Annotated in this window: 46 protein-coding genes and 2 tRNA genes (2 of these 48 cut by a window edge); 15 read left to right on the top strand and 33 right to left on the bottom strand. The window is 69.7% G+C overall.

All coding sequences use genetic code 11. The features are described 5' to 3' along the window. The 5 genes from rpmA to ACZ4AA_RS02495 all read right to left on the bottom strand — a co-directional run. A protein-coding gene (rpmA, locus tag ACZ4AA_RS02475; RefSeq protein ID WP_037618784.1) for a 50S ribosomal protein L27 crosses the window boundary here: on the bottom strand, positions 1-222 show its 5' portion. 33 nt of this gene lie to the left of the window's left edge; 222 of the gene's 255 nt are visible here — the first part of the coding sequence; its start codon is at positions 220-222; its stop codon lies off the left edge, out of view. Positions 223-238: 16 nt separating this feature from the next. Beyond that, on the bottom strand, positions 239-559 hold the full coding sequence (gene rplU, locus ACZ4AA_RS02480; RefSeq protein WP_164320786.1) for a 50S ribosomal protein L21: 321 nt from the start codon (positions 557-559) through the stop codon (positions 239-241). 257 nt (positions 560-816) lie between these two features. After that, positions 817-4,842, bottom strand: coding sequence for an Rne/Rng family ribonuclease (locus ACZ4AA_RS02485; protein WP_467593956.1), 4,026 nt, complete (start codon positions 4,840-4,842; stop codon positions 817-819). 262 nt (positions 4,843-5,104) lie between these two features. Beyond that, positions 5,105-5,893, bottom strand: coding sequence for a TIGR03936 family radical SAM-associated protein (locus ACZ4AA_RS02490; protein WP_467593959.1), 789 nt, complete (start codon positions 5,891-5,893; stop codon positions 5,105-5,107). Positions 5,894-5,941: 48 nt separating this feature from the next. Then, on the bottom strand, positions 5,942-7,171 hold the full coding sequence (locus ACZ4AA_RS02495) for a hypothetical protein (protein WP_467593962.1): 1,230 nt from the start codon (positions 7,169-7,171) through the stop codon (positions 5,942-5,944). 307 nt (positions 7,172-7,478) lie between these two features. On the opposite strand from ACZ4AA_RS02495, the gene ACZ4AA_RS02500 reads away from it, so the two are divergent. Next, a complete protein-coding gene (locus tag ACZ4AA_RS02500; protein ID WP_467593965.1) occupies positions 7,479-8,255 on the top strand; it encodes a hypothetical protein in 777 nt (258 codons plus the stop codon). Between the two features lie 488 nt (positions 8,256-8,743). Here ACZ4AA_RS02500 and ACZ4AA_RS02505 read toward each other — a convergent pair whose 3' ends face one another. From ACZ4AA_RS02505 to ACZ4AA_RS02525, 5 genes are all read right to left on the bottom strand, one after another. Next, on the bottom strand, positions 8,744-9,760 hold the full coding sequence (locus ACZ4AA_RS02505) for a phospholipase D-like domain-containing protein (protein ID WP_467593968.1): 1,017 nt from the start codon (positions 9,758-9,760) through the stop codon (positions 8,744-8,746). A 392-nt stretch (positions 9,761-10,152) separates the two neighbouring features. Beyond that, the gene (locus tag ACZ4AA_RS02510; RefSeq protein ID WP_467593971.1) at positions 10,153-11,646 is read right to left on the bottom strand and encodes an APC family permease; all 1,494 of its coding nucleotides are present in this window, start codon (positions 11,644-11,646) and stop codon (positions 10,153-10,155) included. Positions 11,647-11,765: 119 nt separating this feature from the next. Beyond that, positions 11,766-12,326, bottom strand: a complete 561-nt coding sequence (locus ACZ4AA_RS02515) for a YceI family protein (RefSeq protein WP_467593974.1) — start codon at positions 12,324-12,326, stop codon at positions 11,766-11,768. Positions 12,327-12,455: 129 nt separating this feature from the next. Continuing rightward, complete coding sequence (locus ACZ4AA_RS02520; RefSeq protein ID WP_467593977.1) at positions 12,456-12,866, bottom strand: arsenate reductase ArsC; 411 nt, start codon at positions 12,864-12,866, stop codon at positions 12,456-12,458. Between the two features lie 190 nt (positions 12,867-13,056). Continuing rightward, the gene (locus ACZ4AA_RS02525) at positions 13,057-13,797 is read right to left on the bottom strand and encodes an aquaporin (RefSeq protein ID WP_467593980.1); all 741 of its coding nucleotides are present in this window, start codon (positions 13,795-13,797) and stop codon (positions 13,057-13,059) included. A 274-nt stretch (positions 13,798-14,071) separates the two neighbouring features. On the opposite strand from ACZ4AA_RS02525, the gene ACZ4AA_RS02530 reads away from it, so the two are divergent. Continuing rightward, a complete protein-coding gene (locus ACZ4AA_RS02530; RefSeq protein ID WP_467593984.1) occupies positions 14,072-14,539 on the top strand; it encodes a VOC family protein in 468 nt (155 codons plus the stop codon). A 1,242-nt stretch (positions 14,540-15,781) separates the two neighbouring features. Here the strand turns inward: ACZ4AA_RS02530 and ACZ4AA_RS02535 are convergent. Next, complete coding sequence (locus ACZ4AA_RS02535; protein WP_467595106.1) at positions 15,782-17,230, bottom strand: phytoene desaturase family protein; 1,449 nt, start codon at positions 17,228-17,230, stop codon at positions 15,782-15,784. A 416-nt stretch (positions 17,231-17,646) separates the two neighbouring features. Here ACZ4AA_RS02535 and ACZ4AA_RS02540 point away from each other — a divergent pair, with 416 nt between their 5' ends. From ACZ4AA_RS02540 to ACZ4AA_RS02555, 4 genes are all read left to right on the top strand, one after another. Beyond that, entirely contained in the window at positions 17,647-18,003 is a 357-nt protein-coding gene (locus tag ACZ4AA_RS02540) for a hypothetical protein (protein ID WP_467593989.1), read from the top strand. Beyond that, complete coding sequence (locus ACZ4AA_RS02545) at positions 18,000-18,659, top strand: DUF5819 family protein (RefSeq protein WP_467593992.1); 660 nt, start codon at positions 18,000-18,002, stop codon at positions 18,657-18,659. The genes ACZ4AA_RS02540 and ACZ4AA_RS02545 overlap by 4 nt, the downstream gene beginning before the upstream one ends. A gap of 92 nt (positions 18,660-18,751) precedes the next feature. Beyond that, positions 18,752-19,660, top strand: coding sequence for an HTTM domain-containing protein (locus tag ACZ4AA_RS02550; RefSeq protein WP_467593995.1), 909 nt, complete (start codon positions 18,752-18,754; stop codon positions 19,658-19,660). Positions 19,661-19,721: 61 nt separating this feature from the next. After that, positions 19,722-20,522: a serine hydrolase domain-containing protein gene (locus tag ACZ4AA_RS02555; protein WP_467593998.1), complete on the top strand. Its 801-nt coding sequence runs from the start codon at positions 19,722-19,724 to the stop codon at positions 20,520-20,522. 570 nt (positions 20,523-21,092) lie between these two features. On the opposite strand, the gene ACZ4AA_RS02560 is transcribed toward ACZ4AA_RS02555, so the two are convergent. From ACZ4AA_RS02560 to ACZ4AA_RS02610, 11 genes are all read right to left on the bottom strand, one after another. After that, complete coding sequence (locus ACZ4AA_RS02560) at positions 21,093-23,063, bottom strand: TIGR03960 family B12-binding radical SAM protein (RefSeq protein ID WP_467594001.1); 1,971 nt, start codon at positions 23,061-23,063, stop codon at positions 21,093-21,095. 143 nt (positions 23,064-23,206) lie between these two features. Beyond that, positions 23,207-24,721: a CYTH and CHAD domain-containing protein gene (locus ACZ4AA_RS02565; protein WP_467594004.1), complete on the bottom strand. Its 1,515-nt coding sequence runs from the start codon at positions 24,719-24,721 to the stop codon at positions 23,207-23,209. A 179-nt stretch (positions 24,722-24,900) separates the two neighbouring features. Next, entirely contained in the window at positions 24,901-26,097 is a 1,197-nt protein-coding gene (gene rodA, locus ACZ4AA_RS02570) for a rod shape-determining protein RodA (protein WP_467594007.1), read from the bottom strand. Then, on the bottom strand, positions 26,094-28,352 hold the full coding sequence (gene mrdA / locus ACZ4AA_RS02575; protein ID WP_467594009.1) for a penicillin-binding protein 2: 2,259 nt from the start codon (positions 28,350-28,352) through the stop codon (positions 26,094-26,096). Before mrdA ends, rodA begins: the two co-directional genes overlap by 4 nt. A 187-nt stretch (positions 28,353-28,539) precedes the next feature. Next, on the bottom strand, positions 28,540-29,211 hold the full coding sequence (gene mreD, locus ACZ4AA_RS02580) for a rod shape-determining protein MreD (RefSeq protein ID WP_467594012.1): 672 nt from the start codon (positions 29,209-29,211) through the stop codon (positions 28,540-28,542). A 19-nt stretch (positions 29,212-29,230) separates the two neighbouring features. Beyond that, the gene (mreC, locus tag ACZ4AA_RS02585) at positions 29,231-30,169 is read right to left on the bottom strand and encodes a rod shape-determining protein MreC (protein WP_467594014.1); all 939 of its coding nucleotides are present in this window, start codon (positions 30,167-30,169) and stop codon (positions 29,231-29,233) included. A 216-nt stretch (positions 30,170-30,385) separates the two neighbouring features. Beyond that, positions 30,386-31,405 (bottom strand): rod shape-determining protein, encoded by a 1,020-nt coding sequence (locus ACZ4AA_RS02590; RefSeq protein WP_339129341.1) that lies wholly within the window; start codon positions 31,403-31,405, stop codon positions 30,386-30,388. A gap of 440 nt (positions 31,406-31,845) precedes the next feature. Then, the gene (gene ndk, locus ACZ4AA_RS02595) at positions 31,846-32,259 is read right to left on the bottom strand and encodes a nucleoside-diphosphate kinase (protein ID WP_339129342.1); all 414 of its coding nucleotides are present in this window, start codon (positions 32,257-32,259) and stop codon (positions 31,846-31,848) included. A gap of 219 nt (positions 32,260-32,478) precedes the next feature. Next, the gene (locus ACZ4AA_RS02600) at positions 32,479-32,838 is read right to left on the bottom strand and encodes a DUF4233 domain-containing protein (RefSeq protein WP_467594019.1); all 360 of its coding nucleotides are present in this window, start codon (positions 32,836-32,838) and stop codon (positions 32,479-32,481) included. Positions 32,839-32,843: 5 nt separating this feature from the next. Continuing rightward, the gene (folC, locus tag ACZ4AA_RS02605; RefSeq protein WP_467594022.1) at positions 32,844-34,382 is read right to left on the bottom strand and encodes a bifunctional tetrahydrofolate synthase/dihydrofolate synthase; all 1,539 of its coding nucleotides are present in this window, start codon (positions 34,380-34,382) and stop codon (positions 32,844-32,846) included. A 317-nt stretch (positions 34,383-34,699) separates the two neighbouring features. Beyond that, positions 34,700-37,324: a valine--tRNA ligase gene (locus ACZ4AA_RS02610; protein ID WP_467594025.1), complete on the bottom strand. Its 2,625-nt coding sequence runs from the start codon at positions 37,322-37,324 to the stop codon at positions 34,700-34,702. 137 nt (positions 37,325-37,461) lie between these two features. Here ACZ4AA_RS02610 and ACZ4AA_RS02615 point away from each other — a divergent pair, with 137 nt between their 5' ends. Next, positions 37,462-38,412: a hypothetical protein gene (locus ACZ4AA_RS02615; RefSeq protein WP_467594028.1), complete on the top strand. Its 951-nt coding sequence runs from the start codon at positions 37,462-37,464 to the stop codon at positions 38,410-38,412. A gap of 151 nt (positions 38,413-38,563) precedes the next feature. Here the strand turns inward: ACZ4AA_RS02615 and clpX are convergent, their stop codons facing one another. The 5 genes from clpX to ACZ4AA_RS02640 all read right to left on the bottom strand — a co-directional run bounded on the left by clpX (position 38,564) and on the right by ACZ4AA_RS02640 (position 43,528). After that, positions 38,564-39,850 (bottom strand): ATP-dependent Clp protease ATP-binding subunit ClpX, encoded by a 1,287-nt coding sequence (clpX, locus tag ACZ4AA_RS02620; protein ID WP_355976643.1) that lies wholly within the window; start codon positions 39,848-39,850, stop codon positions 38,564-38,566. 160 nt (positions 39,851-40,010) lie between these two features. Beyond that, the gene (locus ACZ4AA_RS02625; RefSeq protein WP_339129346.1) at positions 40,011-40,691 is read right to left on the bottom strand and encodes an ATP-dependent Clp protease proteolytic subunit; all 681 of its coding nucleotides are present in this window, start codon (positions 40,689-40,691) and stop codon (positions 40,011-40,013) included. A 117-nt stretch (positions 40,692-40,808) separates the two neighbouring features. Continuing rightward, on the bottom strand, positions 40,809-41,414 hold the full coding sequence (locus ACZ4AA_RS02630) for an ATP-dependent Clp protease proteolytic subunit (RefSeq protein ID WP_037618823.1): 606 nt from the start codon (positions 41,412-41,414) through the stop codon (positions 40,809-40,811). Between the two features lie 456 nt (positions 41,415-41,870). After that, the gene (gene tig, locus ACZ4AA_RS02635; protein WP_467594033.1) at positions 41,871-43,250 is read right to left on the bottom strand and encodes a trigger factor; all 1,380 of its coding nucleotides are present in this window, start codon (positions 43,248-43,250) and stop codon (positions 41,871-41,873) included. A gap of 201 nt (positions 43,251-43,451) precedes the next feature. Next, a tRNA-Pro gene (locus ACZ4AA_RS02640) sits at positions 43,452-43,528 on the bottom strand. Between the two features lie 151 nt (positions 43,529-43,679). On the opposite strand from ACZ4AA_RS02640, the gene ACZ4AA_RS02645 reads away from it, so the two are divergent. Further along, a tRNA-Gly gene (locus tag ACZ4AA_RS02645) sits at positions 43,680-43,753 on the top strand. Positions 43,754-43,988: 235 nt separating this feature from the next. Here the strand turns inward: ACZ4AA_RS02645 and ACZ4AA_RS02650 are convergent. Next, positions 43,989-44,183: a hypothetical protein gene (locus ACZ4AA_RS02650; protein ID WP_467594036.1), complete on the bottom strand. Its 195-nt coding sequence runs from the start codon at positions 44,181-44,183 to the stop codon at positions 43,989-43,991. Between the two features lie 643 nt (positions 44,184-44,826). Between ACZ4AA_RS02650 and ACZ4AA_RS02655 the strand changes: the two genes are divergently transcribed. Then, complete coding sequence (locus tag ACZ4AA_RS02655; protein ID WP_467594039.1) at positions 44,827-46,011, top strand: acyltransferase family protein; 1,185 nt, start codon at positions 44,827-44,829, stop codon at positions 46,009-46,011. 147 nt (positions 46,012-46,158) lie between these two features. On the opposite strand, the gene ACZ4AA_RS02660 is transcribed toward ACZ4AA_RS02655, so the two are convergent. Together ACZ4AA_RS02660 and ACZ4AA_RS02665 are read right to left on the bottom strand one after the other, a co-directional pair. Further along, on the bottom strand, positions 46,159-46,614 hold the full coding sequence (locus ACZ4AA_RS02660) for an HD domain-containing protein (protein WP_467594042.1): 456 nt from the start codon (positions 46,612-46,614) through the stop codon (positions 46,159-46,161). A 67-nt stretch (positions 46,615-46,681) separates the two neighbouring features. Continuing rightward, positions 46,682-47,854 carry a PP2C family protein-serine/threonine phosphatase gene (locus tag ACZ4AA_RS02665; protein ID WP_467594045.1) on the bottom strand — a complete coding sequence of 391 codons (1,173 nt, stop codon included), beginning with the start codon at positions 47,852-47,854 and terminating at the stop codon, positions 46,682-46,684. A gap of 170 nt (positions 47,855-48,024) precedes the next feature. Here ACZ4AA_RS02665 and ACZ4AA_RS02670 point away from each other — a divergent pair, with 170 nt between their 5' ends. Next, positions 48,025-49,254: a GNAT family N-acetyltransferase gene (locus tag ACZ4AA_RS02670; RefSeq protein ID WP_467594048.1), complete on the top strand. Its 1,230-nt coding sequence runs from the start codon at positions 48,025-48,027 to the stop codon at positions 49,252-49,254. 40 nt (positions 49,255-49,294) lie between these two features. On the opposite strand, the gene ACZ4AA_RS02675 is transcribed toward ACZ4AA_RS02670, so the two are convergent. Further along, positions 49,295-50,104: an Fpg/Nei family DNA glycosylase gene (locus tag ACZ4AA_RS02675; protein WP_467594051.1), complete on the bottom strand. Its 810-nt coding sequence runs from the start codon at positions 50,102-50,104 to the stop codon at positions 49,295-49,297. Positions 50,105-50,200: 96 nt separating this feature from the next. Continuing rightward, positions 50,201-50,695 carry a ribose-5-phosphate isomerase gene (locus tag ACZ4AA_RS02680; RefSeq protein ID WP_467594054.1) on the bottom strand — a complete coding sequence of 165 codons (495 nt, stop codon included), beginning with the start codon at positions 50,693-50,695 and terminating at the stop codon, positions 50,201-50,203. Between the two features lie 259 nt (positions 50,696-50,954). Here ACZ4AA_RS02680 and ACZ4AA_RS02685 point away from each other — a divergent pair, with 259 nt between their 5' ends. Continuing rightward, positions 50,955-52,442 carry an amino acid permease gene (locus ACZ4AA_RS02685; RefSeq protein WP_467594056.1) on the top strand — a complete coding sequence of 496 codons (1,488 nt, stop codon included), beginning with the start codon at positions 50,955-50,957 and terminating at the stop codon, positions 52,440-52,442. Positions 52,443-52,607: 165 nt separating this feature from the next. Here the strand turns inward: ACZ4AA_RS02685 and ACZ4AA_RS02690 are convergent, their stop codons facing one another. Continuing rightward, positions 52,608-53,192 (bottom strand): biotin transporter BioY, encoded by a 585-nt coding sequence (locus ACZ4AA_RS02690; RefSeq protein ID WP_385408240.1) that lies wholly within the window; start codon positions 53,190-53,192, stop codon positions 52,608-52,610. Between the two features lie 572 nt (positions 53,193-53,764). Between ACZ4AA_RS02690 and ACZ4AA_RS02695 the strand changes: the two genes are divergently transcribed. The 4 genes from ACZ4AA_RS02695 to ACZ4AA_RS02710 all read left to right on the top strand — a co-directional run. Further along, complete coding sequence (locus ACZ4AA_RS02695) at positions 53,765-54,967, top strand: ROK family protein (protein WP_467594059.1); 1,203 nt, start codon at positions 53,765-53,767, stop codon at positions 54,965-54,967. Positions 54,968-55,395: 428 nt separating this feature from the next. Further along, entirely contained in the window at positions 55,396-56,496 is a 1,101-nt protein-coding gene (locus ACZ4AA_RS02700) for an ABC transporter substrate-binding protein (protein ID WP_467594062.1), read from the top strand. 5 nt (positions 56,497-56,501) lie between these two features. Further along, complete coding sequence (locus tag ACZ4AA_RS02705; RefSeq protein WP_467594065.1) at positions 56,502-57,419, top strand: ABC transporter permease; 918 nt, start codon at positions 56,502-56,504, stop codon at positions 57,417-57,419. Further along, positions 57,395-57,671, top strand: the 5' end (the start) of a protein-coding gene (locus ACZ4AA_RS02710) for an ABC transporter ATP-binding protein (RefSeq protein ID WP_467594068.1). Its footprint extends 563 nt past the window's final position; 277 of the gene's 840 nt are visible here — the first part of the coding sequence; it begins with the start codon at positions 57,395-57,397; its stop codon lies off the right edge, out of view. The genes ACZ4AA_RS02705 and ACZ4AA_RS02710 overlap by 25 nt, the downstream gene beginning before the upstream one ends.

Consider the following 57,671-nt stretch of genomic DNA (forward strand, 5'->3'; position numbering starts at 1 on the left):
GCCACGGTGCGTGCCGAACTCGACCGCACCGGCGGCCAGCGCGAACAGCGTGTCGTCCTTGCCACGGCCGACGCTGACGCCGGGGTGGAAGTGGGTGCCACGCTGGCGGACCAGGATCTCACCGGCGTTGACGGTCTGACCGCCGAAGCGCTTCACACCGAGCCGCTGAGCGTTGGAGTCGCGACCGTTCCGAGTGGACGATGCGCCCTTCTTGTGTGCCATGTCTCAGTCCCTACCCTTACTTCGCAGCCGCGGGGATCTCAGTGACCTTGATCGCCGTGTACTGCTGGCGGTGGCCCTGACGACGGCGGTAGCCGGTCTTGTTCTTGTAGCGAAGGATGTCGATCTTGACGCCCTTGTGGTGGTCCACGATCTCGGCCTGGACCTTGATGCCGGCCAGGACCCAGGGGTCGCTCGTCACGGCTTCGCCGTCGACAACGAGCAGGGTCGAGAGCTCGACCGTGTCGCCAACCTTGGCGGTGGGAATCTTGTCAACCTCAACGATGTCGCCGACAGCAACCTTGTGCTGGCGACCACCGCTGCGCACGATGGCGTACACGCGGATCTCTCTTTCGCTCGGAACGGAACCCCGCAGTCCAGCCGACCGGGAATGAACACGGACGGCCTCTCCCAGGCACCGGGGTGTCCGAGAGGAAGAGGTTTACGGGGTGCGGCGCGTCAGGGGACACGCCGACGGTCAAGGTTACGGGGCCACGGCCGAAAGGGTCAAACCAGGCCGGTCCCCGCGGGTGTGCCACCGGTCACGCGGTGTCCCCGGCCCGCGCGTCGCGCGGGCCGGGGACACCGTGCGGAGCCTCAGCTCTCGTCGGTGGCCGCCGTGACGGTGGAGAGCGTCTGCTCGGCCGCCGCGGTCTTCTTCGCCGTGGACTTCGCGGCCGTCTTCTTCGCGGTCGCCTTCTTGGCCGTGGTCTTCTTCGCGACCGTCTTCTTGGCGGCGACGGTCTTCTTGGCGGCGGCCTTCTTCGCCGTCACCTTCTTGGCCGTCTTGCGGGCCGCGGCCTTCTTGGCGGCCGGAGCCTCGGCGTCGGCCTCGGCGGCCTCCTGTCCGGCGGCCTCGGGCTCGGCGACCGGCTCGGCCGCGGCCGACGGGACGACCACGACGGCCCCCTCCTCGGACGCGGTGGGCGCGGTGGCCTTGCGCACGGCACGACGGCGCGGACGGGCGGGCGCGGCGCTCGGGGCGGGGGCCTCGGCCACCGGCTCGGACGCCGTCTCCGGCTCGTCGGCGGTCTGCGCGGGGGCCTCGGCCACCGGAGCCGCGACCGGCTCCGTGACCGTCACGACGGCCTCCTCGGCCGACCTGGGCGAACCGGCCGGCGCCGACACCTTGCGGGTCGCACGACGGCGCGTACGGCCCTGGGGAGCGGCCTCCGGCTCGGGCGCGGGGGCCGTGACGGTCTCGGCCGGAGCCTCGGCGACCGGCACCTCTACGGGAGGCTGCTCGGCGGCAGGGGCCTCGACGACCGGGTCCTCGGACGCGAACGGCTCGGCCTCGGCGGTCTCACGGGACCGCGAGGCGGCCCGCTCGGCGCGCTCCTCGCGCCGGGTCCGGGAAGCGCGCTCCTCGGTCCTCGGCGCACCCGCCGGAGCGGACGCGCGCCGGGAGGTGCGGCGCCGCGAACGGCCACGGGTGGCCGCGGCCTCCGCCTCGGCCGCGCTGCCGTACAGCTCCTCGTCCGGCTGGAACTCGGTCTCGGCCAGAGCGACGGGCGCGGCGACCTCGGCAGCCACCTCGGCCTCGGTCTCCGTCTCCTGCTCCTCGGCCTGCTCGTGCGTGAGCTCGTGGTCGTGCTCGTGGACCTGCTCGGCACCGCCGCGGCCGCGCTTCTTGCGCTTGCCGCCACCGCCGATGGACGTCGGCTGTTCCATGTGCACGATGACGCCGCGGCCGTTGCAGTGGACGCAGGTCTCGGAGAAGGACTCCAGCAGGCCCTGGCCGACCCGCTTGCGGGTCATCTGCACGAGGCCCAGCGAGGTCACCTCGGCCACCTGGTGCTTCGTACGGTCACGGCCCAGGCACTCGAGCAGGCGCCGCAGCACCAGGTCGCGGTTGGACTCCAGGACCATGTCGATGAAGTCGATGACGACGATGCCGCCGAGGTCGCGCAGCCGCAGCTGGCGCACGATCTCCTCGGCCGCCTCCAGGTTGTTCCTGGTGACGGTCTCCTCGAGGTTGCCGCCCTGGCCGGTGAACTTCCCGGTGTTGACGTCGACCACGATCATGGCCTCGGTCTTGTCGATCACCAGCGAGCCGCCGCTGGGCAGCCAGACCTTGCGGTCCAGCGCCTTCATCAGCTGCTCGTCGATCCGGTAGGTGGCGAAGACGTCGACCTCGGAGGTCCACTTCGAGAGCCGGTCGGTCAGGTCGGGCGCCACGTGGGAGACGTAGCCGTGGATGGTGTCCCACGCCTCGTCACCGCTGACGATGACCTTGGAGAAGTCCTCGTTGAAGATGTCGCGGACGACACGGACGGTCATGTCCGGCTCGCCGTAGAGCAGGGTCGGGGCGTTGCCGCTCTTCGCCTTCTTCTCGATGTCCTCCCACTGCGCCTGAAGACGCTCGACGTCACGGCGCAGCTCGTCCTCGCTCGCGCCCTCGGCGGCGGTGCGCACGATGACGCCCGCGTCCTCGGGGACGATCTTCTTGAGGATGGTCTTCAGACGCGCGCGCTCGGTGTCGGGCAGCTTGCGGCTGATACCGGTCATCGAGCCCTCGGGCACGTACACCAGATACCGGCCCGGCAGGGAGACCTGGCTGGTCAGACGGGCGCCCTTGTGGCCGATCGGGTCCTTGGTGACCTGCACCAGGACCGACTGGCCGGACTTGAGGGCGGCCTCGATGCGGCGCGGCCCGTGGGCCATGCCGAGCGCCTCGAAGTTGACCTCACCGGCGTACAGGACCGCGTTGCGGCCCTTGCCGATGTCGATGAAGGCCGCCTCCATCGACGGCAGCACGTTCTGGACCTTGCCCAGGTAGACGTTGCCGACGTACGAGGTCGCCTGCTCCTTGTTGACGTAGTGCTCGACGAGCACGTCGTCCTCGAGGACACCGATCTGGGTGCGCTCGCCGCTCTGGCGGACGACCATCACCCGCTCGACGGCCTCACGGCGGGCCAGGAACTCGGCCTCGGTGATGATCGGAACCCGGCGGCGGCCCTGCTCGCGGCCCTCGCGGCGGCGCTGCTTCTTGGCCTCCAGACGGGTCGAGCCCTTGATGGACTGCACCTCGTCCGAGGGCTGCTCCTCGCGCCGGCCGCGCGGCTCGCGGACCTTGACGACGGTGCGCTCGGGGTCGTTCTCGCCGGGCTGCTCGGCATCTCCGCCGGAGTCACCCGCGCGACGGCGACGGCGACGGCGGCGACGGCTGCTGCTGGAGCCGCCCGCCTCCTCGCGCTCGTCCGCGTCCTCGGCGTCCTCCTCGGCCTGCTCGGCGGCGTCCTCGGCGTCCTGCGCGGCCTGCTCGGCGGCGTGGTCGTCCTCGCCGACCTCGCCGTCCGCGTCCGACTCGGCGGACTCGCCACGACGGCGACGGCGGCCACCGCGACGGCGACGGCGACGGGAGCCCGCGGACTCCTCCTCGCCCTCGTCACCCTCGACGGCGTCCTCCGCGTCCTCGGCGGATTCAGCGTCCTCGACGGGCTCGGTGTCCTCGACGGACTCCTGCGGCTCCTCGGTCACGGCCTGCGGCTCGTCCTCGAAGCCCCGGCGACGGCGGCGACGGCGTCCGGCCGCCGGCTCCTGCACGGCCTCGGCCGGTTCCACGGCCTCCACGGCCTCCACGGCCTCCGTGACCTCGGCGGCCTCGGCCGCTTCGGCGGCGGCCGCGGCGGCGGCGCGCTCGGGCGTCTGGAACATCGGCTCGGTGAACACCGGCGCCTGGAACACGGCGACGGCCGGACGGGCCGGGCGCCGCGAGGAGTCCTCGGTCTTCTGCGCGGGTGCCGAGAAACCGACGGCGGCCTTGCGGGTGGCGCGACGGCGGCCACGGCGCGGTCCGCCGTCCTCGGCCTGCGCGGCGTCGGCCTGAGCGGTTTCGGGCTGCGTGGCCTCGGCCTCGACGGCCTGCGCCCGCGCGGGCTCCTCGGACTTGCGCTCGCTGCTCACGGGCGTCTCCACGCGCTCGTCGGCGGTGTCGCTCTCGGGCGCGCCGGCGGGAGCGGAGACCCGGCGGGTGGCACGACGGCGGGTCGTGCGGCGGGGTGCGGCCTCTTCGGCGGCGGGCGCCTCGGGCTCGGGCTCCTCGGCGGGGGCGGCCACCGGCTCGGCGGCGGCCGTCACGACCTCGGCGGCCTCGGCCGCGGCGGGCGCTCCGGCGGGGGCGGAGGCACGGCGGGTGGCGCGGCGGCGGCTGCGGGCGGCGGGCGCCGGCTCCTCGGCCGCGGGCTCCTCGACGGGCCGGCTCTCGGGCTCGACGGCGGGCGCCACGGCCTCGTCCGCCTGGACGGGCTCGGCGGCCTCGGCCGACGCGGGTGCGCCGGAAGGGGCGGTGGCACGACGGGTGGCACGGCGGCGCGTACGGCGCGGGGCGGCCTCGTCGGTGGCCGGGGCCTCCTCGGTCGCTTCGACCGCGGCCTCCTCGGTCTCGTCCGTCTCCTCGGCCTCGGCGTTCGCGGAGGCCAGGGCCTCGGCCGCTGCTTCCTCGGCGAGGTCGGCGGACGCCACGGCCGGTATGGCCGGAGCGGTGGTCTCGGCCGCGGCCTCGGAGGCGGCGGTCGGGGGACCGGCGGGGCGCGACGCGGCGCGGCGGCGGCGCCGCGGCGGCAGGGTGTCGCTGGGGGTGTTGTTGTCGGAACCCTCGGTGGGTTCGATCGGCTCGAGCATGCGGGTGGATCTCCCGTCAGGCTCCCGGGCGTCGCGCCTGGTCCGGCGATGCCGGTGACGTCCGCGGCTCGCGCGATGCGCGGTGCCGCCGTCCGGGGCGCGGGCGCCGCACGGGAGCTCTCTGTGTCCTGTCTCGCCGGTTCCGTACACCATGTGTGCGCACGGCCTGGCGAAAGTCTTTAAGGTCGGTGCGCTGCCCGACCCAGGTGGCTCCCGGATACGAGGGCGGCGCTACGACAACGGTCCTTACGCGGGACCTTCCTTACGCCGACGCCTTCGCGGCGGCAGCTTCGGCGGCCCCTGTGCGATCGGCTGGGGCGGCTGCGACTGCCTCGCGGTCGGGCGCGAGCGGGTCGGTCACCGTGCCGGTCTCTTCATCGAACAGCCCCTGCGCCAGCCTGGTCACCGCAGCGGCGACCGGCGGCGCCAGGTCGGCCACGGCGCGAAGACCGGACAGGACGTCGTCGGGTCGAACGGCAGGCGTCACGTGCCGAACAACCAGCCGCAGTATCGCACAGGGCTGGTCGGTCGGCCTATCAGCCTGTGGACTGTGCGTCTCGTCGGTCGTCCCGAGGCTCGCCACGGCGCTGCGGGCGTCGAACGTCCGCATGCCGTTCTTGGTCCGGCGGCTGACCTCGACGGTCTGTGCCGCGTTGAAGGCCGCCACCGCGCGCTCCGCGTCCGCCGGGTCCACGCCGTCGAGGCGCATCTCCCACACGGAGGCGGTGAGCCGGTCGGCGAGACCCGAGACGCTGGCCTCGACCGCCTCGGTGATGTCGAGCCCCTGGGGCATCGACTCGTCGAGGAGTTCGCGCAGCTTCTCGGGGTCGCGCCGCTCGGTGAGCGCGATCTCCAGATATTCGGCCTCACTGCCCGTGCCGGTGGGTGCGGCATTGGCGTACGACACCTTCGGGTGCGGCGTGAACCCCGCGGAGTACGCCATGGGTACGGCGGCACGGCGCAGGGCACGCTCGAAGGCGCGCTGGAAGTCACGGTGGCTGGTGAACCGGAGGCGGCCGCGCTTGGTGTAGCGCAGTCGGATGCGCTGCACCGCGGGTGCGGGCGGCGGGCCTTCGGGCTGTCGCTTGCCCAGTGTCGCTCAGTCCTTCATGAGTGCGGTCGTACTGCTACCTAGAGTACGTGTCTCACCGGCCGTTGGTTCCCGCCGGGCGACCGGCTGCGGTTCCGCGGGGGCTCCGAAGAGCATCCGCCGGAAGTCCGCGCGGGCCTGCCGGACGCCGTCGCGGGCGGCCTCCAGGGCCTGCCGCGCCGTCCGCCGGACCGCGCGCGCCGCCTCGGCCGCGGGCTTCAGCACGAGGTCGCGCACGGCGTGCCCGACCGGAGTCAGCACGGCCTGATAGACCCAGCGCGCCGGTTCCACGAAAGTCCACCGGAAAAGACGCGCCAGGAACCGTCCGACGGCGAGCGAGACGTACCCGGCGACCCGCCAGGCGTGCCCGAGCGCCTCGCCGATCTCCCCGGCCACGACGGCGAGGGCCCGCCCGACGGGCACGAGGACCCAGCGCCACACGGCGAGCGCGGGGAGCACCAGCAGGACACGGCCGGTCCGGTACAGCGCGGCACCGAGGCCCACGAGGATCATCCGTACGATCCGCACGAACCCCTCGGCCAGGAACGCGAGCCCCCTGCCGACGGGGGTGAGGACCCAGGTGTACAGCCACACGGCGGGGACCACGAGCAGCCACCGGACCAGCGCGGCGACCACGGTGTACGCCCCGTAGGCGACGGCCGCGAGGACCACGCCGACACCCTTGAGCACCCTGGCGAGGGCGCGCCCGACCGGCGTGAGCAGCCGCGCGTACACCCAGCCGCACACGGCCGCGAGACCGTCGAGGAACCACCCGAGCGCGGCCATGGCTCCGCCGAGGAACCAGCCGAGCACGGTCACCGCGCCCGTGAAGAGCCGGGCGAGCACGGCCCCGGTCCCCCGGGCCACGCGGGCGAGGCCGTGCCCCAGGGGGGTCAGGACCGTGCGGTACAGCCACACGGCGGGCACGACGAGCAGCACCTGTCCGAGCCGGGCCAGCAGCGCGCCGACCGGCAGCAGGACGTACCGCCACAGCGCCACCCAGGGCCATACGAACAGCGCCCGCGCCAGCCATCCGAGGGCCGTCCCGAGCGCTCGCCCCAGCGGGCGGAGCAGCGCGTCCCGGAGAATCCTTCCGCCGACGGCGAGCGCGTCCCACAGCATCCGTACCGGCACGACGAGGACGAGCACCACGATCCGCACCGGAATGCGGATCGCGACGGCGAGGCATCCCTCGGCCTGCGGGGCGGGCCGGGCGGCGGGCGGCTTTTCCAGATCCATACCCGCGTAGACGCACTGGTCGCCGCAATGGATGCGCCGTGCCGGTGACCGGCACCGCTGCCGCTCACCCGGCTCCGGGCTCCGGGTTTCGGGCTCCGCCCCAGGCGCGCCCCCGACCGGCTACTAGTCCAACCTCGAACCAACAGCCGACAGTTGAATAGGAGTCACCGTCACGTCCTTAATTGGGCTGATTTGATGATATGCATGGCGCGTTCCACAGAATGCACCGGTACGACCGGCGTCAACGGGTCAAGCTCGCGATCGGCTTCAGGGAAATCCCCCCGATCGATTCAAGGAGCGCCCCCGTATGAATCCCGAGTCCCGGACCGCACTGCTGCCAGGCCCGCCGGCCCGCGGCCGGTTCAAGAGGGCGGGCGTGGTCGCCTCGCTGGCCCTGGTGATGGCGTCCGGCGTGGTCGGCCCCGCGACACCGGCGGACCTGAACACCTCGGGCAACGCGGCCGCGGCCCCGGACGGCGGCGACCGATGCAGACCGCACCGCCTCGACGACAGGGCCCCCGCGAGCGAACCCGCCGACGGCCGGAGGGGGTGCAGAGGTCCACGGGGCCCGAGGGGCGAAACCGGGCCCGCCGGACCCCAGGGCCCGCCCGGTCCGGCCGGAGCGGCAGGCGCGGCCGGGGCCACCGGCCCCCGGGGCGAGGCCGGCGCGACAGGACCGACGGGACCGTGCGTCGGCCTCGACTCGGCGCAGGAGTCCGAGGACTTCGAGATCCGTCTCGCCCTGACCGGCGGAAGGACGTACGCGGGCATCCGCGACCAGCGGACCGGTGAGTCGCAGACCGCCCTGTGGACCGACCTCACCGCCCGCCCCGACTACCCCGCGGGCGGCGCCGCCGGTGTGCCCTGCGACGTGGCCGTCAACGCGCACAACCGGTCCACCACGGTGAAGCGCATCAAGTTCGACGTCATCACCACCACGGGCCAGATCTGGGAAGCCGCCTGTGTCGCGTTCACCACGACCCACCCCGCGACGCTGAACTGCGCCGACCGCACGGGCCATCCCAAGCCCTGGGTCCTGGTCTCCCGGCAGCCGGTGCGCGACGCCGTCAACGGCGGCGTGTGAGCGAGATGCCGAGGGGCGCCCGAGAGGCCGAGGACCACTCCCCCGAGGTCGTGCGGGGCATCCGCCCCGGTACGACGAAGCCGCCCACCCGGATGTCCCGGGGCGGGCGGCTCGGCCGAAGGGTTCAGAGATCGGAGTCGGCGGCGGCGACGTAGCATCCTCGGCCGCTGGACGACACCGGCCGGGGCCGGCGGCGGGATTCGAACCCGCGTCGCTCCCTTGACAGGAGAAGTAGCCGCAACCTGCGCACCTGAACGATGCCTACGCTAAGGGCTGTCCCGTAATCCCCGGTGGATCAGCGCACGGCGTCAGATGCGGTGCATCGCAAGGCGGAGGGTCGTCCTCATACTGGGCGTATTCGGGCGATCCGACAACGCGGCGAGGTGCCGTAGCTGTCGTCGTGTGCCCGCCGGGGATTACGGGACAGCCCTTAGCGCCGGCCGGCCGTTCGGGCATCCGCATTCCAACGCTGGGCCGATACCGGCGGCTTACCCACGGGCCCGCGGGCAAGGCCTAGGCCGCGGCGCCGCCCGCGTAGTCGCTGGCGAACGTGGTCTCGACGGTCGTGGCGACGGACTGGCCACGCCCGTTCCCGTGAGGATGAGACCCAACTCCCTGTTGTTGCTCAGCGAGTTGCTGCTGATGTTCATGGAACCGGCCTCCACCGCCTGGGTGGACAGTCCGTAGTCGGCGACCATCGCCTTGGCGTGGATGTAGAAGCCGTTGGGGTCGGAGTACCCGACGACGGTGCCGCCGGCCGCCTTGATCGCGGACACCTGGCTGGAGTAGCTGGAGGGACTCTCCAGGACCACCCGTACCGCGACGCCCGCCTTCGCCCTGGCCGCGATGGCGTTGACCACCGTGCTGTCGCTGAACTCCAGTTCCTCGACGTCGAGCGCCTTGGTCGCGCTGTTGATCACGGACACCAGACGGCTGCGGGAGTCGGTCGGGGACCAGAGGAGATGGTCGCCGTCGGTCGGGGTGATCGCGGTGCCGGCGTAGTCCGCGTTGAACACCTTCTCGATCGAGGCGACATCGCGGGTGTCGTCGTCGAACACGCCGTAGTCACGGCCGGTCGGGTAGTACTGCGAGGTGAGATTGCCGGTGAGGATCAGGGACTTGGCGCCGTCCACGGTGATGGTCTTCTGGTGGGTGTAGACGAACGTGGAGGACGACCAGGCCACACCGGCGCCCGCGCCCGTCAGGGAGTTGTACGCCGTCTGGTTCGCGGACTTGTGCGCGCTGTCCAGGATCACCCGGACCGCGACACCCTTCTTCTCCAGGGCTATGAGGTCGTTGACGGCCGTGGTGTCCTCCAGCTCGTACATGGTCATGTCGAGTGAGGTGGTGGCCGAGTCGATGAAGTCGTAGACGGCGGGCTGAGTGCTGCTCCGGGAGAAGGCGAACGCCGTGTAGCTCGCGGCGTTCGCGGGGACTGCGGTGGCGAGTACGGCGACGCCCGCCGTCAGCGTGACGCCGGCGCGACCGAGGAATTTCCACAACATGCCTGACTCCTGACCGAGTTGAGACCCACCCGGGGGGCTGTGGGCGTGGGCATGACACCACGCGCGTAGACAGCCGAGGAAGTGGAGGCCGGTGAACGTGCGGTTACCGACCGGCCGTTCAGGCGGACAATGTGGACTCCGCCCAGGTGGAGGGCGGTTCAAGCGATCCTCGTGCAATCGCAAAGTCTTCGTAGCGGACCCTTGGAAGGGAACGCGGGCCGGACCAGACTTGAGACCGGGACCGGACTTGGGACCGGGACCGGACTTCGGCCGCGCTCAACCGTCCGGCACTCCGTCCGGCACCCTGCCCGGCGCCTCGCCCGCCGCCTCGCCCTCACGCCGAAGAAGCCCCTCCCGGCAAGGAAGGGGCTGAGGGGGGTGGAGCCGTCGGGCTACTCCTCGTCCGTGCTCGGCACCACCGGCATCGCCATCGACATTCCGGGCTCGGTCTCCAGTGCCTGGCGGTTGAACAGCAGCAGGCCGACGAAGAACAGCCCGCCCGCGACGATCAGTCCCACGACGATCAGCGACGGAACCAGCGCCTCCGACGGCGAGACGAGCATGACCAGGGACGCCACCGTCCACACCAGTGCGCAGACCGCGACCGGCAGTTCGAACCGTCCGAGGTCGAAGGCGCCCTTGTTCCGGCCCAGCCGGGGGCGCACCACGAGATACAGGACGATCGTCGCTCCGTAGACGAGCGCGGGAATGATCGTCCCCGCCGTGATCAGCTGAAGCAGCGCGTCGCCCGGCAACGCGACCATCAGGACGACACCCACGACGAGGATCAGGACCGTCGCCGGGATCGGCGTGTGCGTGCGCGGGTTGACCCGGCGCATCAACTGGTGGGCGGGGAACCGTCCGTCGCGGGCCATCGCGAAGACGATCCGCGAGCACGAGGCCATCACGACCGTCCCGGCGCCGAAGAACGCGATCGCGATCGCCACCAGGAGCGCCTTCTCCGTCTCAGGGCCCAGTTGCTCCCGCATGATCGCCGCGACCGGTGACTCGCTCGCGGTGACCCCCGGGATGTCCTCGATCGCGACGGTGAGACAGATCAGGAACACCATGCCGAGCACACCGGCGGCCACGACGGACCCCACGATCGCCCGCGGGATGCTGCGGAAGGGGTCCTTGGCCTCCTCGGCCAGGTTCGCCGCGGAGTCGAAGCCGACGAGCGTGGCGAGACCCATGATCATCGCGATCATCAGTCCGCCGCCGACGTCGAAGTAGTGCGCCGTGTGCTCGGTGACGCCGCGCGAGGTGAGGTTGTCCAGGGAGCCCCGGCCGGTGGCCAGGACCACGACCGCGAGGGCGAGCGCCACCACCACGACCAGCACCAGTTCGAGGCCCACCGCGGTCGAGTTGATCAGGCTGACGAGGCGGGTCGAGGCCACGACCAGCACGGTCTGGATCAGCAGGATCGCGAGGGTGATCAGGCGAGCGGTTCCCTCGTCCGGCTTCATGCCGAAGAGCGGCATGAACGCCTGGCTCGCGAGCGCGTTGGCGATCGCCGCCACCGCGATCGCCAGATAGGAGAAGGTCAGCCAGCCGAACCCCCACCCGACCTTCGGGTTGGCCAGTCGCGAGGCCCACTGGTACGACGAGCCGCTGAGCGCGATACGACCCGCGAGCTGGGCCACCACCAGGGCCACCAGCACCTGCCCGACCGTCGCGACGAGCCACAGCCAGATGCCCACCGGCCCCGCGTGCTGGAGCACGTCGTCGTAGGTCGAGAAGATGCCGACCGCCACCGAGATGAACGCGAACGAGATCGCGAACACCTGAAAGGAGCCGAGCGTCCGCTTCAGCTCCGGCCGATAGCCCCCGAGGGCCGCGGAGTCCTCTGCCTCGTCCGCTTCCGCGTCCGGCGATGCCTCCACCATGTCGGTACCCGCCTTCCGTCACGCCCGGCCACCCGGCCGCCCGGGGACTCCGGACAGCGGCACCTCGGGCTCAGGGCCTCAGGCTCAGCGCCTCAGACCGGGGTCTCGGGCTCGGGGCGTCAGGCGTCCTTGATGGCGGAGATCTCGAACTCGAGCTTGATCTTCTCGCTGACCAGGACACCGCCGGTCTCCAGCGCGGCGTTCCAGACGACGCCGTAGTCCTTGCGGTTGATGGTCACTTCGCCCTCCAGGCCGACCCGCAGATTGCCGAACGGGTCGGTGGCGGTGCCCTCGTAGCTGAAGGGGATGGTCACCGGCTTGGTGACGCCCTTGACGGTGAGATCGCCGGTGACCTCGAAGCTGGTGTCGTCGGTGCGGCTCACGGAGGTGGAGACGAAGGTGATCTCCGGGTACTCGTCCATGTTGAGGAAGTCGTTGCTGCGCAGGTGCTGGTCGCGGTCGGCGTTGCGGGTGTCCACGCTGGTGGCCTTGATGGTGACCTTGCCCGTCGACTTGGCCGGGTCGGCGCCGTCGAAGGAGGCGCTGCCCTCGAAGTCGTTGAACGCGCCGCGCACCTTGGTGACCATGGCGTGCCGGGCCACGAAACCGATCCTGCTGTGCGCGGGGTCGATGGTGTAGCGGCCGGTCAGGGGGGCCAGATCGGTCGGGAACGAGGTCATGGGAGCTCCGCGGGGTCGACTCAGCGTGAAGGAGACATCACGTACACAGGAAACATATCGACCATTTCGCTCAGGGTCGCCTCGGGTGCGGCCAACCCGGGGTCACCGCTTGACCCTCGCCCGCCCCGGTCAGCCGTGCAGGTCGGACAGCAGGCCCCGGATGCGCCGCTCGATCTGGTCACGGATCGGCCGGACCGCGGCGACCCCCTGCCCCGCCGGGTCGTCGAGCTGCCAGTCGAGGTAGCGCTTGCCGGGGAAGACCGGGCAGGTGTCGCCGCATCCCATCGTGATGACGACGTCCGACGCCCGTACCGCTTCCACGGTCAGCACCTTCGGAGTCTCGGCGGAGAGGTCGATGCCGACTTCCCTCATCGCCTCGACGACGGCCGGGTTGACCGTGTCGGCGGGGGCCGAACCCGCCGAACGGACCTCGACCCGGTCGCCGGCGAGATGGGTGAGGAACGCGGCGGCCATCTGGGAACGCCCGGCGTTGTGGACGCAGACGAACAGCACGGAGGGACGCGGGGTGGCAGCACTCATGGGGCGTTGCTTTCCGGGGAGGAGACGGATTCGGGGAGCGGGCGGGTCTGGGAGCAGGCGGGCCTGGGAGCAGGCGGGCCTGGGAGCAGGCGGGCCTGGGAGCAGGCGGGCCTGGGAGCAGGCGGGCCTGGGAGCAGGCGGGCCTGGGAGCGGACGGTTCAGGGAGCGGACGGTTCAGGGAGCGGACGGTTCAGGGAGCGGACGGGGCGACTTCGGGTTCGCCGCGAGGGGCGAGGACGTCCGTGGCGGCGGGCGCCGGTCGGCCGAACACGGCCACCAGCAGACCCAGGCCGACAGCGGCACCGGCCAGTTGCGCGGCGACGAACGGGGCGACGGAAGTCGGGGCGATTCCCGCGAACGTGTCGGTGAAGGCCCGGCCGACCGTCACCGCCGGGTTCGCGAACGAGGTGGAGGACGTGAACCAGTACGCGGCACCGATGTAGACGGGCACCGCCGCCGACGCGAGGTGGGCGCGACCGGTCCGGGCCAGCCCGAGGACCAGCAGGACGAGTCCGGCCGTCGCCACGATCTCGCCGAGCCACAGATGACCGGCGGAGCGGTCGTGCGTGGACCACTTCACCAGCGGTTCGGCGAACATCGCATCGGCCAGCACCGCCCCGCCGATCGCACCCATGGTTTGCGCGGGGACGTACACGGCCACCTCGCGAGCGGTCGGTCCGTCGCCGCTCCGCCGCCCCGTGACCCAGGCGGCCAGGGTGACGACGGGGTTGAAGTGCGCCCCGGAGACCGGCCCGAACAGCGTGATCAGCACGGCCAGGCCGAAGACGGCGGCCAGGGAGTTGGCGAGCAGTTGCACGCCGACGTCCGGCGACAGCTCCGTCGCCTGGATGCCCGAGCCGACCACCACCGCGACCAACGCGGCCGTCCCCACCAGTTCGGCCAGGCCGCGCCGCCCGAGCGAAGCGCTCACGCGGTCACCTCATGCTCTTGTTTCGACATGCCTCTATGTTGACGCTTTTCGATCCAGCACACAAGGCTGGATCAATGAACGCCGATACAACGAGCTCAAGACGTCACCACACGCCGCCACCCGGGCTCTCCCCCGCCCATGCCACCGAGCCCGGCGAAGCCGCCGAGCCCGACGCGGCAAAGCCGAAATCACCTCTGCGATCCACCGATGAGTTCCACGGACCGCGCCGGTCTACCAGGACGTACGCCATCGAGCCACCGACTGGAGACCCACCATGACCACTCCCGCGCACCCCGGCCGCATGCTGTTCGTGAACATCCCCGTGGTGGACCTCGAACGCAGCAAGGCGTTCTTCGCCAAGCTCGGGTTCGGCTTCAACCCGAACTTCACCGACGAGACCGCCGCCTGTATGCCGGTCGGCGAGCACGCCTTCGTCATGCTGCTCAGCCGCGAGAAGTTCGCCGAGTTCTCGAAACTGCCGATGGCCGATCCCACCACGCACGCGCTGGCGCTCTACTCCTTCAGCGTGTCGTCCCGTGACGAGGTCGACTCGGTCAGCGCCGCCGCGCTGGCGGCGGGCGCCACCGAGGCGGACGGCGCCGAGGACTACGGCTTCATGTACTCCCGCAGCTTCTTCGACCTCGACGGCCACGGCTGGCAGGTCATGTGGATGGAGCCGGCGGCGGCGGAACAGGGCCCCGAGGCCTACACGGCTTCCCAGGACGCAGGCACCCCGGCCTGACCTTCTCCACCGCCCACACGTCCGAGGCCGTTCGACAACGACCCCACCAAACGCCGACGAGCTCCTTCCCGGCCCGGGAAGGAGCTCGCGGCTACACCGTCACGCCCGAGCCGACGCAGACCCGTCAGTGGCTGTGACCGCTCGACGCCGGCGTCGGCCCAGCGTTCTTCACCGTCAGCGGCAGCAACTTCTTGCCGGTGGGGCCGATTTGGATGCTCGTGTCCATCTGCGGCCATACACCAACTCAGGCAAAACGACGCTACGTTGACCGATACGGCGAAGCGAATCGGAACATGAAGCGCGGCAGACCAGAAGCAGTACGCCGTTGAGGTCGCGTGGACGAAGGCAGACCTTGCGCTGTTACGCGAGTTGGTCTCGGGTTGACAGGGGAGCGTGAGCCGAGATCCAAACGCACAGTTGATCGCGGTCATGACCGAAGCGAACGTCTCCGACAAGGGACTCGCCAAGCGGATGCAGGACACCCTCATCACCCGCCTGCGCTAGGGTACCGCCACCCCCGCCCGGCCTGGCCCGACCGCAGTGACGAGGACGTGAGCCACCGGGCGTCGAAGCTCCCCGCCATGATCTGGCCGTCCGGTGCCTTCCGCCTCCTGCCCGTCGAGACCGACGCCCCCGTCGCCGGGTTCCGGCGGGCATGCGCCTCCCTACGACAGGGAGTCCCGGCCCCACGGAGCGTTCAACAGCTCTACCAGGAAAAGCAGTTACGGCAACCCCAAATCGCCGAGCCGGCAGGTTGCAGCATCAGCACCGTCCGGCACGCACTCGATCGGAAGAGACAACAGCTCCTCACGATCGTGGAGGAGGCTCTGTCTCCGCCTCGGGGCGTCGTGACGAGTCGCGTCGGCGCGCCATCAGAGTCGTACCGGTGACCACCAGGCCGATCGCCACGACCTTCGCAGCCTGGTAGATCAGTGAAGGGCTGGAACTTGCCCGGCCCAGAAACGCCCACAGGAGCAAACCGAGTCCAGAGAGCATCAAGAGGAAGCCGCCGATCGGGCCCAGGCCTCCCCAGCTCCAGGGAGACGCCGCTAACTCGTGCTCCGTGCCAGGCTTTTCACGTTCATCAGCTGTCATGGCTCGCACATTAACGCAAGTCCGGTCCGCGGTCGTACAGGCCCGGGCCAGGCCAAGTAAGCGACGTGCCCATGCCGCGCAGCCTGTGCACGAGGGACCTCGGCGGCGTCACGCCCGCCACCTCATGGACTTGTGCAGGCGATCTGGTCAGGGGGCAAGGATCGGTGTTGTGCGAATGCCGAATTCGTGCCTCAGCACGGAACGGGCGGCCAGGTAACCGGACATTCCGTGCACGCCAGGTCCTGGCGGTGTGGATGCGGAGCACAGGTACACGCCGCGGAGCGGCGTGCGGTAGGGATTCACCCGGGGGGCCGGGCGGAGCACGCTCTGCTTCAGGGTCACAGCACCGCCGTTGATGTCCCCGCCGACGTAGTTGGGGTTGTAGGCCTCGTAGTCGCGGGCGCTGATACCGCGGCTGGCGACGACGGTTTCCGTGAAGCCGGGCGCGTACTGTTCGATACGTGCCTGCACCATGGGCACGGGGTCCTGGGAGCTCCCGTTCGGTACGTGGGCGTAGGCCCACACCGGCCGCTTTCCGTCCCGGGCCCGAGTGGGGTCGGTCACGGCAGGGTCGACGACCAGTACGAAGGGCTGTGGTGCGACGTTACCCGCGGCGACGAGGCCTTCTTGGTGACGTATCTGCGCCTGCGTCCCACCGAGGTGTACGGTGCCCGCCAAACCTACGTCAGGGTCCTTCCAAGGGATGGGAGCGTTGACGAGGAAGTCCACCTTGGCGGCCCCGGGGCCGTGGCGGAAGCGGGAGAGGTGGCGGGCGTAACGGGCGGGGAGCAAGTCACCGGCGGCTTGGAGAAGACCTTTCGGGGCGGTGTCGAACAGCACCACCTTCGATCCCTGTAGTTGCCTCAGATCATCGATCTTGCATCCGGTGTGGAACGTGCCACCGTGCGCGGTGATGTCCGCGGCCAGGGCCTCGGCAATACGGCTGCTGCCGCCTTCCGAAAGGGGCCAGCCGCTACCGTGGGCAAGGTGCCCCAGCAGCAGTGCGATCGCGCCGGACGCAAGACTTGGAAGTCGTCCCACAGCGTGTGCCGCAACACCGGTCAGCAGGGCCTTGCCGGCTTCGGTTACCAGAGTGCGTTTTCCCAGCCGGGTGCCGAGCGAGAGAGTCCGCGCAGCGAACCTGACTGCGACGAGCAGGTCCTCCGGAATGGCGCGCTGGTGGGAAAGGGCGAGGTCGACTACGTCGGAGCTGCGCTCCAGCAGGGGAGTCATCATGCGTCGCCAGGGTTCGCCGTCTGCCCCCAGACGATCACAGGTTGCCTCTAGGTCGTGGTGAGCCAGGGCAGCTGTGCCGTCGGGTAGTGGGTGGGCGTAGCTGATCTCAGGCAGACGTAAGCGCACCCCACGCGAGGCCGGATCGAACTCTCGGAAGAACCGCGACGCGGCTGCCATGGGGTGAACGGCCGCGCATACGTCGTGTGTGATGTCAGCGTCGAACAGTGACGTGGTGCGCAGGCCGCCACCGATCTCGTGGTGACCTTCGAAAAGTTTCACCTGCAATCCTGCGCGAGCCATCACGACTGCAGCCGCCAGCCCGTTCGGACCCGTCCCCACGATAGCGACGTCCACCTTCATCACCGACTGTTCCCTTTCGTTGGCAAGCGCCGCCTCCAGGGTCGACCGACGCAGGGCCGCCAGGGGCTCACCTGGCGTGCGACAAAGCAAACACAAAACGCCACAACTCAGCAAGGTGCAGTATCGGATGTTTTCGTTCGTTTCGCCTCATTTATTCCAGAAACGATCGATCGATGTGTCGCTTTTCAGTCACAGGAGCCTCATAAATATCACTTGTCCCATGATCATAGGCACGCTAAGTTAGCCATCAGGAGCGAACGCGACCAAGGTCCTGGCTTTCTAGATGTTGGGACTTGTTTGCTCCGTGGTTGCTGCGCAGTCGACTCCAGCTCCGGACGCGGGGGACATCCTCGGTGATCAGTGGCGCTCTCATCCGGAGGCGCCGACGGGATCCGGGAACCGTGGGGCTGTGGGCAATGATCGACAAAACGAAATGGGGAACAATGCAAAAGCGAACTGTCGGTGCCGTCATCGGTGCCGCTGTCGCAGGTACGTGCCTTGCACTGACCATGCAGGGCTCGGCCCAGGCCACGCCTGTGGCGCCGGTGACCGAGAAGGTGGCCGTCAGCAAGGGTGAGGCCGTTGCGCCCAAGGCTGCCGCAAGCGCGGTCGGCCGGGCGGCCGCCCGGGCAGCCGTGCACGCCAGGGCTGCCTGCCCTTCCGTGGGCCACGCCGTGGGAGCGCTGACGGACAACCTGAGCCTCGGCGGGATTTTCAGCCCGCCGGCCAACATCTCCGGCAGCGTCTCCAGCGCGACCGCGTTCGATAGGTGACGGCGACTCGTCGCGTCCAGAGGGCGGTACTGCTTGCCGGTGCCGCCCTCCTGGGCGCCCACTTCTCCATTGCGGCCTTCTCCCAGACGCCGCTGAGTCCGGCCAAGGTGCAATTGGCGCCGCTCCTGGACGCCTATCTCGAACCGTACTTCTCGCAGAACTGGATGCTCTTCGCCCCTGATCCGGTGATGGTCGACCAGGGGATCATCGCGCGGGGCCGCTGCAGCGACGGCGAGGTCACGAAGTACTACGACGTGACGGGCCCATCTATCCAGAGGGTCCGGAACGACAGGTTCTTTCCCTCGCGAATGTCCCGGGTGGTCAGCAACGGCATCCAACAGTACAACTCGACCGACGACCTCCTGAGACGCCTCCGCGAGCAGAAAGAAAAGGGAAAGGCGAAGAAACCGGGAAAGAATCCCATTCCGCTGCTGCCGAACGAGAAGCGCACGCGCAATCAAGCGGTGAACTATCTCTCGAGGTATGCCCTGACCCAGATGACTCAGGCGTGCACGGGCGGTCGTCGTCTCCAAGCAGTGCAGGTCCGGATGTACGTCCAGTCTCTCCCGCCTTGGTCGCAGAGAGACAACCCCCACGCACACGACAAGGTCGACGCCTACGACTTCCCTTGGAAGAAAGCTGCTGATCTGCAGTGAAACTATTAGACAAAATCGACACCTGGGCCAGCCGTCCTGCCGCGGTCCTGGGTGTGTCGGGAACCCGTGCATTACTGGGGTTCGTCGGCCTCATGTTCTATGTCAGCCAGTACGGTGACCGGCGCTACCTCTTCGGCCCCGGAAACGACACACTGCTGCCCTACCATCTCTTCCTTGACGAGCTGAGGGACTCGGGGAGTTTCAGTGTCTACGCATGGAGCAACTCGCCGGTCGTGTTCGAAGTTTTATTCCACCTCGGACTGATCGCTGCTTTGGCCGTCACGCTGGGTATCGGAGGCCGGCCCGTCCTGGCGGTGCACGCCATATTTCTGTGGTCGCTCTACCAGCGGCAGTCGGCACTGATGGACGGCGGCGACAACCTCATGCAGCTCGTCGTCCCCATGCTGCTTCTCACGCGCTGCTATGACCATTTCTCCTTGCGCTCTCCTCTGGGGCGACGGGTGATACAGCGCATACCCAAGGCCCTTCGAGCTGCCGGTACCCCACTGCACAACCTGGGTGTCGCCGCGATCGCGGTGCAGATCTGCTTGGTCTACATGGTCAGCGGGCTTTACAAGGTGCAGGGACAGGCGTGGCAGGACGGAACCGCGCTCTTCTACATCATGAGGGTACCAGAATTCGAGCTCCCCGGAATTTCGCATTTCGTGTACAACAACGACCTGTTGGTGTACCTCGGCACCTATGCAACTGTCATCTTTCTCGTCTATTTCCCCATGGGAGTCCTGGTACGGTCCTTACGCCCATGGGCGGCTGCCGCGTCCATCGGTTTCCACATCTCCATCGGCTTTTTCATGGGGCTCACCGGATTCGCATTGACGATGATTGCGTGTGACCTCGTCTTCCTGTCGCCGGAACTGTCCCGTGCACTGCATGCAGCGCGAAAGCTGAGCGTACGCCGCAAGGAGAGAGCAGCGACGGACGGAACCGGAAGCAGTGCGGCACGTAACCGCGAACCGGTAGCGGCCGCTTCCGCCGACTGAAAGGCTCCCCGTGCGACGCCCTCCCACCTGCGTCATCGGCAGTCACCTCGACGCTCCTCGTGTGACCGGCCGGCATGATCCCGACGCGTACGTGGAGCTGGGCTCGTTCACCAAGGTCCTGACCGGAACCGTGCTTGCCGTGCTTGCCGAGAAGCACGTCGTTTCCCTCGACGACCCGGTCGAACGGTGGCTGAGCGCGCCGGCAGGTACCGGTGTCACCCTTCGACACCTCGCCGACCACACCTCTGGCCTTCCGCGGCTGCCTCCTGACACGGGCCTGTTCAACCCGTACAGGGACTTCACGCAGACTCAACTCGAACAGCTCGTGGGTCGTCTCGACGGCTTGGTCACCGCAAGCCCGGGCAAGCGCGAGGAGTATTCCAACTTCGGGTACGCCGTGCTTGGCGCTGCACTCATGTCGGCTGCCGGCCAGAACTACGAGCAACTGGTCGGTGATCACGTGCTCGTGCCTCTCGGCTTGCCCGCAGGGGCGGTCACCGCCAGACCACCCGCGGATCAGCGTCTACTGGCGTCGAACTGGTTCGGCCGCCCCGTGAAGCCATGGGACATGACCGGAGCCATCCTGCCCGCGGGTGGCATGTGGGCCAGCACTCGTACAACCGCTGGCCTGCTCACCGGACTGCTCGTCGACAAGACCCTCGGTGAGCCGGCGCTCACCTGGCGCCGGGTCGGAGATCTGCCGCTGACCTACCACAACGGTGCCACCCGAAAATCGAGGGTCTTCGCTGGAGCGTTGCCCGACGACCGCTGGGTGGTCGTTCATCGCCTCTCCGGATCCATCAAGGACACGGATGCAGCGGGAATCGACGAACTTCGCGCATCGGCCAAGGAAAGCGGATGAAGCAGCGGCTTCCACCATGCTGCGATCGAACGGCTGCGGTGCGCGGGGCAGTCCGCGCGAACGGCCTTGACCCTTGGTCCTGGACACACGCGACACTGGATCGCGGTACAGCGGACCGCGTCCGCCTCGAACTGCGGCGGACAGTTCTTCATGCCCACGAGATGCCCGTTCTCAGATCCTCACAGAGCATCGCTGCGGCCGACCTCACGCTGACCGCCGACGACCTCGCCCGCATCGCCGAGATCACACCTGCCGGCGGACTCGGTGGACGCCTGAGCTGACGCCCGGACCACAGCGTCGGCCAAGACATCAGCGAACGGCAAAGAGCCCCCTCCCAAACCAAGGAAGGGGGCTCAAGGCGTCGTGAGTCCGCTGAGCAGCGCGCGACCGCTCAGACCCACTCCACCTCGGAGACGATGTGCGGCGCAGCCTCAGGGGCTGGCTGGAGCGCCCGGAAGGACGGCGCAGACCGGCGAGGGAGCGGGACGCCGACCGCCGACCGCCGCCGACACCGCGGCCTCGCTCGCTCGCGCCGGAGCCTCGGCCACCCGATCGAGTGCGTCACTCACGTCAGTGGCTGTGACCGCTCGACGCCGGCGTCGGCCCAGCGTTCTTCACCGTCAGCGGCAGCAACTTCTTGCCGGTGGGGCCGATCTGGATGCTGGTGTCCATCTGCGGACACACCCCGCAGTCGAAGCACGGGGTCCAGCGGCAGTCCTCGACCTCTGTCTCGTCGAGGGAGTCCTGCCAGTCCTCCCAGAGCCAGTCCTTGTCGAGGCCCGAGTCCAGGTGGTCCCAGGGGAGGACCTCCTCGTAGGTGCGCTCGCGCGTCGTGTACCAGTCGACGTCGACGCCGAAGGGGACCAGGGCCTTGTCGGCGCAGGCCATCCAGCGGTCGTACGAGAAGTGCTCGCGCCAGCCGTCGAAGCGGCCGCCGTCCTCGTAGACGGCGCGGATGACCGAGCCGATGCGGCGGTCGCCGCGGGACAGCAGGCCCTCGACGATGCCCGGCTTGCCGTCGTGGTAGCGGAAGCCGATCGAGCGACCGTACTTCTTGTCGCCGCGGATCTTGTCGCGGAGCTTCGTGAGACGGGCGTCCGTGTCCTCGGCGGACAGCTGCGGCGCCCACTGGAAGGGGGTGTGCGGCTTGGGGACGAAGCCGCCGATGGACACCGTGCAGCGGATGTCGTTCTGGCCGGAGACCTTGCGGCCCTCGGCGATCACGTTCATCGCCATGTCGGCGATCTGCATGACGTCCTCGTCCGTCTCCGTCGGCAGGCCGCACATGAAGTACAGCTTCACCTGGCGCCAGCCGTTGCCGTAGGCGGTGGAGACGGTCCGGATGAGGTCCTCTTCCGAGACCATCTTGTTGATGACCTTGCGCATGCGCTCCGAGCCGCCCTCGGGGGCGAACGTCAGGCCCGAGCGACGGCCGTTGCGGGTCAGCTCGTTGGCCAGGTCGACGTTGAAGGCGTCCACGCGGGTGGAGGGGAGGGAGAGGCCGATCTTGTCTTCCTCGTAGCGGTCCGCGAGGCCCTTGGCGATGTCGCCGATCTCCGAGTGGTCGGCCGAGGAGAGCGACAGCAGGCCCACCTCCTCGAAGCCCGTGGCCTTCAGGCCCTTCTCGACCATCTCGCCGATGCCCGTGATCGAACGCTCACGCACCGGGCGGGTGATCATGCCCGCCTGGCAGAAGCGGCAGCCGCGGGTGCAGCCGCGGAAGATCTCCACGGACATGCGCTCGTGGACCGTCTCGGCCAGAGGGACCAGGGGCTGCTTCGGGTAGGGCCACTCGTCCAGGTCCATCACCGTGTGCTTGGACACGCGCCACGGGACGCCCGACTTGTTGGGCACGACACGGGCGATCCGGCCGTCGGCGAGGTACTCGACGTCGTAGAACGCCGGGATGTAGACGTTGCCCGTCCTCGCGAGGCGGAAGAGGACCTCCTCGCGGCCGCCGGGGCGGCCCTCCGCCTTCCAGGCGCGGATGATCTCCGTCATGTCGAGCACGGCCTGCTCGCCGTCACCGATGATCGCCGCGTCGATGAAGTCGGCGATCGGCTCGGGGTTGAAGGCCGCGTGGCCGCCCGCGAGGACGATCGGGTCGTCGAGCGTGCGGTCCTTGGACTCCAGCGGGATGCCGGCCAGGTCCAGGGCCGTGAGCATGTTCGTGTAGCCCAGCTCCGTGGAGAAGGACAGACCGAACACGTCGAAGGCCTTCACCGGGCGGTGGCTGTCCACGGTGAACTGCGGGACCCGGTGCTCGCGCATCAGTTCCTCGAGGTCCGGCCACACGCTGTACGTGCGCTCGGCGAGGACGCCCTCGCGCTCGTTCAGTACCTCGTAGAGGATCATGACGCCCTGGTTGGGCAGGCCGACCTCGTAGGCGTCGGGGTACATCAGGGCCCAGCGGACGTCACACGACTCCCAGGGCTTGACCGTGGAGTTGAGCTCTCCGCCGACGTACTGGATCGGCTTCTGCACATGCGGGAGCAGAGCTTCGAGCTGTGGGAAGACCGACACGGCGGTTTCGGCAGGCATCTCGCGAACCTTCGTGAGCTGATGGGGGTGACCATCTAGCGTAACGCGGCCGGAGGGGCCCGCCGCACCGCCGGACGGACACCCGGCCCGGCAGGCGGAGCAAAGCCCCAGCTCCGAGCCGGTTCACGGCCCCGGCAACGGTCTCAGACCGCCGTCTGTGCCCCGATCCGCTCCCAGGCCTCCGGCAGCGCCGCCTCGGCCGCCTGGGCGCGCTGCTCCTCGCGGCCGTAGAGCACTCCGTAGGTGAAGGAGCTCTCCCCCGCCGCGTGCGCCAGGGCCGACAGTTCCCGCAGGGCCTCGCGGGTCATCACGCTGTCCTGGTGGTCGCCGAGCAGGCTCTGGAGCGACTTCATCGACTTGACCAGGCCGGCGGCCGGGCCGCCGAGGGCCGGGGTGGCGGCCTCGGCCGCGTAGCGGGTGCGCTTGGCCTTCTTGCGGGCCTCGTGCATCGCGTGGTCGCGGTCGGCGCCCGGGGGCCGGTCGAGGGCCTGCTCGACGAGGCCGGCGACCGTGCCGAAGTCCTTGCGGACGGCCTTCGTGATCACCTTCGCGGGGTCGCCCCCGGCCGCCTTGAGGAGCGGCGGGGCGGTCACGAGCGCGTCGAGCGCGGTCAGGAGGGCCAGGTACCGCTTGCCGTCCAGGACGGCGATCAGGCGGCGCCGTGAGCCTGAGTGACGGGCGTGCGCCCAGGTGCGCAGCCGGGTGCGGACGGGTCCGGAGAGCAGGGTGCGGGGCAGCCTGCCGAGGGACTCGGTGAGGCGCTCGGTGAGGACTTCCTGGTCGCGGTCGACGCCGAGCTCGCCGGCCAGCCACTTCAGCTCGTCGCCGATCGGGTCGGTGACGGCGCGGTCGAGGATCTTCCCGTACGAGCGGAAGGTGCTGCGCATGCGGCGGGTGGCGACGCGCATGCTGTGCACGGAGTCGGGGAGGTCGCGGCGGACGGCAGGGTCGAGGTCGACGATGGCGTCGTACTGGGCACGCAGGTAGGCGAGGACGTGGTCGCCCGCGGTGACGGGGTCCCCGGCGGGGGCGGGCTTCTTCTTGGCGCGCGTGCCGGTGGTGGCCAGCGCCCTGGCCAGCTTGGAGGGGGAGGCGGAGCGGCTCAGGCCGGCCTTGCGGAGTTTCTTCTCGACCTTGTCGAGGAAGGCGGGGTCGCCGTCGTCGGCGAGTTCCACTTCGAGTTCGGTCCATTCGGCGGTTCCCTTGCCCGCGCCGAGCCGGTCCGCGCGGACGCGGTCGAGGCTGACCTCGGCGAGCAGGGCGCCCGAGCCGTCGACGAGGTGGCGGACGTCGCGGGCGGAGCGCAGGCGTACGAGGGGCACGAGGTCGGCGTCGCGCACGCGGGAGCGGACGAGGCCGGCGATCGCGCGGGGCACGGTGTCGGAGAGGGAGGCCTGGATCTCGTCGCGGACGCCCTCGGAGACGGGGAGCTTCAGGTGCCAGCCGGCGTCGGAGCCGCCGGTGCGGCGGCGCAGGGTGAGGGAGGCGGTGGCGAGACGCTGGTCGGGGGTGTCGTAGTAGGTGGCGTCGAGTTCGGCGACGCCCTTGTCCACGACGCCCGCGACGCCCGGGACTCCGCTCAGGTCCGGCATCTCGGTGCCGCCGTCGGCCGCGGGACCTTCGTACTTGCGCTCGATCTCGCGCTTCGTGTCCGCCATGAACCGAATCTAGACGCGTTTGCGGGCGCTGGGCAGTACCCAACCGGCCCCTGCTTGGCCGGGGGCCGACTTTTCCCGTCTCGTTCCCGTTGGACCGGGTGTCGCCTCGCGTTCTCCGAGGCGACACCCGGGGTCCGACGCCGGGATTCCGTCCGGGCTCCGTCAGGGGCCCGCCGCGGCTAGGCCGACATCGGGCGTTGCACCGCGATCGACTGGAGGAGTCCGATCGCCACCCAGACCGCGAACATGGAGGATCCTCCATAGGAGACGAACGGTAGTGGCAGACCGGCGACCGGCATGATCCCCAGGGTCATGCCGATGTTCTCGAAGGACTGGAACGCGAACCAGGCGATGATCCCGGCGGCGACGATCGTGCCGTACAGCTCGGTCGTCTCGCGGGCGATCCGGCAGGCGCGCCACAGGACGATCCCGAGGAGCAGCAGGATCAGGCCCGCGCCCACGAAGCCCAGTTCCTCGCCCGCGACCGTGAAGACGAAGTCGGTCTGCTGCTCGGGCACGAACTGGCCGGTCGTCTGCGAGCCGTGGCCGAGGCCGGTGCCGAAGAGGCCGCCGGAACCGATGGCGATTCGGGCCTGGTTGGTGTTGTAGCCGACGCCGGCCGGGTCGAGGTCGGGGTTGGCGAAGGCGGCGAAGCGGTTGATCTGGTACTCGTCGAGCACGTGCAGCCGCCAGGCGGCGACCGCTCCGAGGGCGCCCGCGCCGATGAGGCCGAACACCCAGCGGTTGGAGGCGCCGGAGGAGAGCAGGACGCCGAGCACGATGACGACGGCGACCATGATCGTGCCGAGGTCGGGCATGAGCAGCACGACCATCATCGGGACGGCCGCGAGCCCCAGTGCCTGCATCACGGTGCGGTGGTCCGGGTACTGCTTGTCGCCCGCGTCGACCCGGGTGGCCAGCAGCATGGCCATGCCCAGAATGATCGTGATCTTGATGAACTCGGCGGGCTGGAGCGAGAGGCCGCCCGCGACCAGCCAGTTGCGCTGGCCGTTGATCGTGGCGCCGAGCGGGGTCAGCACGAGCAGGATCATGAAGACCGAGAGCCCGTACAGGATCGGCACGGCCGTGCGCAGGGTGCGGTGGCCGAGCCAGATCGTGCCGATCATCAGGCCGAAGCCGATGCCGGCGTTCATCAGATGGCGGATGAGGAAGTAGTACGGGTCGCCCTGGTTGATCTCGGTGCGGTTGCGGGTCGCCGAGTAGACGAGGGCCGCGCCGATCCCCGAGAGCGCGATGGCCGACAGCAGTATCGGCCAGTCGAGCCTGCGGGCGATCGAGTCGCGGGCGAACAGCCGAGTCCAGCCCGCGCGCTCGGGTCCGTACCCGGAGACGGAGAAGTTGTTGGCTCCGGTCATGTCAGGATCCTCTTCCCCCGCCCCTTCGGCGGGCGGGCCGTGCGCCTTCGGGTGACGCGATTGCCCGCGGTGGGCGAGGCGGTGGTGCCGGCGGGCAGGTTCGGGTCCGTGGTGCCGTCCTTGGGTGCCTGGCTGGCCTGCTGGTCCTTGGCCGGGTCCTTGGAGATGGCGCCGGATTCGACCTGGCCGTCGCTCTGGATCTTCGGCAGGCCCTTCTGCGGGGTGGGCAGGAGGCCCTTCTTCTTGTCGATGGTGCCGTCGGCGGAGACGCCGTAGAGCGCGTTGTAGATCTTGCGCACGGCCTCACCGGACGCTCCCGAGCCCGTACCGGCCTGGGAGATCGTCATGATGATCGTGTAGTCCTTGGAGTACGTGGCGAGCCAGGACGTCGTCTGCTTGCCGTAGACCTCGGCGGTACCGGTCTTGGCGTGCAGCGGGATCTTGTCCTGCGGCCAGCCGCCGAACTTCCAGGCGGCGGTACCGCGGGTGACGACGCCCGCGAAGGCCTCGTTCATGCCCTTGAGCGTCGCCTTGCTGACTGGCAGCTTGCCGTTGACCTTCGGCTTGATCTCCTGGACGCTCTTGCCGTCGGCGCTGACGACGGCCTTGCCGATGGTCGGCGCGTACAGGGTGCCGCCGTTGGAGACCGCGGAGTACATGGCGGCTTCCTGGATCGGGGTGAGGAGCGTGTCACCCTGTCCGATGGAGTAGTTGATCGAGTCGCCCTCGCGCATCTTGTTGCCTTCGAGGCAGTTCTCGTACTCGATCCGCTGGACGTAGGTGCCGCCCTTCTTGCCGGTCTTGCACCAGGCGTCCTTGTTGGCCTTCCAGTAGTTCAGCTTCCACTTGCGGTCCGGGATGCGGCCGGTGACCTCGTTGGGGAGGTCGATGCCGGTCGCTTTGCCGAGTCCGAACTGGTGGGCGGTCTTGTAGAAGAAGTCCTTGGGGGTCTTCTTCGGGTTGATGCCGCCGTCCTTCTTCCACTCGTTGTCGGCGAGTCCGTAGAAGACGGTGTCGCAGGAGACCTCAAGGGCCCGGCCGAGCGAGATCGGGCCGAAGCTCTCTCCCTCGAAGTTCTTGAAGACCTGGCTGCCGACGGAGTACGAGCTGGTGCACGGGTAGTGCCCGTCGAAGGCGTATCCGGCCTGGACCGCGGCGGCGGTGGAGACCACCTTGAACGTCGATCCGGGCGCCGACTGACCCTGTATGGCGCGATTCAGCAGCGGGTAGTTGGACTTCTTGCCGGTGAGCGCGGTGTAGTCCTTGCCGGAGATCCCGCCGACCCAGGCGTTCGGGTCGTACGTCGGGTTGGACGCCATGGCGACCACGCGGCCGGTCTTGGCCTCCATGACCACGACCGCGCCGGAGTCGGCCTTGTAGTTCTCGCCGGTGATCTTGTCGAACTGCGTCCTGGCCGCTTCCATCGCGTAGTTCAGCTCGTACTCGGCCACGCGCTGGACGCGGGAGTCGATGCTGGTGACGAGGTTGGCGCCGGGTTCGGCCTTGTCGCTCTTGGCCTTGCCGATCACGCGGCCGAGGTTGTCGACCTCGTAGCGGGTGACGCCGGCCTTGCCGCGCAGGGCCTTGTCGTACTCGCGCTCCAGGCCGGAGCGGCCGACCTGGTCGGAGCGCAGGTAGGGCGAGTCGGTGTCCTTGGCCTTGGTGATCTCGTCGTCGGTGACGGGCGAGAGGTAGCCGAGGACCTGCGCGGTGTTGGACTTGCCGGGGGCGGCGTAGCGGCGTACGGCTTCCGGCTCGGCGGTGATGCCGGGGAAGTCCTCGGAGCGTTCGCGGATCTGGAGCGCCTGGCGGGCGGTGGCCTTGTCGGTGATGGGGATCGGCTGGTAGGGCGAGCCGTTCCAGCACGGCTGCGGCGTCTTGGCGTCGCAGAGGCGGACCTTCTGGATGACGTCCTCGGGCTTGAGGCCCAGCACGCCGGCGAGCTTGGTGAGGACGGCCTTGCCGTCGTCGGCCATCTTCAGCAGGTCGGTGCGTGAGGCGGAGACCACGAGCCGGGTCTCGTTGTCGGCGATCGGGACGCCCCGCGCGTCGAGGATCGAGCCGCGCACCGCGGGCTGGACGACCTGCTGGACGTGGTTGCCGGAGGCTTCCTTGGCGTACTGCTGGCCGTTGCGGATCTGGAGGAACCAGAGGCGTCCGCCGAGGGTGCCGAGGAGGGAGAGGACGAGGATCTGGATGACGACGAGACGGATCTGGACCCGGGGGGTCCGGCCGGTCTCGGGGATGTTGGTCATGGGCGCGGCCCATCCGCTGGAAGGGTGGTGGTGGGCGACGGGTGGGCGTTGGTCACTGCTGCTGCCTCCCCCTCTCAGTGTGTGTACGTGTCATACGAGTACACGGCGAACCTGTGCGCGGTGACACCGCGGCCGGTCAAGTCTCTTGGCGTCCCCGGGGTTTGACGGTGGCGCCGAACGGAACCCGTCACAGCCGCTTGACCCCCTTGATGCGTCCGGCGCGGGCGACCCGTGCCTTGGCCGCCTTCACCCGCAGTCCGCTGCGCTGGCTGCCGATGCGCAGGCCGGTGCCGGAGGACAGCCAGCCCGAGGAGACGTCGGCCGTCTTGGAGGCCGAACCGCCGTCGGCGAGCGGATCGTTCTCGGCCCGCCGGGCCAGGGCCATCAGCACCGGGACGACGAACGGCGCGAGCAGCAGGTCGTAGAGGGTGGCCGTGATGAGCAGGTTGCTGAGCCCGACGTGGCGGGCGGCGGTGTCGCCGACGAGCGCGCCGACGCCCGCGTACAGCACGGTGGAGCCGATCGCGGCGGCGACGACCACGACCATGGGGCCGGTGGCCGACTTGAGCCGGCCGTTCTCGGGCTTGGCGAGGCCGGCGAGGTAGCCGACGACGCAGAGCACGAGGGCGTAGCGTCCGGCGGCGTGGTCGGCGGGCGGGACGAGGTCGGAGAGCAGACCGGCGCCGAAGCCGATGAGCGCGCCGCCGACATGGCCGTAGACCAGGGCGAGGGCGAGCACGGTCAGCAGCACCAGGTCGGGGACGGCGCCCGGGAGATGGAGTCGGGCGAGGACGCTCACCTGGATCACCAGGGCGACGACCACCAGGGTGACGGAGAGCAGCATCCGGTTGAAACGCATGGGATTCGGCTCCTCCTGCTTACTGCTGCTGGCCGAGGTCGGGGGCGCTCGCCGAGGGGGTGACCGTCACGGTCACGGTCGGCGTGGGCGTCGGTCGGGGTTTCGGGGGCAGCACGGTGTCGCGGGGGTCGCTCTTGGGTGCCGCGACGACGACGCCGACGATGTCGAGCTTGGTGAACGAGACGAAGGGCGTCACGTAGATCGTGCGGGTCAGGTCGCCGCCGGACGGGTCGACGCGGGAGACGACTCCGACGGGGACACCGGGCACGAACGGCTTGTCGGACTGCGAGCCGAAGGTGACCAGCCGGTCGCCCTTCTTGATCTTGGCCTTGGCGTTGAGGAGCTCGACGCGCAGCGGGCGGTCGCCCTGGCCCGAGGCGAAGCCGAGTTCGTCGCTCGACTCCATGCGGGTGCCGACGGTGAAGTCGGGGTCGTTGGCCAGGAGGACGGTCGCGGTGTCCGGGCCGACGGTGGTGACCCGGCCGACCAGTCCGTCGCCGTTCAGGACGGTCATGTCGCGCTGGATGCCGTCGTTGGCGCCGACGTCGATGGTGACGGTCCAGGAGAAGCCCTGGGCCGCCCCTATGGCGATCACCTCGGCGCCCTTGATGCCGTACTGGCCCTCGCCCGCCACCTTGATCATCTTGTCGAGCTGCTTGACGCGGCTGCGGTTGCGGTCGCTGCTGCCGAGGCTCGCCTTCAACGCCGCGTTGTCGTGCTCCAGTTGTGCGATGCGATCGTGCCGTCCGCCCGAATCGCGGACCGCGGAGATCGCGTTGCCGACGGGGTCGACCGCGGACGACACCCCGTTCTCGATCGGGCCGAAGACCGTCGCGGCGGCCTGGCGGGCGCCGTCGACCGGTGAGTCCTGCCCGCCGCGGATGTCCACCGTGATCAGTGCGAACGCGATGGCGATCAGCAGCACCAGGAGCAGCCGGCTCTCTCGTGTGTCCCTCACGTGCGGCGGCCGTGCCTTCCTCGTCGTATTGGGTCAACAGGGGCGCGCCCTGGGCGAAAAGGATGCCCACGGTGCGATGAGGCTGGAGTGGGGGGTGAGACGGGGTGGCTGTTATGGGGGAGGTTATGACTCTATGTCGCAGGAGTTTATGCCTCCATACCAACGATCCGCCGCACGAGAAGGGGTGATCTCGTACGGCGGAATCGAAGTGTTACTTCATCTGCGGGGCTGGGCGTCCAGAACCTGCTGGAGCGCCTCGAACTCCTCGACGCACTTGCCGGAGCCGAGCGCCACGCTGTCGAGCGGGTCCTCCGCGATGTGGATCGGCATGCCGGTCTCACGGCGCAGCCGCTCGTCCAGGCCGCGCAGGAGCGCTCCACCGCCGGTCAGGACGATGCCCCGGTCCATCACGTCGCCGGAGAGCTCGGGCGGGCACTTGTCGAGCGTCGTCTTCACGGCGTCGATGATCGCGTTGACCGGTTCCTCGATCGCCTTGCGGACCTCGGCGGCGGAGATGACGACCGTCTTGGGCAGACCGGAGACCAGGTCCCGGCCGCGGATCTCGGTGTGCTCGTCGTTGTCGAGGTCGTACGCCGAACCGATCGTGATCTTGATCTGCTCGGCCGTCCGCTCACCGAGAAGGAGGCTGTACTCCTTCTTGATGTGCTGGATGATCGCGTTGTCCAGCTCGTCGCCCGCGACGCGGATGGACTGGGCGGTGACGATGCCTCCGAGCGAGATGACCGCGACCTCCGTGGTGCCGCCGCCGATGTCCACCACCATGTTGCCCGTGGCCTCGTGGACCGGCAGGCCGGCACCGATGGCCGCGGCCATGGGCTCCTCGATGATGTGCACCTGGCGGGCGCCGGCCTGGGACGACGCCTCGATGACGGCACGGCGCTCGACGCCCGTGATGCCCGAGGGCACACAGACGACGACACGGGGGCGGGCGAGATAGCGCCGCTTGTGGATCTTCAGGATGAAGTAGCGGAGCATGCGCTCGGTGATCTCGAAGTCGGCGATGACGCCGTCCCTGAGCGGACGCACGGCGACGATGTTGCCCGGGGTCCGCCCGATCATCTTCTTGGCTTCCGCGCCCACCGCGAGGATCCCGCCGGTGTTGGTGTTGATCGCGACGACAGACGGTTCGTTGAGTACGATCCCTCGGCCCCTGACGTACACCAGCGTGTTGGCGGTCCCGAGGTCGACAGCCATGTCACGGCCGATGAACGACATTGAGTTCCCCATCAGGATTCGTCTGGCCTTCCCAAAGCGAGCTTTGACGGCTTTTTAGGGACGGCGCGAGGTTGGTGCAGCGACGTGAACGCCTCCATCGTAGACGCGCCCACCCGAACACTGCGCGAGGGTCTTGGCCATTGTCGGCAGATGGCGCAGCCGCTCGCTTGTGGAGACGGGCCATCGGGGTCACGCGTTCCCCCGATCAGCGCGCATATGCCACGGGACGGCCGGATTTTTCACGGCCGTCCCTGGTCAGACTGTCGGAGCCGCGCTGACGCAGTCTCAGAAAATTCTTTGAAATCGTGCTGCGCCGCGCGCTCCGGAGATCGTCCGGACGGCCCCGCCGCAGAGGTCCGCGGCCTCGGACGCGACCGTCCGTAGGCCGGGCCGTGACCCTCCGCGCACGCGGGTGCCGCGCGCGGGCCTCGACCGTACGCTCAGACGCGGCCGGGGAAGAAGATCTTCACCTCGCGCTCGGCGGACTCCTCGGAGTCGGAGGCGTGGATCAGGTTCTCGCGGACGATCACACCGAAGTCGCCGCGGATGGAACCGGGGGCGGCGGCGATCGGGTCGGTCGGGCCGGCCAGGGCACGCACGCCCTCGATGACCCGCTCGCCCTCGACGATCAGGGCCACGACGGGGCCGGAGGCCATGAACGCCACCAGCGGCTCGTAGAAGGGCTTGCCCTTGTGCTCGCCGTAGTGCTGCTCCAGCGTGTCCTGGTCCAGGGTCCGCAGCTCCAGCGCGGTGATCTGCCAGCCGGCCTTGCGCTCGATGCGGCTGATGATCTCGCCGGTCAGGCCGCGACGGACGGCGTCGGGCTTGAGAAGGACGAGGGTGCGCTGGCTCACGGGAAGGCTCCTTAGGGTCACACTTGTGCGGATGAACGAGGCTACAGGGCGTGTCCCGGCGGCCGTCGCACAGTGCCGGGTGGTACGGGAGCACGCCTCCGTCCGCCGGTGGCGCGCGCTCGCGCGCCCCGCCCGAGGGGCCCCGCGGTCACGGACAGGTCGTGTCGGCGCGTTCGCGAGGTCCCGGCCGCCGGGCGGGCGGGACCTCGCGGTCACGGTCTACGCCGGGGTGCCGTCCGGCTCGGCCTTCGCCTGCGCGGCGAACCGGGCCTTGGCCTCGTCGATCTTGCGGCCGTAGTGGACCGAGGCCCACCACAGGGCGGCGAAGGCCACGCCCAGGATGAACATCGACGGCACGACGAACCCGCCGGCGACGAGCAGGATCTGGAGCGCCCAGCCGAGCTGGACACCGCCGGGCCGCGTGATCATGCCGCAGAGCAGCACGCTCAGCGCCATCAGGACCCCGCAGACCGTCCAGACCGTGGCCGTGGACAGATCGGGTTCCTTCATGGCGACGAGCCCGGCGAAGCCGATGACGAAGACCTCGCCGATCAGCGTGGAAGCACAGAGCGTACGCACGAGAGTCAGCCCCTCCCCAGGAGCAGTCGGGCCTCGCCGACCGTGATGACGGATCCGGTGACCAGCACGCCCCCGCCCGCGAACTCGCCCTCTTCCTCGGCGAGCGTGATCGCGGCCTCCAGGGCGTCGTCCAGGCGCGGTTCGACCTGGACCCGGTCCTCGCCGAAGACCTCGACGGCGATCCCGGCGAGTTCGTCCGCGTCCATCGCGCGATGGCTGGAGTTCTGGGTGACGACGACCTCGGCGAGGATCGGCTCGAAGGCCTCCAGCACCCCGCGTACGTTCTTGTCGCCGCTCGCGCCGACGACCCCGATCAGCCGGCTGAAGTCGAAGACCTCGCTCACCGCCTCGGCCGTGGCGCGGGCACCCGCGGGGTTGTGCGCGGCGTCGAGCACCACGGTGGGCGAGCGGCGCACGATCTCCAGGCGGCCCGGCGAGGTGACCGCGGCGAACGCCTTGCGCACGGTGTCGATGTCGAGCCGCTCGGCGTGCGCCGAGCCGACGCCGAAGAACGCCTCGACCGCGGCGAGCGCCACGGCGGCGTTGTGCGCCTGGTAGGCGCCGTGCAGCGGCAGGAAGACCTCTTCGTACTCGCCGCCGAGGCCGCGCAGGGTGAGCAGTTGTCCGCCGACCGCGACCTGGCGTGCCACGACACCGAATTCGAGACCCTCGCGGGCCACGGTGGCGTCGACCTCGACGGCTTTCTTCAGCAGCACCTGGGCCGCGTCGACCGGCTGCTGGGCGAGGATGACGGTGGCGTCCTGCTTGACGATGCCCGCCTTCTCGGTGGCGATCTCCGCGAACGTCTCACCGAGCCGGTCGGTGTGGTCGAGGTCGATGGGGGTCACCACGGCGACGTCCCCGTCGATCACGTTCGTGGCGTCCCAGCTGCCGCCCATGCCGACCTCGACGACGGCGACGTCCACGGGCGCGTCGGCGAAGGCGGCGTACGCCATGCCGGTGAGCACCTCGAAGAAGGACAGCCGGTACTCCTGCTGTCCGTCGACCATCTCGACGTAGGGCTTGATGTCGTCGTACGTCTCGACGAAGCGCTCGGCGGCCATCGGTGCCCCGTCGAGGCTGATCCGCTCGGTGATCGACTGCACGTGGGGGCTGGTGTAGCGGCCGGTGCGCAGCTCGAAGGCGCCGAGGAGTGCCTCGACCATGCGGGCGGTGGAGGTCTTGCCGTTGGTGCCGGTGATGTGGATCGAGGGGTACGCGCGCTGCGGCTCCCCGAGGACGTCCATCAGCGCCGCGATCCGGGCGACGGACGGCTCCAGCTTGGTCTCGCCCCAGCGGGTGGCGAGCTCGGACTCCACCGCGCGCAGCGCCTTGTCGACCTCGGGGTCGGAGGGCCGCCCGGGGACGTCGGCCCGGTGGTCGCCGCCGCCCTGGGTCCGCAGGGTACGACTGCCGGCCTCGATCACCGCGAGGTCGGGGTCGCGCTCGGTCTCGTTGGCCACGATCTCCTCGAAGAGGCCGTGCGGGTCGCGGTCCTCCGGGGCGTCGGAGGCGCTGCTGTCGTGCGGGGGGAGGTCACTCACGGGGCCAGTCTACGGAGGGGGCGGGGGTGTGGGGGCGTGTGGGGCCGCGTGGGGGTTTTCGCCCCCTCCGCCCCTACCCGTCCCGTACTCGGGGGCGCTGCCCCCGGCCCCCCGCTCCTCAATCGCCGGAGGGGCTGATTCTCAGCCCGTCCGGCCATTGAGGACGAGGCCGTTCAGGCCGAAGCGGGGGTCTGGGGGCGGCAGCCCCCAGGTACGGGACGGGCAGGGGCGGAGGGGGCGAGGAAAAGCCTGCCGAGACGGCGGAAGACCCCCGGAACTGGAGGGTTCCGGGGGCCTTCGGTTGCCTGGGGCCGGGGCTACGCCTCCGGCAGTCGCTCCAGCTGGGTCTGGATGCGGGCGATGTCCTCGTCCGCCTTGGCGAGCCGGCCGCGGATCTTGTCCACGACGTTGTCGGGCGCCTTGGCGAGGAACGCCTCGTTGCCGAGCTTGGCGTTGGCCTGGGCCTTCTCCTTCTCGGCGGCGGCGAGGTCCTTGGCCAGACGCTTGCGCTCGGCGGCGACGTCGATCGTGCCCGACAGGTCGAGCGCGACGGCGGCGCCCGCCACCGGCAGCGTCGCCGTGGCCGAGAAGCTGTCGCCCTCCGGCTGGAGGCGCAGCAGCTGACGGATGGCCGCCTCGTGCGGGGCCAGCGCGGTCCCGTCGAGGGTCAGCCGGGCCGGGACCCGCTGGCCCGGCTGGAGGCCCTGGTCGGCACGGAAGCGGCGGACCTCCGTGATGACCTGCTGGAGCTTCTCGATCTCCTGCTCGGCCGCGGTGTCACGGAAGCCCGAGTCGGTCGGCCAGTCCGCGACGACGACCGACTCGCCGCCCGTGAGGGTGGTCCAGAGGGTCTCCGTGACGAACGGGACGATCGGGTGCAGGAGGCGGAGGGTGACGTCCAGGACCTCGCCGAGGACCCGGCCGGAGACCTTCGCGGGCTCGCCGCCGGCCATGAACGTGGTCTTGGACAGCTCGACGTACCAGTCGAAGACCTCGTCCCACGCGAAGTGGAAGAGGGCGTCGGACAGCTTGGCGAACTGGAAGTCGTCGTACAGGGCGTCGACTTCGGCGACCGTGGCGTTGAGCCGGGACAGGATCCAGCGGTCGGTGGCCGACAGCTCCCCGGCGGGCGGGAGTTCGCCCTCGACCGTCGCACCGTTCATCAGCGCGAAACGGGTGGCGTTCCAGATCTTGTTGGCGAAGTTGCGCGAGCCCTGGACCCAGTCCTCGCCGATCGGGACGTCGACGCCCGGGTTGGCGCCGCGCGCGAGGGTGAAACGCAGCGCGTCGGAGCCGTACTTGTCCATCCAGTCCAGCGGATTGACCGCGTTCCCGAAGGACTTGGACATCTTCTTGCCGAACTGGTCGCGGACCATGCCGTGCAGGGCGATGGTGTGGAACGGCGGGGTGCCGTCCATCGCGTACAGGCCGAACATCATCATCCGGGCGACCCAGAAGAACAGGATGTCGTAGCCGGTGACCAGGACGGAGTTCGGGTAGAACTTCGCGAGGCTCTCGGTCTGTTCGGGCCAGCCGAGCGTGGAGAACGGCCACAGGCCGGAGGAGAACCAGGTGTCGAGGACGTCGGTGTCCTGGTGCCAGCCCTCGCCCGTGGGGGCCTCGTCGTCGGGGCCGACGCAGACGATCTCGCCGTTGGGCCCGTACCAGACGGGGATCCGGTGGCCCCACCACAGCTGCCGCGAGATGCACCAGTCGTGGAGGTTGTCGACCCAGTCGAAGTACCGCTTCTCCATCTCCTGCGGGTGGATCTTGACGCGGCCGTCGCGGACGGCGTCGCCCGCGGCCTTCGCCAGCGGGCCGACCTTGACCCACCACTGCATGGACAGGCGCGGCTCGATGGTGGTCTTGCAGCGCGAGCAGTGGCCCACGGAGTGGCTGTACGGGCGCTTCTCGGCGACGATGCGCCCCTCGGCGCGCAGGGCGGCGACGATCGCGGAACGGGCCTCCAGGCGGTCCAGACCCTGGAAGGGGCCGGGGACCGTGATGACCGCGTGCTCGTCCATGACGGCGATGTTGGGCAGGTTGTGGCGCTGCCCGATCTCGAAGTCGTTCGGGTCGTGAGCGGGCGTGACCTTGACGGCACCGGTGCCGAACTCGGGGTCGACGTGCTCGTCCGCGACGACCGGGATGGAACGGTCGGTCAGCGGCAGCCTGATGAGCGTGCCGACGAGGTGCTTGTACCGCTCGTCCTCCGGGTGGACGGCGACGGCGGTGTCGCCGAGCATCGTCTCGGCGCGGGTGGTGGCGACGACGATGGAGTCGTCCCCCTCCCCGTACTTCATGGAGACGAGCTCGCCGTCGTCGTCCTGGTACTCGACCTCGATGTCGGAGATCGCGGTGAGACAGCGCGGGCACCAGTTGATGATGCGTTCGGCGCGGTAGATCAGCTCGTCGTCGAAGAGCTTCTTGAAGATCGTCTGGACGGACCGGGAGAGGCCCTCGTCCATCGTGAAGCGCTCGCGCGACCAGGCGACGCCGTCACCGAGGCGGCGCATCTGGCCGGAGATCTGTCCGCCGGACTCGGCCTTCCACTGCCAGACGCGCTCGACGAACGCCTCCCGGCCGAGGTCGTGCCGCGACTTGCCCTCCTTGCCCAGCTCGCGCTCGACGACGTTCTGGGTGGCGATGCCGGCGTGGTCCATGCCGGGCTGCCACAGCGTCTCGAAGCCCTGCATGCGCTTGCGCCGGGTGAGGGCGTCGATGAGGGTGTGCTCGAAGGCGTGGCCGAGGTGCAGGCTGCCGGTGACGTTCGGCGGCGGGATGACCACCGTGAACGGAGGCTTGTCGCTCTTCGCGTCCGCCTCGAAATAGCCGCGCTCCACCCAGCGCTCGTACAGCGGCCCCTCTACATCGGCCGGCGCGTACTGGGTCGGCAGTTCGGTGTTGGGCTCTGATGGCTGCTGCTGAGCGTTCTCGGTCACGGGATCAGTTTAGGGGCGTCACGCCCCTGTCCCGAAACGGGATTACTTCGTAACGGTGGCCCCCCTGCGGACCTGGGCGCTCGCCCCGTGCGTCAGGATGTCAGGAACACATAAGGCATCTGGAGGGGAACCCAGAAATGAGCTACAACCAGCCGGGCCCGTACGGCGGGCAGCCCCAGCAGCCCGGACCCTACGGTCAGCCCGGCGGCCAGCAGCCGCCGGCCCCTCAGCCCGGCTACGGCTACCCCCCGCAGGCTCCCCCGGCGCAGCCGGGCTACGGCTACCCCCAGCAGGCCCCCCAGGCCCAGCCCGGCTACGGCTACCCGCAGCAGGCTCCGGGTGTCCCGCCGCAGACTCCCCCGTACGGCCAGCCTCCCTACGGCGCGGTCCCGATGCCGCCCGAGCCGTCCGGCGGCAAGAAGAAGACGGCCCTGATCATCGGCGGCGTGGCCGCGGTGGCGGCGATCGCGGTGGTCGCGTACCTGGCATTCGGCGGCAGCGGCAGCGGCAGCTCCGTCGCGGACGACGGCCCCCACAAGCTGACGACGCCGGCGTCGGTCCTCGGCGGCGACTACAAGAAGTCCGCCGACTCGGGCGACAGCGGCGGCATGACCAAGGACGACCTGAAGGACGCCGAGGGCTGGGGTGTGAAGAACCCCAAGGACGTCAGCGCGGGTTACCAGTCGGGCGACAAGAGCAACCCGCTCGCGATGAAGCAGATCTCCTTCGGTGGTGTCTGGGGAACGATCGACGACCCCGGGGCGACCGTCGACAACATGTTCGCCGGGATGAAGAAGGAGTCCCAGAAGGGCGGCTCCAAGGACGGCGAGTTCATCGGCAGCCCGAAGGCGTACTCGCCGAGCGAGCTGAACGGCGCCGTCCTCAAGTGCCAGGAGATCAAGGTCAACAACAGCTCCTCGGGCCCCAAGTCGTTCACGATGCCCGTCTGCATCTGGGGCGACCACAGCACGCTCGGCTACGTGCTGCCGATCGACTTCGCGAGCATGATGGCCGGCAAGAGCAGCACCCCCGAGGCCGCCGCCGAGATCGCCGCGAAGCTCCGCAACGACGTCCGCGTCAAGGCCTGACACCGGCCCGGCGCGCGAACGCGTCGCGGCACGGCGTTTCCGCACAGGGCCCGGCCCGCGAGCCGGGCCCTGTCGCGCGGAACCCCGCAAGCCAGAGGGGCGCCCGGCGAGTTGATCGCCGGGCGCCCCTCTTTCGTCTGGCTGCGCGTGCCTACGCCGTCTTCTGCTCCCCCGGGCCGCCGCGGCGGGCGTCCCTCGGGATCAGGGTCGGGTTGACGTTGCGCAGGACCACGTCGGCGGTGATGACGACGCGGGCCACGTCCTTGCGGGACGGGACTTCGTACATCACGGCCTGGAGGACTTCCTCCATGATGGCGCGTAGGCCGCGCGCGCCGGTCTGGCGCAGGATGGCCTGGTCGGCGATGGCCTCCAGCGCCTCACGCTCGAAGTCCAGCTCCACACCGTCGAGTTCGAAAAGCCGCTGGTACTGCTTCACCAGCGCGTTGCGCGGCTCGACCAGGATCTGGAGGAGTGCCTCGCGGTCCAGGTTGTGGACCGAGGTGATGACGGGAAGCCGGCCGATGAACTCGGGGATCATGCCGAACTTGACCAGGTCCTCCGGCATGACCGCCGCGAACTGGTCCTTGGACTCCAGCTCGCGCTTCGAGCGGATCGTCGCGCCGAAGCCGATGCCCTTCGCGCCAGCCCGCGACTCGATGAGCTTCTCCAGGCCCGAGAAGGCACCGCCCACGATGAACAGGACGTTCGTCGTGTCGATCTGGATGAACTCCTGGTGCGGGTGCTTGCGTCCGCCCTGCGGAGGCACGGAGGCCGTCGTGCCTTCGAGGATCTTGAGCAGGGCCTGCTGCACACCCTCACCGGACACATCGCGCGTGATCGACGGATTTTCGCTCTTACGGGCGACCTTGTCGATCTCGTCGATGTAGATGATCCCGGTCTCGGCCTTCTTGACGTCGTAGTCGGCGGCCTGGATCAGCTTCAGCAGGATGTTCTCGACGTCCTCGCCGACATACCCCGCCTCCGTCAGCGCCGTCGCGTCCGCGATGGCGAACGGGACGTTCAGCATGCGCGCGAGAGTCTGGGCGAGGAGTGTCTTGCCGGAGCCCGTGGGGCCCAGCAGAAGGATGTTGGACTTCGCCAACTCGATGGCGTCCTCGCGGTTCTGGCCCGTGCTGTTCTCACCGGCCTGGACGCGCTTGTAGTGGTTGTACACCGCGACGGAGAGCGCCTTCTTGGCCGACTCCTGCCCGACCACGTACCCCTCGAGGAACTCGTAGATCTCGCGGGGCTTGGGAAGTTCCTCCCAGCGCACCTCGCTCGTCTCCGCGAGCTCTTCCTCGATGATCTCGTTGCAGAGATCGATGCACTCGTCGCAGATGTACACACCGGGGCCTGCGATGAGCTTCTTGACCTGCTTCTGGCTCTTGCCGCAGAACGAGCACTTGAGCAGATCGCCGCCGTCACCGATGCGTGCCACGGTGTGCTTCCCCTTCGCCTGGGAGTCGCCTGGATCCAGCGGCTCCTGGTGCTGCCTTATGTCCGACGGTACCTTGCCGAGCCCCTCGTTCGGGCCCCCCTTGGCGCGGTTCACTTCGTCGTGAACCACGCCAGGGAGCGGCAGACGATACAGCGATACGTCACACGACCGCGGAGTTGTTCATCTTCCGCGTGGAAATGATCTGGTCGATCAGGCCGTAGGCGAGAGCGTCCTCGGCCGTGAGGATCTTGTCGCGCTCGATGTCCTCGCGGATCTTCTCGATCGGCGTGGTCGAGTGCTTGGCCAGCATGTCCTCCAGCTGACCGCGCATGCGGAGGATCTCGTTCGCGGCGATCTCGAGGTCCGAGACCTGACCGCGACCGGTCTCGCTGTAGGGCTGGTGGATCAGCACACGGGCGTTCGGGAGCGCCATGCGCTTGCCCGGGGTGCCGGCGGCCAGCAGGATCGCGGCGGCCGAGGCGGCCTGGCCCATGCAGACCGTCTGGATGTCCGGCTTCACGAACTGCATCGTGTCGTAGATGGCCGTGAGGGCCGTGAACGAGCCACCGGGGCTGTTGATGTAGACCGAGATGTCACGGTCGGGGTCCATCGACTCCAGGCACAGCAGCTGCGCCATGACGTCGTTGGCGGAGGCGTCGTCGATCTGCACGCCGAGGAAGATCACGCGCTCCTCGAACAGCTTCGCGTACGGGTCGTACTCACGCACGCCCTGAGAGGTGCGCTCGACGAAGCGCGGGATGACGTAGCGGGACTCCGCGCGAGGACCGGTGTACTCGGCCTGCGTGCGGGCGAAGAGGCCGCTGCCGGGGAAGTCGTTCACTGTGTCTCCTGGAAACCTGAAAAGGGCTGAGCGGTCGGCTGAGGGCACGCTGGGGGCCTCGCCCCGCCGGAAGGGCGGGAAGGGGCCCCGCGCCGCTCTCGCGGGCACTGGAGGGGCTTACGACGCCCCGGTGCCGCCACCGCCCGGCATTCCGGCAGCGGTGGGCACGATGTCGTCGATGAGGCCGTACTCCTTGGCCTCGATCGGGTCGAACCAACGGTCGCGGTCCGAGTCACGCGTGACCTGCTCGACGGTCTGACCGGTGTGGAACGCGGTCAGCTCCGCCATCCGCTTCTTGGTGTGCAGCAGCCGCTCGGCGTGGATCTTGATGTCCGACGCGGAGCCCGCGAGGCCCGCGGAGGGCTGGTGGATCAGGATCTCGGCGTTCGGCAGGGCGAAGCGCTTGCCGGGCGTACCGGCGCTGAGCAGGAACTGGCCCATCGAGGCCGCCATGCCCATGGCGATCGTCACCACGTCGTTCTTGATGAACTGCATGGTGTCGTAGATCGCCATGCCGGCCGTGATCGATCCGCCGGGGCTGTTGATGTAGAGGTAGATGTCCTTGTCCGGGTCGGCGGCAAGGAGCAGCAGCTGCGCCGTGATCTTGTTGGCGATGTCATCGTCGACCGCCTGGCCGAGGAAGATGATCCGCTCGCCGAGCAGTCGGTTGTAGACCTGGTCGCCGAGGCCACCACCGATAGGGTCGCCGGCAGCTGTGGGCATCAGATTCGTCACGTATCCACCTGCTCGTCTTACGACGGCGCCGGGCCGTCTCACGTCTTCTGCAGAACCTGGGACCCCGGGTTCCGCGCCGCCTCCCGGCGGCGTCCGGGGACTCCCCTGCCCTCGTATTCATGGACCCTAACGCGCGGGTCCCTCCGGGGAATCCCGCAGAGGGAACTGTTCGCTGTGAGCGCATGCGCTGCGCCGGCTTCACCAGGGGTCCGGTCCCGCTTCTCGACAGGCCCGCGGGGTGGGTGGCGCCCTCGGAAGGCCGCGGTCGCCGTCGCGCCCGGGGGCCGTGTCCGCGGCTGCGGCCGGGTGGGGGTTGCTCGCGCAGTTCCTCGCGCCCCTGAGCCGGTCCGGTGGGGGCCTGAACGGGACAGGGCCGCCGGACGCCGACGGGCCCCCGGGGACTGTGAAGTCCCCGGGGGCCCGTCAGGTGTTCTGCCGAGGCGATCAGGCCTCGGTGGTGTTCTCGGCCTCGGCGGCGTCGGTGGTCTCGACGGTCTCGGCCGTCTCGTCCTCCTCGTCGTCCAGGTCGACGATCTCGCCGTTGGTGTCCTTGACCGTGGCGGCCTCGACGACGACCGCGAGGGCCTTGCCGCGGGCGACCTCGCCGACGAGCATCGGGACCTGGCCGCCCTCGACGACGGCCTGGGCGAACTGGTCGGGGGACATGCCGGAGGAGGCGGCGCGCCGCATGAGGTGCTCGGTGAGCTCCTCCTGGTTGACGTTCAGCTTCTCCCTGTTGACGAGCTCGTCCAGGACGAACTGCGTCTTGATGCCCTTGACCGCGGCGTCCTTGGTCTCGGCGTCGAACTCTTCCTCGGTCTTGCCCTGGATCTCCAGGTACTTCGCGAGGTCGAGGCCCATCTGGCCGAGCTGGTGGTGCTCGAGGTTGTGCTTACGGGTGTTGATCTCGTCCTCGAGCAGCTTCTCGGGGACGGGCACCTCGACGAGCTCCAGCAGCTTCTCCAGGACGCGCTCCTGGGCCTGCGTGGCCTGGTCGTACTGCTTCATGTTCTCGAGGCGCTTGCGGCTGTCCGCCTTGAGCTCGTCGAGGGTGTCGAACTCGGAGGCGAGCTGCGCGAACTCATCGTCCAGCTCGGGCAGCTCGCGCGCGGCGACCTGGGTGACCTTGACGGTGACCTCGGCGGCCTTGCCGGCGGCGGAGCCGCCCTTGAGCTCGGAGGTGAAGGTGGCCTCGCCACCGGCCTCCAGGCCCTTCACGGCCTCGTCGATGCCTTCGAGCAGCTCGCCGGAGCCGATGGTGTACGAGACGCCGCTGGCGACACCGTCCTCCAGCACCTCTCCGTCGACCTTGGCCTCGAGGTCAAGGGTGACGACGTCCTCGTCCTGGGCGGCGCGCTCGACCGGGGAGGTCGAGGCGAAGCGCTCACGCAGGTCCGAGACGGCCTTCTCGACGTCCTCGTCGCTGACCTCGATGGCGTCGACCTCGACCTCGATGCCGGAGTAGTCCGGGATCTCGATGGCCGGGCGGACGTCGACCTCGGCGGTGAAGTTCAGCGTCTCGCCGTCCTTCAGTTCGGTGATGTCGACCTCGGGCTGGCCGAGGACGTTCAGCTCAGCCTCGTTGACCGCTTCGGTGTAGAACTTCGGGAGCGCGTCGTTGACGGCCTCTTCGAGCACGGCGCCGCGACCGAACCGCTGGTCGATGACGCGCGCCGGGATCTTGCCCTTCCGGAAGCCCTTCACCGTGACCTGCTGGTTGATCTTCTTGTACGCCGCGTCGAGGCTGTCCTTGAGCTCCTCGAAGGGCACCTCGACAGTGAGCCGAACCCGAGTCGGGTTCAGGGTCTCCACGGCGCTCTTCACGGTTCGGTCTCCTTGTGGCTGACTTCTTGGGGGGTTCTGCTGCGTGCCGCTGCCGACCGGGGGAGAGCCCTGGGCGGATTCCGCGGCCCTTGAGAGACGTAACAGTGCAGACATACGGGCACGCAGTTTGCATAGTAGCCGCAGGCGGTACACGCCCCAAAAGGCGATCTTGTCCGGGCGGATCCCGCGCGGCCCTGTCGGTGGTCGGGGTGGCGGGATTTGAACCCACGGCCTTCCGCTCCCAAAGCGGACGCGCTACCAAGCTGCGCCACACCCCGTCGGTGCGACACGTAGGGTACATGCCCGCAGGCAGTGCGGTTGCCGCATTTCGCGACCGCCGACGCGGACGGGAACGGGGTGTGCATTGCGGGCCCTCGACCCGCTACGATGCCTTCTGTGCCGGGGTCGCTGACCTGCGGCGCGTGCTGTGCGGGCGTAGCTCAATGGTAGAGCACTAGTCTTCCAAACTAGCTACGCGGGTTCGATTCCCGTCGCCCGCTCCAGATGACAAAAGGCCAGGCCGGAGGGTGATTCCTCCGGCCTGGCCTTCATCGTGTCCGGGGTCGTGAGCGGCCCTTCGCGCACCCTGCGTGCCCGTTCGTGCCCGTCCGGTCCTGTGGCCGGCCGCCGGCGTCCTCGGCGGCGGAACGGCGGCCGGAGAGCCGGGCACGACTTTCGGGCGTGGAGAGGTCCGTCACCGGCGCGCGCAGCCGGTGACGCGCGCCGGGCGCCGCCCGGTCAGAAGCTGATCGAGTTGATGCTCTGCGCTATCGAGTCGAGGAACCGGCTGATGGACGGAGCCATACCGGTCGACGCGAGGAAGAAGCCGAAGAGCACCGCGACGATGGCAGGTCCCGCCTTGATGGATCCCCCTCGGATCAGCACCACGAGGATGATCGCCAACAGCAGCACCACTGACAGCGAAATGGCCACAACTGATCACACCCTACGGTCGGTCGCACTCCCGGCCCGGAGGTGCAGCCCCGCACACCCCCGCCAGAACCATCGTGCCACCAACCGGCCGCTCGTATGCGACAGGTGACGCATCGTCGGCCGGGAGCGGCCCCGTGAGCGAACCGGCGCCCCACCGGAACAACGCCGCACCACCCTTCCCCCGCCGCACGAAAAAACGTCAACAGCACTGCCCAGCGCCACAATTCAGGGGTGGCCGGACGGTGAATTCACCGCACTGATTGCCGTGTCCACACATCTCGTTCGCAGATATTCCGAATTACTGTCACAGGCTCACGTCGAACGCGGGGTGCATGCAGTCAAACCCCATCGGACCGGACATGTCTCCGGAGTCGCCCGCGGGCGGTATGCGCCGATTCATCGGTGCAGAACGGTACACAACACCCGTCCCTGATAAGGGAATCAATACCCGGAACCTTGTGCGGATCCGCAGGCACACTTCTCCGGATCCGGGGTAGACGCAGGCGATAGCAGGAATGAGATCGAGCGTTTTACGAGAACGCACAGACGACGCTAGGGTGCCTCAGATGTTCCACGCCGCCACGCCCCCCGTACACGCAGCGAGGTCCAGATCAGTCCCTCTGAGTTCTCGGCGGGAGACCCTGTGACCAACTCGCTCCGACTCCACGACCACCAGGGATCAGCGCTTCCGACGGACCCGCGGCCGGCCGTCACGGCGGACGGGACGCAGGACCCGCGCCCGCCCCGGACCGCCGACGGCACCGGCACGGCCACCTCTCCGGACGCCGGACCCGCCAAGCAGCGCGACGCCTTCTTCGACAACGCCAAGTACCTGGCGATCGTCCTCGTGGCCATGGGTCACGTGTGGGATCCGCTGAAGGGCCAGAGCCGGCTCCTGGAAGCGCTGTACATGTTCGTGTACGCCTTCCACATGCCGGCCTTCATCGTCATCTCCGGCTACTTCTCCCGCAATTTCGACATGCGCCCCGACCGCCTGAAGCGGCTGGTCACCGGCGTTCTCGTACCGTACGTCCTCTTCGAGACGGCCTACTCCCTCTTCAGCCGCTGGGTCGGCGGCTCGGACCTGACGATCAGTCTGCTCGATCCCTGGTACCTCACCTGGTTCCTGGCCGCGCTGTTCGTCTGGCGGCTGACGACCCCGCTGTGGAAGGTGGTCCGCTGGCCGCTTCCGCTGACCCTGTGCCTCGGTCTGGCCGCGTCGGTCTCGCCGGAGATCGGTGACGACCTGGCCCTCCAGCGGGTGCTTCAGTACCTGCCGTTCTTCGTCCTCGGTCTGACCCTGAGGCCCGAGCACTTCCGGCTCGCGCGCCGTCGTGACGTGCGCCTGCTGTCGTTGCCCGTCGTGGCCGCGGCCCTGGTCGTGGCCTACTGGGCGGCGCCCCGGATGAACGTCGCCTGGTTCTTCCACCGCGACAGCGCCCAGGAGATGGGCGTCCCCTGGTGGACGGGTGTCCTCATGACGCTCGCGCTGTACTCCTGCTCGCTGCTGCTCACCACGTGCTTCTTCGCCTGGGTGCCGCAGCGCAGGTTCTGGTTCACGGCGCTCGGCGCGGGCACGCTGTACGGCTATCTGCTGCACGGCCTGGTCCTCAAGGGCTGCGCGTACGCGGGCTTGTTCGACCAGGACTGGCTGCGCGCGCCGCTCGGGGAGGCCGTCGCGACGGTCGTGGCCGCCGCGCTCATCACGGTCCTGTGCACCCGGCCCGTCCGGCGGATCTTCCGGTTCGCGATGGAACCGAAGATGGAGTGGGCGTTCCGGCAGGACGCGGCGCGGGCCGCCCGGGAGCGGGCCAAGGTCACCGCCTAGCGTCCGCGTCCCCGGCCGCCCCGCGGCCCCGTGACCGCGCGGACGAGAAGCGGCGTGGCGTACGAGAAGCGTCGCGTACGAGAAGGGCGGGCCCCAGGTGCTGGGGCCCGCCCTTCTCGGCGTCGGCGTGCGCGGCCTTCGCCGCGTTCAGCCGGGCGGCAGCCCCAGCAGGGCCCGCATCGTCGCGTACTTCCTGGTCAGACGGATCCGGGTGAGCTCGTCGAGGACCGCGAGGCGGCCCGGGTCGGAGTTGTGCGCCAGATCGGACGCCTTGACCAGCAGGGCTCCCCGGGTGGTACGGACTCGTCCGGCGTACGACTCCGGGGACTCTCCGTCCGCCTTGGTGAGCGCCCGCACGATGTCCTTCGTACGGGCGCTCAGCGCGGCCTCCTCCAGCCACTCCGCGGAGAGGGCGTCGTCCTCGACGGCGTCGTGCAGCCAGGCCGCCGCCAGCTGGTCGTCGTCGCCTCCACGCTCACGGACGCCGTCCGCCACGGCCTGGAGGTGCTCGGCGTACGGACGGCCGGCCTTGTCGGTCTGGGCCGCGTGCGCCGCGCGGGCGAGCGCTTCGACTTCGGCCAGGGTCAGGAGAGGTCGGGTCACGCGATCAGTGTCTCCTCGGTACGGGCCGCCGCCTCCGTCGCCGGGATCGGGCGGGCGCGGGGCGCGGTCAGCGTACCGGGGCCAGACCGTCGCGGCAGATGAGAAGGAGGGCCCGGTCGTCGTTGACGTCCCTGGCCACCGCCTCGATGAGGTGCCAGGCCGCACCGTGGAAACCGCCGGCGACATAGCGGTCGGCCTCTCCGGTGAGCCGGTCGATGCCCTCGACGATGTCCCGGTCGGCGGTCTCGACCAGCCCGTCCGTGAACAGCATGAGCACGTCCCCGGACCGCAGCGAGCCCTTCACCGGGTCGAACTGGGCGCCGTCGTACACCCCGAGCAGGGGGCCCTCCGCGACCTTCTCCTCCCAGCGGCCGCTGCCCGCGCTGAGCTGGAGGCCCGGCGGGTGCCCCGCGGAGAAGAGTTCGTAGTCGCCCGAGTCGAGATCGAGCACCAGATGGATCGAGGTCGCGAAGCCCTCGTCCCAGTCCTGGCGCAGCAGATAGCCGTTCGCCGCGGGAAGGAAGGCGTGCGGCGGCAGCGAGCCGAGGAGGCCGCCGAAGGCCCCGGACAGCAGCAGGGCGCGGGATCCGGCGTCCATCCCCTTGCCGGAGACGTCGGTGAGGACGACTTCGAGGGTGCGGCCGCCGTTCGTGCGGGCGGCCACGACGAAGTCACCGGAGAAGGACTGTCCGCCCGCCGGGCGCAGCGCCATCTCGCGGTGCCAGCCCACCGGCAGTTTCGGCAGCTTGCTCTGCACGCGGATGCGTTCGCGCAGGTCGAAGAGCATGGTGCCGCCGCGCCGCCAGGGCACGCCCACGCGGCTGCGGAACTGCGCGATCAGCAGTCCGAAGAAGCCGCAGGCCGCGACCACGAGGACCACGCCGGGTGTCACCCGGGAGGGGCCCTCGGTGTACGGACCGAGCTTCACGGACTCCACTATCAGCGCGGTGGCGGCGGCCGCGTACAGACCGAGCAGGCTGGCGGGCCGCAGCAGCAGTCCGCCCGCCACGATCGGCAGGACCAGGGCGGCGGGTGAGCACCACACCGAGTTGACGAGGGTGGTGGAGGCGATCACCGGGATCATGATCAGCAGGCCGGCCAGCGCGATCCAGTCGGAGCCGTCGCCGCGGAAGTAGTCGACGGCGGATCTGCGCAGCCCTGTTCGGGCCCGGTGCCATTGCATCTTCAACCGGGCCGTGAACGTATCGGCTTCAGCGCGCCGCGCTCGTCCTGCTGCCATTAGTTCGGGACCCTATCCATCGGACCAGGCGCTTGGCACGGGAGGTCCCACTTGTCCCCCCTCCGAGCGCTCAACTTCACAGAGAACCGCGGTGGCACATTCGGTCGGGGGCCGTCGCGGCCGGGCGAAATTTGCTCGCTCGTACCGCATTGCCCTGGTAGGCATGGGCTATGACGACTGACGTTCGGGTGCTGCGGCAGGCCGACTGGGACGAATGGTACGAGAACCTGATCCGCGCGTTCGGAGGTGTGGCGGAGTCGTCCGAGGAGCGCGAGCTGTGGAACGCGCTCACAGAGTACGACCGTTCGCTGGGCGTGTGGGACGGGGCGGACTGTGTGGGTACGGCGGGGGCGTTCTCCTTCCGGATCACGGTCCCCGGCGGGGCCTCCGCTCCGGCGGCCGGGGTCACGATGGTGAGCGTCGCGGCCACGCACCGGCGGCGCGGGGTGCTCACCGCGATGATGCGCCGCCAGCTGGACGACGTCCGGGCCCGGGGTGAGGCGCTCGCCGTCCTGGTGGCTTCGGAGCCGGCGATCTACGGGCGGTTCGGGTACGGCATCGCGACCTCCTCGATCAGCGCGGAGATCGACACCGCCCGCGTGCGGCTGTCCGTGCCGCCCGGTACCGACGGCGTACGGCTGCGTTACGCGGCGCAAGCGGAGGTGCTGGACGCGTGCGAGGCGGTGTACGCGCGGCTCGTGCCGCAGCGGCCCGGGATGCTGGCCCGCAGGCCCGGCTGGCAGCGGCTCATGCTCCTGGACCCGGAGAGCGAGCGGAGCGGGGCCTCTCCGTTGCAGTGCGTGGTCGCCGAGCGGGACGGCGAGACCGTCGGGTACACCCGCTTCAGGGTCAAGCCGGAGTGGGGCCCGGCCGGGCACAACGGGGTCGTCACGATGGTGGATCTGGAGGGGCTGGACCCGGCGGCGCGGGCGGCGCTGTGGCGGTTCCTCTTCGACATCGACCTGACGTCCACCGTGCGGACCCGGGCCCGCCCCGTCGACGAGGGCTGGCAGTACCTGGTCTCCGACATCCGCCGCTGCCAGGTGCGGGTGAAGGACTCGCTGCATGTGCGGCTCGTGGAGGTCGGGGCCGCGCTGGAGGCGCGGACCTACCAGGCCCCGGTGGACGTGGTGTTCGAGGTCGAGGACCCCTTCTGCCCCTGGAACGAGGGGCGTTGGCGGCTGACCGGCGACGCCAAGGGAGCGGTGTGCGTGCGCACCGAGGACGCTCCCGATCTCGCCCTGTCCGTGCGGGAGTTGGGGGCCGCCTATCTCGGCGGTGTGCCGCTCGCCTCGCTCGCGGCGGCCGGACGGGTGCGTGAACTGCGGCAGGGCGCGCTGGCGGAGGCGTCGATGGCGTTCGCCTCGGTGGTCGCCCCCTGGCTGCCGCACGGGTTCTAGGACCCCGTCGCCCGGCGGCGGTTCCGGCGCCCGGCCGGGCTCAGGCCCGCTGGCAGCCCGGGCACCAGAAGAGGTTGCGGGCGGCGAGATCGGCGGTGCTGATCTCGCCGCCACAGATGTGGCAGGGCAGGCCGGCCCTGCGGTACACGTAGACCTCGCCGCCGTGGTCGTCCACGCGCGGCGGCCGGCCCATGACCTCGGGGGTGTGCTCCGGCCGGACGGTGTCGATGCGGTTGTTGCGGACGCCCTCGCGCATGAGGTCCACGAGGTCGGCCCAGATCGCGTCCCACTGCCCGGCGCCGAGATCCTTCCCCGCGCGGTACGGGTCGATGCCGTGCCGGAAGAGGACCTCCGCGCGGTAGACGTTGCCGACGCCCGCGATGACCTTCTGGTCCATCAGCAGCGCGGCGATCGTCGTCCGGCTCCGGGAGACGCGCCGGTGGGCCGCCGAGGGATCGGCGTCCGGGCGCAGCGGGTCCGGACCGAGCCGGCCGTGTATCGCGTGCTTCTCGTCGTCCGTGATCAGTGCGCAGGTGGTGGGGCCGCGCAGGTCGACGTACGCGGTGTCGTTGACGAGTCGCAGGCGCACGGTGTCCGTGGGCGGCGGGGCGGGTGTGCCGCCGAATCCGACCTTGCCGAAGAGGCCGAGGTGGATGTGGACCCAGCGCTGCGGGCCGAAGCCGAGGAACAGGTGCTTGCCGTGGGCCTGTGTCGCGGTCAGGACCGATCCGTCGAGGAGGGCCGCGGCGTCGGCGAACTTGCCCTGGGGGCTGGTGACGCGGACGCCGCGGCCACCGAACGCGGCAAGGTAGTCCTCCGCGAGCCGGTGAATGGTGTGCCCCTCGGGCACCGTTCCTCCTGCTGTCTGTCTCGCTCGTCCGACGCTCGGCGGGCCGGCCTGTCGGCCGGCCGGGGTGCCGGAGTCCCTAGTGCCGGAGTGCCGGTGTCAGGCCTGCGGCTGCTGCGGGTGGTGGGCCGGGATCGGCGGGAGTTCCCGGGTCTTCTCGTAGTCCGCGAGCATCTCGATGCGGCGGACGTGGCGCTCCTCGCCGGTGAACTGCGTGTTGAGGAAGGTCTCGACGAACTTCGTCGCCTCCTCCTCGGTGTGCATCCGGGCGCCCACGGAGATGACGTTCGCGTTGTTGTGCTCGCGGCCCAGCGCGGCGGTCTCCTCGCTCCAGGCGAGTGCGGCCCGTACGCCGGCGACCTTGTTCGCGGCGATCTGCTCGCCGTTGCCGGAGCCGCCGATGACGACACCGAGGGAACCCGGGTCGGCCACGGTGCGCTCGGCGGCACGGAGGCAGAACGGCGGGTAGTCGTCCTGGGCGTCATAGATGTGGGGCCCGCAGTCGACGGGCTCGTGGCCGGCGGCCTTGAGCCACTCGACGAGGTGGTTCTTCAGTTCGAGACCGGCATGGTCGGATCCGAGATACACGCGCATGGTCCGAGTGTGACACGGCCGTCCCGGCCCGGCCGCGCCGGGTCCCGCCCGGGAAAAGTGTGAGCCATCCTACAGAACCTCAAGGAAACCTCAAGTAACGATCTGGATTCAAAGGTTCACGAATTCCTTTGCCTCCGTTTCACTGGACCAACTTGTACGCCGACCCCTACAACGGATCGGTGGGCGCCCCGTACACCGCTCGTACGGATCGGGCGCTCTGCACGGGAATCTGCTCATCCGGCGCAAAGGAATCCCCCTCATGACCTCGCAGCCGACCCCCACGAAGGCCGCACAGGCCCCTGGAGGCCCCGGAGAACCCGGTGGCGGCCTCCACGCCGGGCTCAAGAACCGTCATCTGTCGATGATCGCCATCGGTGGCGTCATCGGCGCCGGCCTCTTCGTCGGCTCCAGCACCGGCATCGCCACCGCGGGCCCCGGCATCCTTCTCTCGTACGCCCTCGTCGGCACCCTCGTGGTGCTGGTGATGCGGATGCTCGGCGAGATGTCCGCCGCCAACCCGACCTCGGGCTCGTTCTCCGCACACGCCGACCGCGCGCTCGGCCGCTGGGCCGGCTTCTCCATCGGCTGGCTCTACTGGTTCTTCTGGGTGGTGGTGCTGGCCGTGGAGGCCACCGCCGGCGCCAAGATCCTCGAAGGGTGGATGCCCGGCGTACCGCAGTGGGGCTGGGCGCTCATCGTGATGCTGGTGCTGACGGCCACCAACCTCGTCTCGGTCGGCTCGTACGGCGAGTTCGAGTTCTGGTTCGCCGGGATCAAGGTCGTGGCGATCGGCGCGTTCATCCTGGTCGGCGCGCTCGCGATCTTCGGTGTGCTGCCGGGCGTGGACGCCCCGAAGGCAGGTCTCGGCAATCTGAGCGATCACGGCGGCTTCCTGCCGCACGGCCCCGGAGCGATCCTCACCGGTGTGCTGCTGGTCGTCTTCTCCTTCATGGGCAGCGAGATCGCCACGCTCGCCGCCGGTGAGTCCGAGGACCCGCAGCGGGCCGTGACCAAGTCGACGAACAGCATCATCTGGCGTATCGCCGTCTTCTACCTGGGCTCGATCCTCGTCGTCGTCGCCCTGCTGCCCTGGAACGACCCGTCGATCAAGGACAAGGGCTCGTACGTCGCCGCCCTGGACTCCCTCGGCATCGCGCACGCCGGTCAGATCATGAACGTCATCGTGCTGACGTCCGTGCTGTCCTGTCTCAACTCCGGCCTCTACACCGCCTCCCGGATGGCCTTCTCGCTCGGCCAGCGCGGGGACGCGCCGAAGGCGTTCGCCCGCACCACGCGGCGCGGTGTGCCGCTGACCGCCATTCTCGTCTCGGTCGCCTTCGGCTTCCTGGCCGTCTTCTTCAACTACAAGTTCCCGGACTCGGTCTTCCTCTTCCTGGTCAACTCCTCCGGTGCGGTGGCCCTGTTCGTGTGGCTCGCCATCTGCTTCTCGCAGCTGCGCATGCGGAAGATCATCCAGCGCGAGGCACCGGAGAAGCTCGTCGTGCGGATGTGGCTCTACCCGTACCTGACCTGGGCCACGGCCGCGATGATCGTGTTCGTGCTCGGCTACATGCTGACCGACACCGAGCACGACGGCCGCGAGACCGTGCTGCTGTCGCTGCTCGTCGCGGCGATCGTGCTGGTCATCGCCTTCGTCCGGCAGAAGGCCGGCGCGGGCTCCCGCACTTCCGCGGAACCGCTCGAAAGCGGCTCCCGCGAGAAGACCCAGGCCGAGGTCGGCGCCTGACCCGCCACCGACGCCTGAGTGAGGAGGGGCCCGCGGCCGATGGCCGCGGGCCCCTCCTTCGTTTGTCCCCCGAGAATCCTTCGTACGTGCCCGGAGAACGGGCGAAGGCCCGCCGGATGAGGTCGGAACACCGACCCGGCGAGCCTCCGGCGCGAAACCGCCGGCCTACTTCTTGTCGACGAGCTTCCAGGCGGTCGGCAGGATGCCCATGGCCAGGGCGGCCTTGAGGGCGTCGCCGATCAGGAACGGGGTGAGGCCCGCCGCGAGGGCCGCGCTCGCCGACATGCCGGTGGCCAGGGCCAGGTAGGGCACGCCGATCGCGTAGATGATCGCCTCGCCGAGCAGCATCGTGCCCGCCATGCGCAGCACGGAGCGGTCGGCGCCGCGGCGGGCCAGGGCGCCCACGACGGTCGAGGCGAGCAGCATGCCGAGGATGTAGCCGAAGGACGGGGCCGAGGCACCGGAGCCACCCCCGGCGAACCACGGGACACCGGCCATGCCCACGACGGCGTACACCGCGAGCGACAGCAGGCCCCGGCGGGCGCCGAGCGCCGTGCCGACGAGCAGCGCGGCGAAGGTCTGGCCGGTCACCGGCACCGGGGAACCCGGGACGGGCAGCGAGATCTGGGCGGCGAGACCGGTGAGTGCGGCACCGCCGAGCACGAGGGCGGCGTCACGGACGCGGGAGGCCGGAAGAAGGTCGGCGAGGACCTCGCCGGGGCGGGAGGGCGTGGCGACAGCGGTGCTCATGAGGACTCCGGCGAACAGGGGGTACCCCCTTGGCTCATGGGGAGCCCGGGGGAGGACAGGGCGGAACACGGCGACGCTATCCCAGGGGCATACGGGTGATCACCGTCAGCGATCGACAAAGCGCGGTTCCGGGGATTGGTGGGCTCCTTACAAAGAGTGCCGGGTACACCTGCCCGAAGGTGATGCTGGTCACTGAGGTGAAGTCGTTTCCGCTACGGGAGGGTTCGGGAAGACGACTGTGGAAACTCACCAAAGACGTGATCGAGCCCTCCGGCCCGGCAGGTGGGGATCCGGCCCGGCTGTCCGGTCCTTGGGCGCCCCTGGCCGGTCCCCCGGCCGACCCCCTACCCTTCCCCCATGGTTCCCCAGGCCCTGAACTTCTCGTCGCGTCGCTATGTCGACCTGCGACGCCAGGGCACCGCCACCTGTCGCCGCCCGTCCTGAGGCGGAGCGGAGCGGATCCGGACCGCCGGGACGAGAGCACAGCGGACCACACCAGGCGCACGCCGTACCCGTTGCGGCACGGCGCACGTGACGGCGCTCGGCCGGACCAGCTCCCGAGGATGAACCCCATGGCCAGTACGGTGGCACCCCCTTCGACGTCCCCTCCCTCCCCCGTCCTCGACCGGCGCCGGGGGAGCGCCAGCGTGATCCTGCGGTCCGTGCTGGAGCACGGGCCCGTCGCGCGCAGCACCATCTCCCGGCTGACCGGGCTCTCCCCGGCGTCGGTGACCGACTACTGCGCCCGGTTCACCGAACGGGGCCTGATCCGGGAGGCCGCCGCGCCCCGCCGGTCGGGCGGGGTCGGGCGGCCGCATCTCCCGGTCGACCTGGACCATTCCCGCTTCGTGGTCGGCGGGGTTCATGTGGCGGTGCCGTACACGACGGTGGCGCTGCTCGACCTGCGCGGACGGGTCCTCGCCGAGCGGCGGCTGCGGCACGACCGCACCGAGCCGGGCCTCGTGCTCGCGAACGCCGCCGACGCGATCACCGCTCTCCTCGCCGGCTCTCCCGGCCGCACCGCCCTCGGCATCGGGGTGGCGGCCGGCGGCTGGGTGGACCCGGACTCCGGCACGATCGTGGACCATCCGCTGCTGGGCTGGCACGACGTGGCCGTACGGGAACAGGTCGGGGCGCGCACGGGGCTGCCGGTCCATGTGGACGGCCACGCACGGGCGTTGGTCAACGGGGAGCGGCTGTTCGGGCGGGCCAGGGGCAGCCGCAGCGTGCTGCATCTGTTCGTCGGCAATGTGGTGGACGCCGCCTTCGCCACCCACGACCAGGTGCACTACGGACCTCGCTCACAGGCCGGCGCGATCGCCCATCTGCCCCTGACAGGAGGGTCGGAGCGGTGCGACTGCGGCCGGACGGGGTGCCTCCAGGCCGAGTTGAGCGAGCGGACGCTGTGCCGGCGGGCCCGGGAGCGCGGTGTCACGGACGGCTCGAATCCGATGCACGTCGTCTCCGCGGCGGCGGCCGGCGACCCGCTGGCGGTGGAGCTGCTGACGGAGCGGTCCCGGATGGTCGGGCGGGCGGCGGGGCTGCTGCTCGACGTGCTCAACCCGGAGACGGTCGTCGTCACCGAGATCGGCGCCATCCACCGGGAGGACTGCCTGAGCGCGCTGCGCGAGGCGGTGGGAGCGGAGCGGGCGTCCGCGGTCGTGCCGACCAGCTTCCCCGATTCGGTGCTGGCCGTGGCGGGCGGGTCGGTCGTGCTCGACGTGCTCTACCGCGATCCGCTGGGCTCCCCGGGCTCCCCACCAGCGGTCATTTAATTCAGAAAGTCGGAATGTTGACAGGGCTCGTTCCCGGACAGGAGCATCGTTGACATGAGCAGCGCGCGGGTGCAGGTTCCGCTCACCAAGTGCCGTGTGGTCGACCTGATGCGGGTCGCACGCACACGTTGTTGCTGACCTCTCGCCAGTGACCCGCCATCCCTGACCTTTCGTCACGGGCCCGCGGTCACCGGTTCTTCGGCGCCGCCCTCCCCGACGTTGATCCGCTGAAGCGCTGATCCGTCGTACCCGGGGCCGGTCGTCCGGCATCGCCTCACCCCTGCCCGGCCGTCTTCGCCCTGGCCGTTCCCGTCTCCTCAGGCACGCCACCGGCGTGTGTCCTCCGTGCGCGCTCGCCATCCCTCCGGCTTCGCCCTGCCCGGAACCTCGCGCGCTCTCCCGCCACCTGGAATACCCGGAGTCCTTCCATGCCACCACTGTCCGCACGGTCACCCCGTTCCTCCTCGCCCCTGTCCGCGTCCGGTGTGGACCGGCGTGTCCTCCTGTCCTCCCTCGTCGGGGTCGCGGCCGCGGCCGGGCTGAGCGGCTGCGCCGGTGCCAGTGCGGCCGGCACCCGGTCCAAGGAGGACCTGTCGGCGCCCCTGTCGGACAAGGTGCCGCGCGGGACCGAGCTCAAGGTCGCCTCGTACCAGGGCGTCCAGCAGCTCCAGTTCAAGCTGGCGGGGCTGTCCGGACTGCCGTTCACCGTCTCCGACTGGGTGAACATCGGAGCAGGACCCGATGTCATCAACGCCTTCCGCGCCAAGTCCCTGGACATCGGGAACAACGCGGGCATCCCGCCGATCCAGGCGCACTTCCAGGGCTTCGACGCGAAGATCGTCGCGATCGACGTCACCCGCAAGCCCAACTACCTGTTCGCCACCAAGCCCGGCAGCGACATCAAGGACGTCCAGGGGTTCAAGGGCAGGAAGCTGGCCTTCTCCCAGGGCCAGGCGCAGGGTGTCGTCCTGCTGCGCGCCCTCAAGCAGGCCGGGATCGCCTACGGCGACGTGACGCTCGTACCGCTGACCAGCAACCAGTTCCTCACCGCGCTCCAGGCGGGCCAGGTGGACGTCGCCCCGCTCGCCAACAGCCAGGCGCCGGCCTATCTCAAGCAGTACGGATCGAAGGGCGCCCGCACCATCCCCACCGAGGTGGTGGACCTGCTCAACCTGCTCTGGGCGCCGTCCTCGGTGCTGGCCGACCGCGCCAAGGCGGCCGCGGTGGCCGCGTACATCCCCCGCTGGGCCAAGGGCCAGGTGTGGGCGTACGAGCACCCGGACGCCTGGAACGAGGAGTTCTACGTCAAGACGCAGAACCTGACCCTCGACCAGGCCCGGTCGATCACCGCTCTCGCCAACAAGCCCCTGTTCCCGCCGAGTTGGGACGAGGCCATCAAGTGGGAGCAGGAGACCGCGGATCTGCTGGCGGAGGGCGGCTTCGTGAAGAAGTTCACGGTCGACTCGCTCTTCGACCGGCGCTTCGAGGCCCTCGCGTCCAGGGCCGTCCCCGCGGAATACCGGAGGTGACGGCGATGACCACCGAGACCACGGCCCCGGCCCCGGCCCCGGAGGCGGAGGAAGCCACCGTGGCTCCCGCCGCCGCCTCGTCCCCCGACACCGCTGCCGGCGGCGAAAGGGCCGCCCGCCCCTCCCGCCGCTCTCCCCGGGCCAGGCGCCGCACGCTCGCGCCCGGCAAGCGGCTGCCCGCCTCCCGGCTCATCGGACCGGTGGTGTTCCTCGGCCTGTGGGCCCTCGCGTCCGCCGCCGGGCAGCTGGATCCCGGCGCGATCCCCGCGCCCTGGACCGTGCTGAGGACCACCGGTCACCTGTGGACCGACGGCACGCTGCCGACCGATGTGCTGACGTCCCTGGAGCGCGCGGGATACGGGTTCGCGATCGGCCTGATCGCCGGTGTCCTCCTCGCCCTCGCGTCCGGGCTCAGCCGGATCGGGGAGGCGCTGATCGACGGGACCGTGCAGCTGAACCGGGCGATCCCGACCCTCGGCCTGATCCCGTTGTTCATCCTCTGGCTGGGCATCGGCGAGACCTTCAAGATCGCGATCATCGCGATCGTCGTCTACATCCCGATCTATCTGAACCTGCACTCCGCCCTGTCCGGCATCGACCACCGGTTCGTGGAACTCGCCGAGGTCCAGGGGCTGTCGAGGCTCCGCTTCATCCGCGAGATCGTGATCCCCGGTGCGCTGCCCGGCTTCTTCGTCGGGCTGCGGCTCGGGGTCACCGCCTCCTGGCTCTCCCTGGTCGTCCTGGAGCAGATCAACGCCACCAGCGGCCTCGGCTACATGATGTTCCAGGCCCAGAACTACGGGCGGACCGACATCATCCTCGTCGGTCTGCTGATCTACGGCATCTTCGGGCTGGTCTCCGACAGCGCGGTTCGTCTCGTCGAACGAAAGGTGCTGTCGTGGCGACGCACACTCAGCAGCTGACCCGCTCCACCACGGTCCGACTGCGCGGGCTCACCCGGTCCTTCGAGGGCCGCACGGTGCTCGACGAGATCGACCTCGACCTTCCCGACGGCCAGTTCACCGCCCTGCTGGGACACAGCGGCTCCGGCAAGAGCACCCTCCTGCGCGCCATCGCCGGCCTCGACCACGGCGTCGCCGGAAGCGGCGAACTCACCGCGCCGGAACGGGTGTCCGTGGTCTTCCAGGACTCACGGCTGCTGCCGTGGCGCCGGG

This window comes from Streptomyces sp. NPDC024698 (assembly GCF_055559015.1).

What these genes read in the sequence shown, in the direction of transcription:
- ACZ4AA_RS02485 (WP_467593956.1), bottom strand. Translation starts at nt 4,842, where the DNA reads ATGCTCGAGCCGATCGAACCCACCGAGGGTTCCGACAACAACACCCCC.
- ACZ4AA_RS02495 (WP_467593962.1), bottom strand. Translation starts at nt 7,171, where the DNA reads ATGGATCTGGAAAAGCCGCCCGCCGCCCGGCCCGCCCCGCAGGCCGAG.
- ACZ4AA_RS02500 (WP_467593965.1), top strand. Translation starts at nt 7,479, where the DNA reads ATGAATCCCGAGTCCCGGACCGCACTGCTGCCAGGCCCGCCGGCCCGC.
- ACZ4AA_RS02505 (WP_467593968.1), bottom strand. Translation starts at nt 9,760, where the DNA reads ATGTTGTGGAAATTCCTCGGTCGCGCCGGCGTCACGCTGACGGCGGGC.
- ACZ4AA_RS02510 (WP_467593971.1), bottom strand. Translation starts at nt 11,646, where the DNA reads ATGGTGGAGGCATCGCCGGACGCGGAAGCGGACGAGGCAGAGGACTCC.
- ACZ4AA_RS02515 (WP_467593974.1), bottom strand. Translation starts at nt 12,326, where the DNA reads ATGACCTCGTTCCCGACCGATCTGGCCCCCCTGACCGGCCGCTACACC.
- ACZ4AA_RS02520 (WP_467593977.1), bottom strand. Translation starts at nt 12,866, where the DNA reads ATGAGTGCTGCCACCCCGCGTCCCTCCGTGCTGTTCGTCTGCGTCCAC.
- ACZ4AA_RS02530 (WP_467593984.1), top strand. Translation starts at nt 14,072, where the DNA reads ATGACCACTCCCGCGCACCCCGGCCGCATGCTGTTCGTGAACATCCCC.
- ACZ4AA_RS02535 (WP_467595106.1), bottom strand. Translation starts at nt 17,230, where the DNA reads ATGAAGGTGGACGTCGCTATCGTGGGGACGGGTCCGAACGGGCTGGCG.
- ACZ4AA_RS02540 (WP_467593989.1), top strand. Translation starts at nt 17,647, where the DNA reads ATGATCGACAAAACGAAATGGGGAACAATGCAAAAGCGAACTGTCGGT.
- ACZ4AA_RS02550 (WP_467593995.1), top strand. Translation starts at nt 18,752, where the DNA reads ATGTTCTATGTCAGCCAGTACGGTGACCGGCGCTACCTCTTCGGCCCC.
- ACZ4AA_RS02560 (WP_467594001.1), bottom strand. Translation starts at nt 23,063, where the DNA reads ATGCCTGCCGAAACCGCCGTGTCGGTCTTCCCACAGCTCGAAGCTCTG.
- ACZ4AA_RS02565 (WP_467594004.1), bottom strand. Translation starts at nt 24,721, where the DNA reads ATGGCGGACACGAAGCGCGAGATCGAGCGCAAGTACGAAGGTCCCGCG.
- rodA (WP_467594007.1), bottom strand. Translation starts at nt 26,097, where the DNA reads ATGACCGGAGCCAACAACTTCTCCGTCTCCGGGTACGGACCCGAGCGC.
- mrdA (WP_467594009.1), bottom strand. Translation starts at nt 28,352, where the DNA reads ATGACCAACATCCCCGAGACCGGCCGGACCCCCCGGGTCCAGATCCGT.
- mreD (WP_467594012.1), bottom strand. Translation starts at nt 29,211, where the DNA reads ATGCGTTTCAACCGGATGCTGCTCTCCGTCACCCTGGTGGTCGTCGCC.
- ACZ4AA_RS02590 (WP_339129341.1), bottom strand. Translation starts at nt 31,405, where the DNA reads ATGTCGTTCATCGGCCGTGACATGGCTGTCGACCTCGGGACCGCCAAC.
- ACZ4AA_RS02615 (WP_467594028.1), top strand. Translation starts at nt 37,462, where the DNA reads ATGAGCTACAACCAGCCGGGCCCGTACGGCGGGCAGCCCCAGCAGCCC.
- ACZ4AA_RS02630 (WP_037618823.1), bottom strand. Translation starts at nt 41,414, where the DNA reads ATGCCCACAGCTGCCGGCGACCCTATCGGTGGTGGCCTCGGCGACCAG.
- ACZ4AA_RS02665 (WP_467594045.1), bottom strand. Translation starts at nt 47,854, where the DNA reads ATGGCAGCAGGACGAGCGCGGCGCGCTGAAGCCGATACGTTCACGGCC.
- ACZ4AA_RS02670 (WP_467594048.1), top strand. Translation starts at nt 48,025, where the DNA reads ATGACGACTGACGTTCGGGTGCTGCGGCAGGCCGACTGGGACGAATGG.
- ACZ4AA_RS02680 (WP_467594054.1), bottom strand. Translation starts at nt 50,695, where the DNA reads ATGCGCGTGTATCTCGGATCCGACCATGCCGGTCTCGAACTGAAGAAC.
- ACZ4AA_RS02685 (WP_467594056.1), top strand. Translation starts at nt 50,955, where the DNA reads ATGACCTCGCAGCCGACCCCCACGAAGGCCGCACAGGCCCCTGGAGGC.
- ACZ4AA_RS02690 (WP_385408240.1), bottom strand. Translation starts at nt 53,192, where the DNA reads ATGAGCACCGCTGTCGCCACGCCCTCCCGCCCCGGCGAGGTCCTCGCC.
- ACZ4AA_RS02695 (WP_467594059.1), top strand. Translation starts at nt 53,765, where the DNA reads ATGGCCAGTACGGTGGCACCCCCTTCGACGTCCCCTCCCTCCCCCGTC.
- ACZ4AA_RS02700 (WP_467594062.1), top strand. Translation starts at nt 55,396, where the DNA reads ATGCCACCACTGTCCGCACGGTCACCCCGTTCCTCCTCGCCCCTGTCC.
- ACZ4AA_RS02705 (WP_467594065.1), top strand. Translation starts at nt 56,502, where the DNA reads ATGACCACCGAGACCACGGCCCCGGCCCCGGCCCCGGAGGCGGAGGAA.